49 protein-coding genes and 1 pseudogene (2 of these 50 running past the window's edge) are annotated in these 56,533 nt (G+C 66.0%); 27 read left to right on the top strand and 23 right to left on the bottom strand.

Annotation, left to right across the window (positions count from 1 at the left end; genetic code table 11):
- Positions 1–422, bottom strand: partial view of a macro domain-containing protein gene (locus tag QX126_RS20800; protein WP_315783339.1) — the 5' portion only. Its footprint begins 133 nt before the window's first position; only the first 422 of its 555 coding nucleotides appear in the window; its start codon is at positions 420–422; its stop codon lies off the left edge, out of view.
- A gap of 161 nt (positions 423–583) precedes the next feature.
- Between QX126_RS20800 and QX126_RS20795 the strand changes: the two genes are divergently transcribed.
- Complete coding sequence (locus QX126_RS20795) at positions 584–1,441, top strand: methyltransferase domain-containing protein (protein WP_315783337.1); 858 nt, start codon at positions 584–586, stop codon at positions 1,439–1,441.
- A gap of 120 nt (positions 1,442–1,561) precedes the next feature.
- Here QX126_RS20795 and QX126_RS20790 read toward each other — a convergent pair whose 3' ends face one another.
- Complete coding sequence (locus tag QX126_RS20790) at positions 1,562–1,972, bottom strand: (deoxy)nucleoside triphosphate pyrophosphohydrolase (protein WP_315735232.1); 411 nt, start codon at positions 1,970–1,972, stop codon at positions 1,562–1,564.
- 182 nt (positions 1,973–2,154) lie between these two features.
- Between QX126_RS20790 and QX126_RS20785 the strand changes: the two genes are divergently transcribed.
- Positions 2,155–3,483 (top strand): TadE/TadG family type IV pilus assembly protein, encoded by a 1,329-nt coding sequence (locus QX126_RS20785; protein WP_315783335.1) that lies wholly within the window; start codon positions 2,155–2,157, stop codon positions 3,481–3,483.
- 63 nt (positions 3,484–3,546) lie between these two features.
- Here the strand turns inward: QX126_RS20785 and argJ are convergent, their stop codons facing one another.
- Together argJ and QX126_RS20775 are read right to left on the bottom strand one after the other, a co-directional pair.
- A complete protein-coding gene (gene argJ / locus QX126_RS20780; protein WP_315773188.1) occupies positions 3,547–4,788 on the bottom strand; it encodes a bifunctional glutamate N-acetyltransferase/amino-acid acetyltransferase ArgJ in 1,242 nt (413 codons plus the stop codon).
- Positions 4,789–5,041: 253 nt separating this feature from the next.
- Complete coding sequence (locus QX126_RS20775; protein WP_315783334.1) at positions 5,042–5,941, bottom strand: peptidylprolyl isomerase; 900 nt, start codon at positions 5,939–5,941, stop codon at positions 5,042–5,044.
- Between the two features lie 393 nt (positions 5,942–6,334).
- Here QX126_RS20775 and secA point away from each other — a divergent pair, with 393 nt between their 5' ends.
- Positions 6,335–9,187, top strand: a complete 2,853-nt coding sequence (gene secA / locus QX126_RS20770) for a preprotein translocase subunit SecA (protein WP_315735224.1) — start codon at positions 6,335–6,337, stop codon at positions 9,185–9,187.
- Between the two features lie 154 nt (positions 9,188–9,341).
- Here secA and QX126_RS20765 read toward each other — a convergent pair whose 3' ends face one another.
- Positions 9,342–9,776 (bottom strand): hypothetical protein, encoded by a 435-nt coding sequence (locus QX126_RS20765; RefSeq protein ID WP_315783332.1) that lies wholly within the window; start codon positions 9,774–9,776, stop codon positions 9,342–9,344.
- Between the two features lie 250 nt (positions 9,777–10,026).
- Positions 10,027–11,325, bottom strand: a complete 1,299-nt coding sequence (locus QX126_RS20760; RefSeq protein ID WP_315783330.1) for a flavin-dependent oxidoreductase — start codon at positions 11,323–11,325, stop codon at positions 10,027–10,029.
- Between the two features lie 277 nt (positions 11,326–11,602).
- Between QX126_RS20760 and QX126_RS20755 the strand changes: the two are divergent.
- Positions 11,603–12,564, top strand: a pseudogene (locus QX126_RS20755) (glycerophosphodiester phosphodiesterase).
- Between the two features lie 135 nt (positions 12,565–12,699).
- On the opposite strand, the gene QX126_RS20750 reads toward QX126_RS20755, so the two are convergent.
- From QX126_RS20750 to QX126_RS20740, 3 genes are all read right to left on the bottom strand, one after another.
- Entirely contained in the window at positions 12,700–13,209 is a 510-nt protein-coding gene (locus QX126_RS20750) for a GNAT family N-acetyltransferase (RefSeq protein ID WP_315783328.1), read from the bottom strand.
- Positions 13,210–13,271: 62 nt separating this feature from the next.
- Complete coding sequence (locus QX126_RS20745; RefSeq protein WP_315783326.1) at positions 13,272–15,179, bottom strand: acyl-CoA synthetase; 1,908 nt, start codon at positions 15,177–15,179, stop codon at positions 13,272–13,274.
- 351 nt (positions 15,180–15,530) lie between these two features.
- Positions 15,531–15,974: a MarR family winged helix-turn-helix transcriptional regulator gene (locus tag QX126_RS20740; RefSeq protein ID WP_315735215.1), complete on the bottom strand. Its 444-nt coding sequence runs from the start codon at positions 15,972–15,974 to the stop codon at positions 15,531–15,533.
- 185 nt (positions 15,975–16,159) lie between these two features.
- Between QX126_RS20740 and QX126_RS20735 the strand changes: the two genes are divergently transcribed.
- The gene (locus QX126_RS20735) at positions 16,160–17,341 is read left to right on the top strand and encodes a substrate-binding domain-containing protein (RefSeq protein WP_315783324.1); all 1,182 of its coding nucleotides are present in this window, start codon (positions 16,160–16,162) and stop codon (positions 17,339–17,341) included.
- Positions 17,342–17,472: 131 nt separating this feature from the next.
- On the opposite strand, the gene QX126_RS20730 is transcribed toward QX126_RS20735, so the two are convergent.
- Complete coding sequence (locus QX126_RS20730) at positions 17,473–17,646, bottom strand: hypothetical protein (RefSeq protein WP_315783322.1); 174 nt, start codon at positions 17,644–17,646, stop codon at positions 17,473–17,475.
- Between the two features lie 122 nt (positions 17,647–17,768).
- On the opposite strand from QX126_RS20730, the gene QX126_RS20725 reads away from it, so the two are divergent.
- Positions 17,769–18,659 (top strand): hypothetical protein, encoded by an 891-nt coding sequence (locus QX126_RS20725; protein ID WP_315783321.1) that lies wholly within the window; start codon positions 17,769–17,771, stop codon positions 18,657–18,659.
- A 57-nt stretch (positions 18,660–18,716) separates the two neighbouring features.
- On the opposite strand, the gene QX126_RS20720 is transcribed toward QX126_RS20725, so the two are convergent.
- The 7 genes from QX126_RS20720 to QX126_RS20690 all read right to left on the bottom strand — a co-directional run bounded on the left by QX126_RS20720 (position 18,717) and on the right by QX126_RS20690 (position 26,691).
- Entirely contained in the window at positions 18,717–20,036 is a 1,320-nt protein-coding gene (locus tag QX126_RS20720) for a hypothetical protein (RefSeq protein ID WP_315783319.1), read from the bottom strand.
- Positions 20,037–20,300: 264 nt separating this feature from the next.
- Complete coding sequence (locus QX126_RS20715) at positions 20,301–21,008, bottom strand: class I SAM-dependent methyltransferase (RefSeq protein ID WP_315783317.1); 708 nt, start codon at positions 21,006–21,008, stop codon at positions 20,301–20,303.
- Positions 20,998–21,462, bottom strand: coding sequence for an Rrf2 family transcriptional regulator (locus tag QX126_RS20710; protein WP_315783315.1), 465 nt, complete (start codon positions 21,460–21,462; stop codon positions 20,998–21,000). The genes QX126_RS20715 and QX126_RS20710 overlap by 11 nt, the downstream gene beginning before the upstream one ends.
- Positions 21,463–22,452: 990 nt before the next feature.
- Positions 22,453–23,940 (bottom strand): L,D-transpeptidase family protein, encoded by a 1,488-nt coding sequence (locus QX126_RS20705; protein WP_315783313.1) that lies wholly within the window; start codon positions 23,938–23,940, stop codon positions 22,453–22,455.
- Positions 23,941–24,234: 294 nt separating this feature from the next.
- Positions 24,235–25,197 carry an acetyl-CoA carboxylase carboxyltransferase subunit alpha gene (locus QX126_RS20700; RefSeq protein ID WP_315756907.1) on the bottom strand — a complete coding sequence of 321 codons (963 nt, stop codon included), beginning with the start codon at positions 25,195–25,197 and terminating at the stop codon, positions 24,235–24,237.
- 219 nt (positions 25,198–25,416) lie between these two features.
- Complete coding sequence (xerD, locus tag QX126_RS20695) at positions 25,417–26,373, bottom strand: site-specific tyrosine recombinase XerD (RefSeq protein ID WP_315783311.1); 957 nt, start codon at positions 26,371–26,373, stop codon at positions 25,417–25,419.
- Between the two features lie 171 nt (positions 26,374–26,544).
- Positions 26,545–26,691: a histidine kinase gene (locus QX126_RS20690; RefSeq protein ID WP_315735738.1), complete on the bottom strand. Its 147-nt coding sequence runs from the start codon at positions 26,689–26,691 to the stop codon at positions 26,545–26,547.
- Between the two features lie 155 nt (positions 26,692–26,846).
- Here QX126_RS20690 and QX126_RS20685 point away from each other — a divergent pair, with 155 nt between their 5' ends.
- The 3 genes from QX126_RS20685 (at position 26,847) to QX126_RS20675 (ending at position 30,035) form a co-directional block, all read left to right on the top strand.
- Entirely contained in the window at positions 26,847–27,512 is a 666-nt protein-coding gene (locus tag QX126_RS20685; protein ID WP_315783308.1) for a shikimate kinase, read from the top strand.
- Entirely contained in the window at positions 27,509–28,657 is a 1,149-nt protein-coding gene (gene aroB / locus QX126_RS20680; RefSeq protein ID WP_315783306.1) for a 3-dehydroquinate synthase, read from the top strand. Before QX126_RS20685 ends, aroB begins: the two co-directional genes overlap by 4 nt.
- Positions 28,658–28,730: 73 nt before the next feature.
- Complete coding sequence (locus tag QX126_RS20675) at positions 28,731–30,035, top strand: HlyC/CorC family transporter (RefSeq protein WP_315735190.1); 1,305 nt, start codon at positions 28,731–28,733, stop codon at positions 30,033–30,035.
- 7 nt (positions 30,036–30,042) lie between these two features.
- On the opposite strand, the gene QX126_RS20670 is transcribed toward QX126_RS20675, so the two are convergent.
- A complete protein-coding gene (locus QX126_RS20670) occupies positions 30,043–30,312 on the bottom strand; it encodes a BolA family protein (RefSeq protein ID WP_315783304.1) in 270 nt (89 codons plus the stop codon).
- Positions 30,313–30,422: 110 nt separating this feature from the next.
- Here QX126_RS20670 and QX126_RS20665 point away from each other — a divergent pair, with 110 nt between their 5' ends.
- Complete coding sequence (locus tag QX126_RS20665) at positions 30,423–31,067, top strand: J domain-containing protein (RefSeq protein ID WP_315756912.1); 645 nt, start codon at positions 30,423–30,425, stop codon at positions 31,065–31,067.
- A gap of 43 nt (positions 31,068–31,110) precedes the next feature.
- Here the strand turns inward: QX126_RS20665 and QX126_RS20660 are convergent, their stop codons facing one another.
- Complete coding sequence (locus QX126_RS20660; RefSeq protein WP_315783302.1) at positions 31,111–32,199, bottom strand: citrate synthase/methylcitrate synthase; 1,089 nt, start codon at positions 32,197–32,199, stop codon at positions 31,111–31,113.
- 81 nt (positions 32,200–32,280) lie between these two features.
- On the opposite strand from QX126_RS20660, the gene QX126_RS20655 reads away from it, so the two are divergent.
- Positions 32,281–33,504, top strand: coding sequence for a citrate synthase family protein (locus QX126_RS20655; protein ID WP_315775684.1), 1,224 nt, complete (start codon positions 32,281–32,283; stop codon positions 33,502–33,504).
- 5 nt (positions 33,505–33,509) lie between these two features.
- Here the strand turns inward: QX126_RS20655 and QX126_RS20650 are convergent, their stop codons facing one another.
- Positions 33,510–34,166 carry a DedA family protein gene (locus QX126_RS20650; RefSeq protein ID WP_315783300.1) on the bottom strand — a complete coding sequence of 219 codons (657 nt, stop codon included), beginning with the start codon at positions 34,164–34,166 and terminating at the stop codon, positions 33,510–33,512.
- A 294-nt stretch (positions 34,167–34,460) separates the two neighbouring features.
- Here QX126_RS20650 and cobS point away from each other — a divergent pair, with 294 nt between their 5' ends.
- The 11 genes from cobS (at position 34,461) to QX126_RS20595 (ending at position 47,600) form a co-directional block, all read left to right on the top strand.
- On the top strand, positions 34,461–35,459 hold the full coding sequence (gene cobS, locus QX126_RS20645) for a cobaltochelatase subunit CobS (RefSeq protein ID WP_315735178.1): 999 nt from the start codon (positions 34,461–34,463) through the stop codon (positions 35,457–35,459).
- 144 nt (positions 35,460–35,603) lie between these two features.
- Positions 35,604–37,505 carry a cobaltochelatase subunit CobT gene (gene cobT, locus QX126_RS20640; protein WP_315783298.1) on the top strand — a complete coding sequence of 634 codons (1,902 nt, stop codon included), beginning with the start codon at positions 35,604–35,606 and terminating at the stop codon, positions 37,503–37,505.
- 66 nt (positions 37,506–37,571) lie between these two features.
- Positions 37,572–38,648 carry an esterase-like activity of phytase family protein gene (locus tag QX126_RS20635; RefSeq protein WP_315783296.1) on the top strand — a complete coding sequence of 359 codons (1,077 nt, stop codon included), beginning with the start codon at positions 37,572–37,574 and terminating at the stop codon, positions 38,646–38,648.
- A 103-nt stretch (positions 38,649–38,751) separates the two neighbouring features.
- The gene (locus QX126_RS20630; RefSeq protein WP_315783294.1) at positions 38,752–39,864 is read left to right on the top strand and encodes an NADH:flavin oxidoreductase/NADH oxidase; all 1,113 of its coding nucleotides are present in this window, start codon (positions 38,752–38,754) and stop codon (positions 39,862–39,864) included.
- Between the two features lie 217 nt (positions 39,865–40,081).
- Complete coding sequence (locus QX126_RS20625) at positions 40,082–41,182, top strand: LLM class flavin-dependent oxidoreductase (protein WP_315783292.1); 1,101 nt, start codon at positions 40,082–40,084, stop codon at positions 41,180–41,182.
- Positions 41,183–41,364: 182 nt separating this feature from the next.
- Positions 41,365–41,790, top strand: coding sequence for a hypothetical protein (locus QX126_RS20620; RefSeq protein ID WP_315735167.1), 426 nt, complete (start codon positions 41,365–41,367; stop codon positions 41,788–41,790).
- 321 nt (positions 41,791–42,111) lie between these two features.
- Complete coding sequence (locus QX126_RS20615; RefSeq protein WP_315783290.1) at positions 42,112–43,659, top strand: ABC transporter substrate-binding protein; 1,548 nt, start codon at positions 42,112–42,114, stop codon at positions 43,657–43,659.
- Positions 43,660–43,739: 80 nt separating this feature from the next.
- Positions 43,740–44,711 carry an ABC transporter permease gene (locus QX126_RS20610; protein ID WP_315735163.1) on the top strand — a complete coding sequence of 324 codons (972 nt, stop codon included), beginning with the start codon at positions 43,740–43,742 and terminating at the stop codon, positions 44,709–44,711.
- Complete coding sequence (locus QX126_RS20605; protein ID WP_315783288.1) at positions 44,708–45,547, top strand: ABC transporter permease; 840 nt, start codon at positions 44,708–44,710, stop codon at positions 45,545–45,547. Before QX126_RS20610 ends, QX126_RS20605 begins: the two co-directional genes overlap by 4 nt.
- A 4-nt stretch (positions 45,548–45,551) precedes the next feature.
- The gene (locus QX126_RS20600) at positions 45,552–47,162 is read left to right on the top strand and encodes an ABC transporter ATP-binding protein (protein ID WP_315783286.1); all 1,611 of its coding nucleotides are present in this window, start codon (positions 45,552–45,554) and stop codon (positions 47,160–47,162) included.
- Positions 47,163–47,411: 249 nt separating this feature from the next.
- Positions 47,412–47,600 (top strand): hypothetical protein, encoded by a 189-nt coding sequence (locus tag QX126_RS20595; RefSeq protein WP_315735157.1) that lies wholly within the window; start codon positions 47,412–47,414, stop codon positions 47,598–47,600.
- Positions 47,601–47,655: 55 nt separating this feature from the next.
- Here the strand turns inward: QX126_RS20595 and rpsU are convergent, their stop codons facing one another.
- Positions 47,656–47,979 (bottom strand): 30S ribosomal protein S21, encoded by a 324-nt coding sequence (gene rpsU, locus QX126_RS20590; protein WP_315773200.1) that lies wholly within the window; start codon positions 47,977–47,979, stop codon positions 47,656–47,658.
- A 456-nt stretch (positions 47,980–48,435) separates the two neighbouring features.
- Between rpsU and QX126_RS20585 the strand changes: the two genes are divergently transcribed.
- The 3 genes from QX126_RS20585 (at position 48,436) to QX126_RS20575 (ending at position 49,413) form a co-directional block, all read left to right on the top strand.
- Positions 48,436–48,642 (top strand): cold-shock protein, encoded by a 207-nt coding sequence (locus tag QX126_RS20585; protein ID WP_315735153.1) that lies wholly within the window; start codon positions 48,436–48,438, stop codon positions 48,640–48,642.
- 127 nt (positions 48,643–48,769) lie between these two features.
- Entirely contained in the window at positions 48,770–49,006 is a 237-nt protein-coding gene (locus QX126_RS20580; RefSeq protein WP_315715243.1) for a transcriptional regulator, read from the top strand.
- A gap of 158 nt (positions 49,007–49,164) precedes the next feature.
- On the top strand, positions 49,165–49,413 hold the full coding sequence (locus tag QX126_RS20575) for a hypothetical protein (RefSeq protein WP_315783284.1): 249 nt from the start codon (positions 49,165–49,167) through the stop codon (positions 49,411–49,413).
- Positions 49,414–49,473: 60 nt separating this feature from the next.
- On the opposite strand, the gene QX126_RS20570 is transcribed toward QX126_RS20575, so the two are convergent.
- Together QX126_RS20570 and rpmB are read right to left on the bottom strand one after the other, a co-directional pair.
- Positions 49,474–50,736 carry a DUF2235 domain-containing protein gene (locus QX126_RS20570; RefSeq protein WP_315773201.1) on the bottom strand — a complete coding sequence of 421 codons (1,263 nt, stop codon included), beginning with the start codon at positions 50,734–50,736 and terminating at the stop codon, positions 49,474–49,476.
- A gap of 341 nt (positions 50,737–51,077) precedes the next feature.
- Positions 51,078–51,386: a 50S ribosomal protein L28 gene (gene rpmB, locus QX126_RS20565; RefSeq protein ID WP_315735146.1), complete on the bottom strand. Its 309-nt coding sequence runs from the start codon at positions 51,384–51,386 to the stop codon at positions 51,078–51,080.
- Between the two features lie 640 nt (positions 51,387–52,026).
- On the opposite strand from rpmB, the gene QX126_RS20560 reads away from it, so the two are divergent.
- The gene (locus QX126_RS20560; protein ID WP_315735736.1) at positions 52,027–52,806 is read left to right on the top strand and encodes a DUF3108 domain-containing protein; all 780 of its coding nucleotides are present in this window, start codon (positions 52,027–52,029) and stop codon (positions 52,804–52,806) included.
- A gap of 448 nt (positions 52,807–53,254) precedes the next feature.
- Positions 53,255–56,533: the 5' portion of a helicase-related protein gene (locus QX126_RS20555; RefSeq protein ID WP_315783282.1), read on the top strand. It continues 261 nt past the right edge of the window; only the first 3,279 of its 3,540 coding nucleotides appear in the window; it begins with the start codon at positions 53,255–53,257; the stop codon falls past the right edge of the window.

Below are 56,533 nucleotides of genomic sequence, written 5' to 3'. Positions count from 1 at the left end.
CCGGTGCCCATGCCCGGTGCCAGCAGGGAGGTGATCGGCCCGGCTTCGCGCGTGTTGTGTACCTGGACCGCAATCAGAGCGGCTCGGAACGCGAGATAGACGTTCGGTGTTCCGTCGATGCGCGATGGCACGCGCATGGTCGGAGCGCAAATGAGATAGCGAAGCTCCGGATGTCCGGTCGGGAGGATCACGGCCTGTCCGACCGGAAGCTCGCCATAATGTTGCGCGGCCAGCAGCTCGCGCAGCTCTGTCTCGACCTGCCAACCGAAGAAGCGTGCATAGTGCAAGTCGATGCCGCCGTTCATGAAGCCGAAGCTGTTCGCCGGGCTGACGATGGCATCGGCCTGCTGGTCCAGAATGCTTCCGTGAGAGACCTGGACCTCGCCGACGCCTGCGAACGCGGACCGCCAGGCCTCGACCACCTCGATGCTGATGTCGCGAAGGTGGACCGTGAGCATGATCGCAATGAACTCGATCGGAGAACGCCGCTATTTTTGGCTCGGGTCATCGCAGGTTAGCGTGGCCTCGGACGCGGCTCAAGCGGTGCATTGCCCGGCCGCGAGGATCGGCGTAACCAGCCCCCATGACCCAGCCCGTCACCGCTCCCGTTCTGTTCGATCGCAGCCTGCTCGCGCTCAGGCAGCGGCGGGCTGCAGCAGCGCCGGAGACCTTCCTGTTGGAGCGCGTTGCGGAGGACATCGAGGATCGGCTTGCGGCAGTGAACCGGTCCTTCACCGCGGCTGCCGACGTCTGGACGCCGGCCGCGGGCTTGAAGCCGTATCTTTCGGGACGCCTCTCGCAGCTCGCACATATCGCTGCGCCCGAAACGGCGGATGAGCGGCTGCCGCTGGCCGCGCAATCGCTCGATCTCGCGCTGTCGGCGCTGGCCTTTCAATTCGTCAACGATCTGCCCGGACTGCTGGTGCAGATTCGCCGGGCCTTGCACCCCGATGGTCTGCTGCTGGCGGCCATGATCGGCGGCGATACGCTGACCGAGCTCCGGCAATCCTTCGCCGCCGCCGAGGCAGAGTGCGAGGGCGGCGTATCACCGCGCGTCGCGCCGTTCGCCGATCTGCGCGACGTCGGCGGCCTGCTGCAGCGTGCAGGCTTCGCGCTGCCCGTCACCGACGTCGACCGGGTCGTGGTCCGCTATGCCAGCGCGTTCGGCCTGATGCAGGATCTCCGCCGCATGGGCGCGACAAACAGCCTGGTCGAGCGCCGTCGCACGCCGACGCGCCGCGCGACCTTGCTGCGTATGGCCGAGATTTACGCCGAGCGCTTCGCCGATCCCGACGGCCGCATCCGCGCCACCTTCGACATCATCTGGTTGTCAGGCTGGGCCCCGCATGAGAGCCAGCAGAAGCCGCTGAAGCCGGGTTCGGCGACGGCGAGCCTAGAGGCGGCAGTGAAGCGGAGCCCTCGCGCGGGAGCGGATGAATAGCCACTCTCGTCATCGCCGGGCTTGACCCGGCGATCCATCCCTCTTGAAGAGTCCGAAATGTAGATGGATGCGCGGGTCAGGCCCGCGCATGACGCGTGAGCGTGAGGCTGTCGCCGCGGCTCACATCAACAAGTCGATCAGATGCGGCAGCAGCGGGATGTCCGCGGGCGGCATCGGGTAGTCGCGCAGCTTGTTGGGCCGCACCCAGGCCAGTTGCTGGCCCTCGCGCGCGGTCACCAGGCCTTCCCAGCGCCGGCAGATGTAGAGCGGCATCAGCAGATGGAACGTCTCATAGGCGTGGCTGGCGAAGGTCAGCGGCGCGAGGCAGGCCTCGCGCACGGTGATGCCAAGCTCCTCGTCGAGCTCGCGGATCAGGCTGGCTTCCGGGCGCTCGCCGGGCTCGAGCTTGCCGCCGGGAAATTCCCAGAGGCCCGCGAGCGCCTTGCCGGGCGGCCGCTGCGCCAGCAGCACGCGATTGTCGGCGTCGACGAGCGCGCAGGCGACCACGAGCGTGAGTTTCAGGTCGGGCATGGTCCGATCGGGTTTCGAGAGGGATGGGCCGGTCCGAGAACCAGGCGCGCCTGTTGAGGGAGTTTTAACCTAGGCCGTTTTGAGCCCCGTTTCCACGGTTGAAATAAGCCAACCTTAATGGCCGCCCGCGTATTTTCACGGGTGAACGCCGTGACCCCCTCATGGCTCGTTAGGCATCATTCATGCGAATTGTATCCAGCCTGCTTGCCCGCCTTCGCCGCGACGTCAGCGGCAACGTCGCGGTGACGTTCGCCATCGTCTGCGTTCCGCTGATCACGGCGGTCGGCTGCGGCGTCGACTACAGCCGGGCCAACCAGATGCGCGCCAAGCTGCAGGCGGCGGTCGATGCCGCATCGGTCGGCGCGGTGTCCCGGACGGCGCCGGCCTTCATCGCCGCGGGCGCGATGACCTCGGACGGGGTGATCGCCGCCGGCAATGACGACGCGGCGAAGATCTTCAACGGCAACATGTCCGGCACATCAGGCTATACGCTGACCAGCCTGACGCCGGAGGTGAAGAAGGCCGGCTCGGTGCTGAGCGCCACCGTGTCGTTCTCGGCCACCGTGCCCATGATGTTCATGAACATCGTCGGGTTCAAGACCATGACCTTGAACGGCTCGTCGACGGCGAAGGCCTCGATGCCGCGATACATCGATTTCTACCTGCTGCTCGACAATTCGCCGTCGATGGGCGTGGCGGCGACGCCGGCGGACGTGACCAAGATGGTCAATGCGACCTCGGACAAATGCGCCTTCGCATGCCACGACTACAACGACTCCAACAACTACTATAACCTCGCCAAGACGCTCGGCGTGACCACCCGGATCGACGTGCTGCGCAGCGCCACCCAGCAGCTGATGGACACGGCGCAGCAGACGCAGACCTATACGAACCAGTTCCGCATGGCGATCTACGATTTCGGCGCGGCGTCGAAGACGATCGGATTGCGGGCGCTGTTCTCGCTGTCGTCGAGCCTGTCCAGCGCCAAGAGCGCCGCAGGCAACATCGACCTGATGGGCGTCTACGGCAACAACGACTCCTACACGGCCGACAAGGATACGCCGTTCACCACGGTGTTCCCCGCCATCAACAACGAGATCTCGACGCCGGGCGACGGCACCACCGGCTCGCCGTTGAAATACCTGTTCTTCGTCTCCGATGGCGTCGCGGACGAGAGCAACGCCGCCTGCCTGAAGCCAAAGGCCAGCGGCAACCGCTGCCAGTCGCCGATCAATCCGGCGCTCTGCACCACGCTCAAGAACCGCGGCATCAAGATCGCGGTGCTCTACACCACCTATCTGCAGCTGCCGACCAACAGTTGGTACATGAGCTGGATCGATCCCTTCAACAAGGGGCCGTTCGGCCCGTCGCCGCACAGCGAGATCGCGCAGAAGATGCAGGCTTGCGCCTCGGACGGGTTCTATTTCGAGGTGTCGCCGACGCAGGGCATCGCGGAGGCGATGAAGGCGCTGTTCCAGAAGGCGGTCGCCGACGCACGGATCGCGAGCTGATCGACTCGGCCCCCGGAAGCGCGCCGGCATCTGCGCGCTTCCTGGCCGCGGTCGGTTGCGGAATCAGGACCGGTAGTCGCCGTTGATCGCGACATACTCCTTGGTCAGGTCGCAGGTCAGCACGCGGTCGCGGCCCTTGCCGAGGCCGAGCGCCACCTTGATCTGCACCTTCTGCGCCTTCATCGCCTCGGAGACTTCCGTCTCGTCATAGGACGGATCGCGCGCGCCCTTCGATGCGACGCGGATGCCGTTGAAGGAGATCGAGAGCTTGTCGCGGTCGGCCGGCTCGCCGGCCTTGCCGACGGCCATCACGACGCGGCCCCAATTGGCGTCCTCGCCGGCGATCGCGGTCTTGACCAGCGGCGAGTTGGCGATCGACATCGCGATCTTGCGCGCCGACGGCTTGCTCTTGGCGCCCTCGACGATGATCTCGACCAGCTTGCGGGCGCCCTCGCCGTCGCGCGCGACCTGCTCGGCGAGGTCGGCCAGCACGGCATTGAACGCCTTCACGAACGCTTTCGCGCGCGGATCGCTGGCGCGGCTGATCTTCGGTGCGCCCTTCGCCGCGGCGGTCCCGGTGGCGAAGGCGAGCAGCGTGTCGGATGTCGAGGTGTCGCCGTCGATCGTCACCGCGTTGAAGGTGTCCTCGACGCCGGCCTTGAGCAGGGCCTGCAGCGCGGGTGCCGAAATCGGCGCATCGGTGAAGATGAACGACAGCATCGTCGCCATGTCGGGCGCGATCATGCCGGCGCCCTTGGCCATGCCGTTGATCGTCACCTTGGCCTTGCCGAGCTTGACGGTCGCGGTCGCGACCTTCGGGAAGGTGTCGGTGGTCATGATGGCGCGCGCTGCGCCCATCCAGTCCTCAGGCGCCGCGGTGCCGGCCAACCCTTCGAGCACGCCGTCGAACTTGGTCGCATCCAGCGGCTCGCCGATCACGCCGGTCGAGGCGAGGAAGATCTCGTCCTGCTTGCAGCCGACCGCCTTGGCGGCGATCGCCGCCGTCAGCGCCGTCGACTGCTTGCCTGTCTTGCCGGTGAAGGCGTTGGCGTTGCCGGAGTTGACCACCAGGGCGCGCGCCTTGCCGCCCTTCAGCTTGGCCCGGCACCATTCGACCGGCGCCGACGGGCATTTCGACAGCGTGAACACGCCGGCGACGGCGGTGCCGGGATCGAGCAGCGCCAGCAGCACGTCGGTGCGGTTCTTGTAGCGGATGCCGGCCGCCGCGGTCGCGAGCTTGACGCCCGCAACGGCGGGCATGTCGGGGACATCGGTGGGGGCGAGCGGGGAGACGGCTGAGGACATCGAGAGCTTCCGGCAGGAATGAGCGGGAAGCGCTCTGTATCATCTCGGTCGTCGTTGTGGGAGTGGATGTCACTGCACCCACTGCTGTCATCCCGGCGAACGCCGGGATCCATAACCACAGGGTCCAGTTGGGAGCCCCGGTATCGGCCACGTGCCTGTTTCAAACATCACGCGGTATGGGTCCCGGCTTTCGCCGGGACGACACCATTTATGACGCGACCATGTCGCGCCTCAAGCCAAGTAGCCGAGCCGCTTACTTCTTCGCCGGCTCGGCCGGCTTCGCATCCGCCGGCTTGGCGGCGTCGGCGGCCGGCTTGTCCAGGCGCTCGATCTTGGCGGATTCGCGCAGCTTGCCGACATAGTCGGCCTGGGCCTTGCGGGTGACGTAGGTCTCGATCTGGCTCTTGACCTGGTCGAACTCCGGCGGCTTGCGGCTGCGCTTTTCCTCGACCTTGATCACGTGCCAGCCGAACTGGGTCTTCACCGGGTCCGAGATCTTGCCCGGCTCCATCGCGAAGGCGACGTTGGCGAATTCCGGCACCATCTGCTCCTTGGTGAAGAAACCGAGGTCGCCGCCGTCCGAGGCGCCGGGGTCCTTGGACTTCTTCTTGGCGAGCTCGGCGAAATCGGCGCCCTTGGCGAGCTCGGCCTTGACGGCCTTGGCCTCGTCCTCGGTCTCGACCAGGATGTGGCGGGCGTGCACCTCCTGCTCGCCGCCGATCTGCTTGGCGGCCTCCTCGTAGACCTTCTTCATCGCGTCCGGCGTGGTCGCGGCCTTGCCCTCGCTGGCAAGCAGGCTGTCCATCAGCAGCCGGTTGCGGGTGAAGGCGAGGCGCTTCTTGAACTCCTCGCTGTCGGCGACCTTCTTGTCCTCGGCCGCCTTGGCGACCAGCTTCATGTCGATCAGGAACGACAGGACGTTCTCGTCCTTGGTCGCCGGATCCATCTGCGCGAGGCTCTGTCCGAGCTCCTCCTCGGCGAGCGTCACGTCGCTCTTGCGGATCTCGGCGCCGTTCACCTTGGCCAGCACCGGGTTGGCATCGTCGGCGGCGCGTGCGGGCGCGGCAAGCAGGGACAACGCGAGACTTCCGGCGAGAGCGGTGGCAAGGCCGAGGCGCAGGCCGGTTTTCGTAACCGGGAACGACGTGGTCATGGAAAATCCTTGTTGAGAAGAGGGGGCTCGAGGGGGGAGGCCTCAGGGCGGCCGGGACACTCGCCCAATCGCCGTGCCTTGGCAACGCGAAAAGTCTGTCAATTTCGTGAAATCGGCGACAGGTGGGCGGCGACGGCCCGGCTGTCGGGCGCCGTTGACAACGTTCCCCCCCAGCCATATCTCTCCCCGGTCGCTTCAAGGGCGATAGCGCTTATTTTGCTGCGTTTTTGGCCGTTGAACCCTGGTTTGCCTGTCTCCCACTCATCTGGCGGACGCCGCCCGGCGCCGAAGGTCGAGGCTGGCGCGGGTGCTGCGGTGCATCACGTCGGGAACAGCAAACCCAAACCATGAGTTACGGCTGCAACGCAGACCCATAGAGGCAGGATTTCAGCAATGATCGGCGCGCTCGCCCGTAAGCTATTCGGCTCCGCCAACGACCGTCGCGTCAAGGGCTATCAGTCCCGTGTCAACGCCATCAATGCGCTGGAGCCGGAGCTCGCAAACCTGACCGACGAGCAGCTCAAGGCGCGCACCGAGGAGTTCAAGAAGCAGCTCGCCGACGGCAAGACGCTCGACGACATCCTGGTCCCGGCCTTCGCCACCGTCCGCGAGGCCTCCAAGCGCACCCTCGGCCAGCGCCATTTCGACGTCCAGCTGATCGGCGGCATGGTGCTTCACGAGGGCGACATCGCCGAGATGAAGACCGGCGAAGGCAAGACGCTGGTGGCGACGCTCGCGGTCTACCTGAACGCGCTGGCCGGCAAGGGCGTCCACGTCGTGACGGTGAACGACTACCTTGCCCGCCGCGACGCCGGCTGGATGAGCCAGATCTACGGCTTCCTCGGCCTGACCACAGGTGTGATCGTGCACGGCCTCGACGATGCCGAGCGCAAGGCGGCCTATGCCTGCGACATCACCTACGGCACCAACAACGAATACGGCTTCGACTATCTGCGCGACAACATGAAGTACCGCCTGGAGGACATGGTCCAGCGCGGACACTTCTTCGCGATCGTCGACGAGGTGGACTCCATCCTGATCGATGAAGCGCGCACGCCGCTGATCATCTCCGGCCCGCTCGACGACCGCTCGGAGTTCTACAACACCATCGACACCTTCGTGCCGAAGCTCGACAAGACCGACTACGAGGTCGACGAGAAGCAGCGCACGGTGACGCTCACCGAAGCCGGCATGGAGAAGATCGAGACCCTGCTGCGCGATGCCGGCCAGCTCAAGGGCGAGTCGCTCTACGACGTCGAGAACGTCTCCGTCGTCCACCACATCAACCAGGCGCTGCGCGCGCACACGCTGTTCACCCGCGACAAGGACTACATCGTCCGCGACGGCGAGGTCGTGATCATCGACGAGTTCACCGGCCGCATGATGCCGGGCCGGCGCTATTCCGAAGGCCTGCACCAGGCGCTCGAGGCCAAGGAGCACCAGCCGGTGCAGCCCGAGAACCAGACGCTGGCCTCGATCACGTTCCAGAACTACTTCCGCATGTATGCCAAGCTCGCCGGCATGACCGGCACGGCCGCCACCGAGGCCGACGAGCTGTTCGACATCTACAAGCTCGAAGTGCTGGAGATCCCGACCAACCTGCCGGTCGCACGTCTTGACGAGGACGACGAGGTCTACCGCACCCAGCAGGAGAAATATGCCGCGATCCTGGCCGAGATCGAGCGGGCGAACTCCCGGTTGCAGCCGGTGCTGGTCGGCACCGCCTCGATCGAGAAGTCGGAAGTGCTGGCCGCCTATCTCAAGCAGCACGGCTACAAGCAGATCGACTTCGGCAGCGAGCGTGCGCTCGACAAGCTCTATGCGGCGGCCCGCGCCGGCAAGCCGGCCAAGCTGTTCGCGGTGCTGAACGCGCGCTTCCACGAGCAGGAGGCCTATATCGTGGCCGAAGCCGGCGTGCCCGGCGCGATCACGATCGCGACCAACATGGCCGGCCGCGGCACCGACATCAAGCTCGGCGGCTCGCTCGAGATGCGCCTGCAGCAGGAGACCGCCGGGATCACCGACGAGGCCGAGAAGGCCGCCAAGATCGAGCAGATCAAGGCCGACATCGCCCGCTTCCGCGAGATCGTGCTGAAGGCCGAGGAGACGGTCGAGATCGAGCCCGCCAAGGGCTCCAAGCCGGCCAAGACCGTGACCAAGCCCGGCGGCCTCTACATCATCGGCTCCGAGCGCCACGAATCCCGCCGCATCGACAACCAGCTGCGCGGCCGCTCCGGCCGCCAGGGCGATCCCGGCCGCTCGAAGTTCTTCCTGTCGCTGGAAGACGATCTGATGCGGATCTTCGGCTCCGACCGGCTCGACAGCATGCTGACCCGCCTCGGCCTCAAGGAAGGCGAGGCCATCATCCACCCCTGGATCAACAAGGCGCTGGAGAAGGCGCAGCAGAAGGTCGAGGCGCGCAACTTCGACATCCGCAAGAACCTCCTGAAGTTCGACAACGTCCAGAACGACCAGCGCAAGGTGATCTTCGACCAGCGCGTCGAGCTGATGCAGGACGAGAGCGTGGTCGAGACGATCACCGACATGCGTCACGCCTTCATCGACGACCTCGTCGCCAAGCACGTGCCCGAGCATGCCTATGCCGAGCAGTGGGACGTCGCCGGCCTGAAGGAGGAGCTGAAGCGTGTGCTCGACATCGACCTGCCGGTCGACGAATGGGCGAAGGAAGAGGGCATCGCCGACGAGGAGCTGCTCAAGCGCATCGAGACCCATGCCGACGAGCGCATGGCCGCCAAGGTCGCGCAATGGGGCCCCGACGTGATGCGCTACGTCGAGAAGACCATCCTGCTGCAGACGCTCGACCACCTCTGGCGCGAGCACTTGGTGATGCTCGACCATCTGCGCCAGGTCATCGGCCTGCGAGGCTACGGCCAGCGCGATCCGCTGCAGGAGTACAAGTCGGAAGCCTTCACGCTGTTCGAGGCCATGATCGCGCATCTGCGCGAGGCGGTCACCGCGCAACTGATGCGCGTCGAGATCGTGCCGCCGGAGGAGCAGCAGCCGGTGCTGCCGCCGATGCAGGCGCACCACGTCGATCCGAACACCGGTGAGGACGAAATGGCCTTCGCCAACGTCTCCGTGGTGCCGTCCTCCGGCGTCGCTCCGGTCCCGGCCGAAGCGCGTAACCCGAACGACCCCACCACCTGGGGCAAGATCGGCCGCAACGAGGACTGCCCCTGCGGCTCGGGGAAGAAGTACAAGCACTGCCACGGCAGGTACGCTTAAGCGCGGACTGAGGCAGTCTCTCCATCGTCATTGCGAGCGCAAGCGAAGCAATTTCAGAGTCTCGCAATCAGCTCTGGATTGCTTAGCTGCGCTCGCGTTGACGAATAATTCGTTCTGGGTTGGAGCGGATGTCGAAACCTGCCTAAGGAATGCGTCATAAGCCCTTGTGAAGGGCCACGAGTAGCGATGCGGCAGCAACCATCAGCGAGATTATTGAAGTAAGAGCTGCGATCCTGAGGGCGGAAGCTTGTTGGGTCTGCTGAGCTGCCTTCTCTGAAACCAAACGAAGAAGAGCGAATAGATCTTCAGTATTGAGCGGGGGGCGTTCCTGCTCTTCGTCAGCAACGACGAATCGAGAATGTCTCAAATGAAGTGAGTAGAGCGGTTCTCCATGATCTCGCGACACGCCTCTCGACTCTCGAAAGAGCCCTTTGAAGGTCCTTAACACACCGCGCACCGCATCGACATTCTCTATCGATAGATCTTTCGCAATGCCTTTCGGTTGGCGAGCTGGCCACTTGTTCACTGCAAGATGGGTGACTACCGCCATTAAGATTTCGTAGTTCGCCGCGTAGTCCGGTCGTTGCATGATCCGTCAACTCACCAAAAAAGATTACAGAGGCCTCCGCCGATTATTGGCGGAGGGAGTCTGGTCGCTGAAATACTATGCAGTGGGGTCCTGCGGAGCTTGACTTGCCGGCCAACCGTTGGGTCCCAATCGATGCTGCGATCTACACTACCCAACTCATAAACTCTAACTCTGCCAGCAACAAGTCATGGAAGGTCAACAGTCGCGCTGCTGCGTCGCGTGCTTGCTCGTGGCATCAGCTGAGTTCGGATCAGGCGGCCTTCACCACCTCAACGCGCGCGCCTTCCGCAATCGTCCGCGGCGCCGCGTTCAACTGCTCGATGGCGAATCCCGCGGCCTTCTTGTAACCGGCCATGAACGCCTCGCGCTCGGCCGGTGGGATGACGTCGTCGATGTTCGTGAACGTCCCGCCGCAGCGCTCGTCGACCAGGTTGAGCAGACCGAACGGGCCGGCGCCACGGTTGCGCAGGATGACTTGTGAGATCGGGCCGCACAGTCTCTCGTCATACGCGGCGAGCGCGGCCGGCGTGACGCCGTGCGCGAGCAGGCAGGCGCCGAGCACGCGGGCGTCGACGATGGCCTGGCTGGCGCCGTTGGAGCCGGTCGGATACATCGCATGCGCGGCGTCGCCCATCAGCGCCACCGGGCCGTCGACCCAGGTCGGTACTGGATCGCGGTCGATCATCGGGTTCTCATAGGCGCCGTCGGCGCCGGCGATCAGCGCGGGCACGTCGAGCCAGTCATAGGTCCAGCCGGCAAAATGATGCGCGAACTCCGTCACCGGTACCTGGCGGAACCAGCCAGTCTGCTTCCAGCCCTCGGTGTTGTCCATCGTCACTTCCGCGATCCAGTTGATCAGCGCCAGCCCCGTCTTCGGGTCGGGATGCGAGATCGGATAGACCACGACGCGGTGGCGATGGGTGCCGAGGCCGACGAAGGACGAGCCGGTGCGCATCGGCTTCGCCCAGGTCACGCCGCGCCACATCACGGCGCCGCCCCAATGAATCGGCGGCTGTGTGGGGTGCATCTGCGCGCGCACCGCCGAGTGGATGCCGTCGGCACCGATCAGCAGCCGCCCGCGCGTCTCGATGCGCGATCCATCGGCATGCTCGATGCGGGCCGTTACCGATCCGTCCGAGTTCTTCTCGTAGCCCGCAACGCGACTGCCGAGCCGCACGCTTCCAGCGCCGGCGCGTTCCACCAGCCGGCTGTACAGCAGCATGTGCAGCTTGCCGCGATGCACGGCATATTGCGGCCAGTCATAGCCGGCGAGCAGGCCGCGCGGCTCGGAATAGATGTCGTTGCCATTCAGCCCGACCAGCGCCCATTCGCGCGCGGGCACGCCGACCTGGTCGAGATCGTCGGCCGAGATGCCGAGGTCATACAATTCCCGCACCGCGTTGGGCTGCAGGTTGATGCCGACCCCGAGCGGCCGCATCTCGCGCACGCTCTCGTAGACGATGCAGGGCACGCCGATCTGCTGCAATGTGAGTGCGGTCGCGAGGCCGCCGATGCCGCCGCCGGCGATGATGACAGGAAGATCGGTCATGGGCATGGTCCGTCGCACGTGAACTCGAAAGCAGAACGCGAAAGGAGGGGCAAAGGGATGCAGGCACGGCGCTGCTGCGCGTGCGGATCGCCTCCCTTCGATCCGTCCTTGGCCAGCGTTGTCGGCTGGTCCGATGGCGAAAGGCCTAGTTCAGATGCCCGGCGGAGACAAGGGGAATGGGCATTCCGCGCTGCCGTGGTAGGCTGGTGCCATGCACCGTCGTCCCACCCTGTTCCTCACCGCCGCTCTGTTGCCGCTCGAGCTTGCGAGCCCTGCCATGGCCTTTGACATCGAGGCCCATCGCGGCGGGCGTGCGCTTTATCCGGAGAACACGCTGCAGGCCTTCAAGATGTCTCTGGCCTTTCATGTCGACACGCTCGAGCTCGATGTCGGCGTCACGAAGGACGGCGTGCTGGTGGTCTCGCATGAGCGACGGCTCAATCCCGATCTCGCCCGCGCCCCCGATGGCAACTACGTTGCGCCGCCGGGGCCGCTGCTGATCGGTCTGCCGCTTGCGGAGGTGCAGTCCTACGACGTCGGCCAGATCCGTCCCGGCAGCGACTACGCCAGGCAGTTTCCCGAGCAGCAGGTGATCTCTGGGGACGTCCCGCCGCCGCGCATTCCGACCCTGAAGCAGGTCATCGATCTCGTCAGGGGCTCGGGCAAGGATCGCGTGCGCCTCAACATCGAGACCAAGCTCGATCCAGCGCTTCCGAATGAAGCGCTGGACCCCGAGCGGTTCGTATCCCTGCTGCTCGGCCTGATCGAGGCCGAGCACTTCACCGACCGGGTCATGATCCAGTCGTTCGACTGGCGCACCTTGCAACTGGTGCAGCAGCGCGCGCCTGGGATCCCCACCGTCTATCTGTCACGGCAAAGCGGCAAGACGCCCACGGTGTCGCCGACCGAGGCGACGCGCTGGACCGCGGGCTTCAACCCCGCCGATCACGGCGGCTCGCTGCCGCGGACGATTCACGCGGCCGGCGGCAAGGTGTGGTCGCCCTTTTTACCGATGTCACGCCGGAGCTGATTGCCGAGGCGCATGCGCTTGGCCTGGAGGTCGTGGTCTGGACGGTCAATAAGCCCGCGGACATGGCGCAACTGATCGATGACGGCGTCGACGGCATCATCTCCGACCGGCCGGATGTGCTGCGCAAGGTTGCTGCCGACAAGGGGGTGGCAAGTCCGACAGGTGAGCTGCGGCTGCAATCGACGAAGCCAAAGGCGCATCCGGAGTAGCGGAGCCGAGAGCTCTCACGCGTCGGGGTGAGGCGCCGCCGCGCGGGGGATACTTTGTTGTCCGACCTTTCGTCACTCCCCCTGACTGCACGTTCGATGCATCCGGACACCCAAGCACCGTTCGGGTCAGCCTGGTCAAGCCACCAGCCGTTTGGTCATGAACAGGCTGAGCGGATCGAGTCGGTAGATCCCGAACGGCCCGCAATCCTGATAGCCGGAGCTGCGATAGAGCTGGATCGCCTGCGGCTGTCTGATGCCCACTTCGAGGCTCACGCGCCCAAGCCCGCGACCTTGGGCCTCGTCTTCCAATGTCATGAGGAGCCTGCGTCCGAGCCCGCAGCCGCGGGCGGTTTCGCGGACGAACAATCGCTTGATCTCGGCGTGTCCTGGACCGATGAGCCGAAGGGCGATCGATCCGAGCAGCGTCCCGTCACGACGGGCGGCAAAAAATGCGGCTCCGGGCACCGAGAGCGCGTGGGCATCGACGGGATGATTGCTTTCAGCAGGGTATAGCGTCCGCAGATAGGCATTGGCCTCCGCGATGAGGTCGGCGACATCAGCCTGTCTGGCATCTTCGATCGCGATGGTGATGTCGGTTGGGTTCATCGTCTTCGGCCTGGCAAACGTGACGAAGCGCGTCAGCATCGTGCCAGAGCACCACCGTCCCGATCAAATGCCGAGACGGCTGTCTCACGCCGAATCGCGGCTCACCCCATCACCACCTCATGCCGGATCACGAACGGCGCCAGCAGCGTGTGCACCTCGTTCTCGACCGCCTCGCGGGTCTCCGCAGGCACGTTGCGCAACGTCACCGTCGCGATGCTGCCGTGGCTGCCGTGCGGGCCGACCTTCACACTGCAATCGATGCCGCGGTCGGTGACCTGCGACAGCACCTTGGTGAACACGCGCGTCGCGGCGTCCCAGCGCAATTGCGGCTTGAACACCTTGCCGACGCCCGTGACCGGCATCGGGTCGATCGGGATGATCTGCACCGGCACCGCGGCGCGCTCGGGCGTGCGGGCGCGCACCCAGTCCTCCAGCTCGCCCGGCTGCACGGCAGCCCCCGGCTTGAGCTGGACGTAGCCGATCGGCAGCTCGCCGGCATAGGCGTCGGGTTGGCCGACCACGGCGGCGAAGCCGACGGAGGGATGCTGAAACAAAATTTCCTCGATCGGCGCCGGATCGATGTTGTGGCCGCCGCGGATCACGAGGTCCTTGGCGCGGCCGGTGATCCACAGGAAGCCGTCGGCGTCGAGCCGGCCGAGATCGCCGGAATTGACCCAATGTCCCTGGACGAAGGCGCCCTTGTTGTGGGTGTCGTCGAGATACCCTGAGAACACGCCCGGCCCGGCCATGATGACGACGCCGATCTCGTCCGCCGCGCAGTCGCGCTCATAGCGCCCGTCAGCATCGAGCTTGACGATGCGCACTTGCGCATAGGGCAGCGGCAGGCCGACCGAGCCGAGCCGGATCGGCTGGTCCGGATAGGCCATGGTGTGCACGCTCGCGGTCTCGGTCATGCCGTAGACCTCGACGACCGGCAGCCTGAGCTTGTCCATGATCGCCTGTCCGACCGCGACGGGGATGGCCGAGCCGCCGCCCGCGGCATAGCGCAGGCTGGAGATGTCGGCCGCGCCTTGCGGCACAGCCAACGTCGCGGCGAGCACGGTCGGCACGCTCGACAGCGTCTCCGGCTTGAAGCGCTCGACCAGGCCCCAGATGTTGCGTACCGCGTTCGGGTTACGCCAGCCGGCACCGGAGAGCACGACGAGGCTGCCGCCCGCGGAGAGGGTCTGCAGCGCCTGCGTCAGTGATCCCCCGACATGGAATAGCGGCATGCCGAACAGCAGCGTCCCGCCGGGCTTGGCTTTCAGGACCAGGTTGATGCCCCAGGCCTGGTAGACCTGGTTGCCATGGCTGTGCCGCACCAGCTTCGGCGTGCCGGTGGTGCCGCCGGTGTGGAAATAGGCCGCGGTATCGCTGGCCTTGATCTGCCGGCCGCTGACGAGGTGATCGCCCGGCTGCGGCTTGATCAGGTCGTTGAAGGCGTGGATGCCGTTCGCCGGATCACCGCCGCCGCCATGGACCTGCACGATCGCCTTGAGGTGTTTGAGGTCGCCACGGACCTTCTCGACCTTCTGCCAGATGTCGGTGCCGGGCAGGGGGCCCAGCGCCACCAGCACCTTGGTCTTGGCGGCATCGAGAATCTCGGCGATCTGGTGCGGCTCCAGCAGCGGGTTGACCGGGTTCGCGATCCCGGCGGCCTCCGCGCCGAACAGCGTGACGAAGGCGTCGGGCACCAGGGGCAGCATGAAGCTGACGACGTCGTTGGGGCCGACGCCGAGCGCATGAAACATGTTCGCGGCCTGCGTCACCCTGGCGACGAAGTCGCGATAGGAGATCACGACCGGCGTGTCGGCCGGGTCGGCATTCTGCAGAAACTGGATCGCCGGCGCGTCCGGATTGGCGGACGCCCCGCATTTGAGCGCCTCATAGGTGCTCTGCGCCGCGATCCGTTCGCTGTACGGCGTCTGCTCAAAGGCGCGGATGTCAGCCGTGCTGGCGAATGTCGGATAGTCGCTGCCAATGGCGCGATCGAGCAAATGAATGCCCATGGCCTGTCCTCCCTCTGGCGTGTCCTCGTCCGGCCGGACGACGGGTCCAACCGGGATCGCGCGCGGGCTCTGTTGGCGGCCCGTTCGTCGCGATCGTCACAGGACAGGATGAGGGAGGATTCGTCTTGCGTCTATCCCGGCGTTGCCGGGGCGAGCAGACACATTTGCCGCAGGCGGGATGCGGTAGGGTGGGCAAAGGCGCGTCCACCGGTGCTGCTCCGCGGTATGCAGTCAACGCGCCGTGCTCACCGTCCATCGGCGTGCTCGGTGCGCAATGGTGGGCACGGCGCGAGAGCCAGTCTTAGTCAAATCAGTAGCTCGGCGCGCCTTTGCCCACCCTACAGCAGCCGCTCAGCTCGCCGCGTCGATCAGATTCTCCAGCAGCCGCTTCAGCTCGCCGGTGGCCTTGTCGCCGTAATTCTCCAGGATGTGCGCCTCCTGGCTGGCAGCGAGCGAGTTCAGCCGCTTGCACAGCGCCTTGCCATGATCGCTGATGAACATCAGCACCTTGCGGCGGTCATGGGCGTCCTGGCGGCGGTAGACCAGCGAGTCCGACACCATGCGGTCGATCATCTTGGTCAGGGTCGGGTGGTTCAGCAGCACCGCGTCGGCGAGATCGCCCATCGAGTGCCCCTCGCCGTCCGAGAGCACCTTGAGGATGCGCCACTGCTCGACGGGCACGCCCTCGGTGCTCAGGCGCGACTCCAGCTGCCGGTTGATCTCCCGGTTGGCTTGCGCGAGCAGGTAGGCGAGATGTTCGGTGAGGGGGGTGTTGGGATGGGGCGGTTTGGCCACGGTGAATTTCGCTTGCGGTCCCGACTTGAATGAATGTCCGGCAGTTGCTGCCCGATCTATATGCATCCCAATTCTTGAACATTCAACATTTTCGAATAGGATATTTGCCGAACGCGTGCTGATTTTGACGGCGTATGACCGCCGGTCCACAATGGGCCAGACACGGTTGCGGCCAAGGAGTGGGTGTGCTCTCGACAGGATCTGTCACGGCCGGGCGTCTCAGTCTGCCGCCATCGCTGCTGTTCAGGAGCCCGCCCCGGCGGGCCGGCCTTCCCGCACTCGCCCCGTTCGATCCTGACCGTATCCAGCGGCGCGGCTCCCAGAACCGGCTGCGCATCGGCAATTTCCTTACCTTCTCCGGGTCGCCCGGCATCTGGGGGCCGGCCGCGACCAACAGCGCGCTGCTCGCGGTGTCCGAGATCAACCGCCGCGGCGGCATCCTCGGGCGCGAGATCGAGTTGTCGTTCTACGATTCCGGCGGGCCGGTGGACGAGGTGACCGATCGTGCCAGGGACGCGCTCGAATTCGGCGACATCGACGTCGTCATGGGCTCGCATATCAGCGCCGTCAGGCTGGCGCTGCGCCGGCTCACGCGCGGCCGCACCCCTTATGTGTATACGCCGGTCTATGAAGGCGGCGAGCGCACGCCCGGCGTGATGGCGATCGGCGAGACGCCGCACAGCCAGACCCGCCCCGCGATCCACTGGCTGGCGGAGAACAAGCGCGCCCGGCGCTGGTATCTGATCGGCAGCGACTACGTCTGGCCCTGGCAGTCCCACCTTCAGACCAAGACCTACATCACCGAGGCCGGCGGCCAGGTGGTCGGCGAGGAGTTCGTGCCGGTCGGCGAGGATGATCACGAGGCGCATCTGGCGCGCATCCGCGCCGCCAGGCCCGATGTCGTGCTGATCTCGCTGATCGGCACCGACAGCATCACCTTCAATCGGGCTTTCGGCGAGTCGGGCCTCGCCGCGACTACCCTGCGCCTCGCCGGCGCGGTGGACGAAACGGTGCTGCTCGGCATCGGCGCCGACAACACCGAGAACCTGTATTCGGCCTCCGGCTATTTCAGTTGCATCGGCTCCAAGGCCAATGACGCGTTCATGAGCCGCTACACCGCGATGTTCGGCGCCGATGCGCCGCCGGTCGGATCGGTCGGCCAGTCGAACTACGAGGGCCTGCGCTTCCTGAAGGCGGCCGCCGAGCGCGCCGGCTCGCTGTCCCTGCGACCGCTCGCCGCCGCCGGCCGCAACATCGTCTATTCCGGCGCGCGCGGCGAGGTGACGATCCGGCAGGGCCGGGCCGGCACGGCGATGCATCTCGCCGCGGCTGACGGACTCGATTTCAAGATCATCCGGACGTTCTGAGTAACGCTGCGCCGAGCTTGGCCGGGCTGCGTGCCGGGGTCACCCTCCCCCTCCAGGGGAGGGTGAGCCATCACATTCGCGGCCGCCTGTTCAGTTCAGCCGCAAGGCAATCACGATGACAAGATCTGCCGTCACGCGGCCGCAGCCTTCTTGGCCTGCACGTCGACGGCAGCCGCCGGCGTACCTCCGACCAAACGAATCATCCTGCTGATGGCCTCCTGCAGCATCGGCTTGCCGAAATCGTCCATCGCCACGGTGACGCCGATCGCCTTCGGGTTCCTGCAAGGAACTCGGGCAACTCCCAACGCCGGCCGCAGGGCTCGCCGGCACACGGCCTTTTGCGACCCTCCGTGGCCGGAACGGGTTGCCGCTCCGTGACGGAATTAATACGATCAAATGTCAGTCACATGAAAGTTGGAGTGCCCGGATGCGTGCGCAGTCGCGAGCCCTGTCGAACCCGGTCGGTCTGTGGTGGGCGATGCTGACGCTCGTCAGCCTCGCCAACATCGTGTTCTGGTTCATCCTGTACCGCCAGCTCAACGGCGGCAGCAATACCCTGGGCCAGGCTTCCCAGACCGGTTCGATGCTGGTGCTATCGGCGGCCTATGTGTTCGGCTGCGCCTTCCGCTCGGTGCTGCCGCGCGCCGACGTGCAGCGCATCTGTCTGGTCGACAGCTGGCTGTCGAGCGTGTTCGTCGGCCGCACCGTGGCGACCATCGCCGAGATCGCCTTCGCGGCGCAATGGGCCATCATCCTGGCGCAGCTCGGCGCGATCGCGGATGCCGAGACCGCGGTCAACATGGCCCGCATCATCGTGCCGCTGATCGTCGTTGCCGAGATCTGTTCCTGGTACGCGGTCGTCACCAGGAATTTCCTCTACAACGCGATCGAGAACTCGCTGTGGGCGGTGGCCTTCCTGTTCGTCGGCATCGGCCTCGGCCGGCTGCTGCCGGAGTTCGACGGTATGGTGCGCGGGCTTCTGATCGCTGGCCTCGTCGGCGTCGCCTGCTATCTCGCCTTCCTCGTCGTGATCGATGTCCCGATGTATGTGAAGCGCTGGCGCATCGAGCGCGCCGCCGGCACGCCGCTGCTGCATCCGCTCGTCGGCCTGCGCGACTCCGCGACGCGCTGGACCGTCACCCACGAGTTCGAGCACTGGAAGGAAGAGATCGCCTGGATGTCGCTGTATTTCAGCGCCGCTGTCTGGGGCTCGCTGGCGCTGTGTGCGCTCTCGGCGATGAACGATCAGCCGCATGATCGCGCGCAGGCGATCGGCGCGCCGCCGGCCATCGTCCAGCACGACGCCGATCGGTCCTGACGCGACATCCCGCCGTGACGGTCACGGCGGGATGCCTGCCGGCTGAGCGCCGGCGTCTCAGCCATGCATCGCGAAGTGATGCGAATCGTCCATCTGGACGATGTGGCTGTAGTCGGCGTGCGGCGCGTCGTGCACGGCCACCAGCGCGTGGTCGAAATTCGGCGGCACGATGCCGGTGTTGCCCGCATGGCCATGGTCGCCGAAATTGTCGACGATGATCGGGTTGTGCGACGAGCCCTCGCCGTGCAACGGGCCGGGGAAGCCGGGGCCGGGGCCCTGGCCGCCCTGGACGTTGTCGCCGGACTGATGGATCGCCTGCGCGATCGAGTCCCAGAACCCGCCATGGCTGCCGCCGTCCTGTCCCGCATGAGCGATCTGGATGCTGCCGTCGCTGCGCAGGCCGTCCTGGGCCAGCTTGAAGACGTCGCCGATCGCCGCGCCGAGATCGCCATGGCTGAGGTCGTTGACCAGCGAGCCCAGGTCGTGGCCGATCGCGTCGAGCTGCTGCCCCAGAGAGTGGCTCAACTCGCCGGCGGTCTGTGCCAGCCCGTTGAGACCCTCGCCGACGAAATGGCCGACGCCATCGACGATGCCGGTGCCGACCGCATCGGCGCCGTGGGCGATGCCGGAGATCGCCTCGCCGATCGGTCCGCCGACCAGGTGGCCCGCCGCCGACGCCGTGTCGGTGACCACGCCGATGGCGCCGTCGGCCACCGCCACGCCGGCGTCGAAGCCGCCCTTCACCACCGCGCCTGCGGCGTCGAGCGCGTCCATGCCGACCTCGCCGGCCGTTCCGACGATGGTGCCGGCCATGCCGAGCGCGCCGTGGCCGACTGCGCCGGCCGCCTCCAGCCCGGCCTCGCCGAGGCCGACCGCGGTGTGTGCGAGGTCGCCGGCGACGTCGAGGGCGCCATGCGCCACGTCGCCCCCGACCTTGAGTCCGCCATCGACGATGTCGCCGCCGATATGCTTGACGTCGTTGATGACGCCGTCGATGTCGCCATGCACCAGATGGCCGACCCCGGACGCCACGTCGCCAGCGACGTTGATCCCGGTATGGAGGACGTCGCCGCCGACATGGACCACGGTCGAAGCCACGTCGCCGACGGTGTGAAGCAGGCCGCCGCCGATCGCCTCGGCACCGTGCCCGATCGCGCCGAGTACGCCGCCCACGGTATGGATGGCCTCGCCGCCGAGCGCGCCGATGCCATGCACCACGCTGCCCACGGCATGGGCCGCATCGCCGGCGACGTGCTCGACCGTATGGACCACGGCGCCCGCCGCACCGCCGACCGCACCCGCCACATCCTTCGCGACGTCCTTCACGTCGTCCACGGCGGAACTGACGGCATCTCCGATATCATCCCAAAAGCTCATGACCTGCTCCTCTCGGTTGCGTCACCTCGCCTCGGGTGACGGCGCCGTTTGTCGCAGATCGCGGCCCCGCGCTCCGTGCGCGACGTCACGCAAGCTGAGACGTGGCAGGGCTCCGGTGCCGAAGCCTGTCCGTAACCCGCGTCATCCACCTCTTCGGGGGTCGCAGGGAGGGACATGCGTGGATGCCGGCGCAGGCCGGGCAACTAATTAGCAGGCCCTGATCGCGATCGTTCAGGGGGCATCAGTGTGATGCTCAGCGGCGGTTCAGGCGTGGCCGATCCAGCCATGCCAGGTCAGCGCTGTGAAGAATGGACGAGCATCGCGAAAGCCGCCGTCACGCAGGATGGCTTCATCCTCCCCTGGGCTCAGCATGTTGACGCTGGCATCGACGGTCGCGCGCATCGTCCTGGCCTGCTCGGGGTCTGTGCCGGACGCAACGGCATAGGCCGCGTACCGATCCAGCCACAGCGACCTCTCGACCGGCTCGTTGGGCAGGCAGCTATGGGCCACCACGAAAGGCGCTCCAGGGCGGAGCCGGTCGTGCACGGCGCGGACTGTCCGCAAACGTTCCGATGCTGCCAGAAAATGCAGCGTCAGCAGGCATGTCGCCGCGTCAAACGGGCCGGCCGGCGCATCGTCGATGGTGCCCTCGATCAGTTCGACCCGGCTCGTCCGCGTGCCGAGCGTGCGTTCGGCGAGTCGCAGCATCTGCGGCGCCGGATCGACGCCGACGAAGGTCCACGATGGTTGCGCTTCCGCCAACGCGTTGAGCTCGAGCCCGCCGCCCGCGCCCAGCACGAGCACCCTCGCATGTTCGGGCGCACGCTCGGCCAGCAGGACCGCCGTCATGCGGTGCAGCCCGTCGAGACCGGGCACGAAGCGCCGCGGACCATCCGTGTAGCGCGCGACGAATTCGGGATCGGAAAACGCGCGGATGAACTGCTGGGCGCCGTCGGCGATGTCAGCCGGCATGACAAATGTCTCCTTTGCGGGGTCGCTTGCGTCGTTCGAGGCGGTCGTGGAAATCAGCGCTCAGCGCCGCCAGCGTGATGGCGCCGAGACGGGACAGCAGCAAGGTCTCGGCGGCCCGGATGGAGGTGTCGAGCGCCGCATTGACCGCCTGCTCGACGAGGCAGTCGGGAGTCTCGCTCCGATGGCCGATGGCGAACAGCGATGGACGCCCGAGTGAATCATAGACGTCGCGCAGGGTGACGGTCGCCAGATCGCAGGCGAGCGTCCAGCCGCCGCCATGGCCTTTCTCGGAGCGCACATAGCCGCTGTCCCGGAGGCCCGCCATGATTCTGCGGATCACGACCGGATTGGTCTGCATCATCGATGCGAGCGCCTCGGACGTGACCGGACCGTCGTGCTCCGCCATGTGGAGCAGGACGTGCAGGATGCCGGACAGCTGGCTGTTGGATCTCATGTAACTTTTAATATGACATGATATTCCAGCCGTCAACCGGCCGGCTTGGCCATGAAGGCTTGGGCGACGACGCTAGCGCCTCTGCCCGTCGGGCGATTCGGTCCTGCGTCCCGCGTGCGGCGGGCGGGTCCATGCCTCGCAGCGATGAGAAACGCGCTGCGCGTAAAAACTGAATTTTCCTGCGCGTTCAAGCTGATTTGGGCTGTCCAGTCCCGTTAGCAAAAATATGCCGCTTCTCGTTTTCGGAATTTCGTGATTTATTCCGTTCGTCCCGCCTCATCGACGAGGGGCGCTGCGCGGTCGTCACGAAGCGTGGAGTGCGGGATGCGATGGGCGGGCCGGTTTGCAGCGTGATCATTCGCGCGGACGAACAACATCGGCTCGCACGGTCAAGTCGCGTGGTCCTGGCCTCCCGATGCTGAGGTCAAGTCGGCTGATGATGCCCCGCGCATCTCGCCGGTGATGGGGGCAAGACAGCCCGGTCCCCAGGGAGATCGCGAAGCAGCCGTTAAGACTATCGCGCAGGGAGGGCCGGGTCGTCCGGCTGGACCTGTGGTACCTGCCGCCTGCATTTTTTTCGCAGGCGGGCCACGGGCCTCGGTCGAGGTCCGGCCTTCCCTGCACCCTCGCTTCGGAGGAGGGTGAGATCGATGCATCACTCGGACGCCAAGGGCGCCGCGAGGACAATGACGCGCATCCCCAAATGCAGTTTGAGATTGCTGACCACGACGACACCACAAACGCGGTGCTCACCCTCCCCTGGAGGGGGAGGGTCGCCTCACGAGGAGCGAAGCGAAACGTGAGGCGGGGTGGGGTGATGTCTCCGCGCGCAAAAGCATGCGTGGAGAGATCACCCCACCCCGCTCGCCCGCTTCGCGTGCGATCGACCCTCCCCCTCCAGGGGAGGGTGGCACCGAGCGCGCGGCTAGCTTGCGCGTGTCCGGCGGCCCTCGGTGTCTCGCAAAAAAGCGGCGCTCGATGGACGACTTACTATTTGAATCCTGCGAACCGGCTGTCGAACGAGTTCGACTGCAGCACCGGGACGGCGCCGGAGACCAGTGCGGTCTGGGTCTGGGCGGGGGCCGAGGCCGTGGTGGCGGGCGCGTCGCCGGCGGCGGGCTTGAACGGCGGCCGCGCGGCAGCCTGCTTGGTCTCGGCGGGCTTCGCCGCGACCGGCTTGGGCACAGGTTTGATCTCGGCGGGCTTGATCTCCGAGGGCCTGGCTTCCGCGGTCCTGGTCTCGGGCTTCGCCGTCGCAGCCTTGGTGTCGGCCGCCGCATTGCCGCCGATCCCAACCTTGCGGGCGAGGCTCGACATGAAGCTCGGCTTCTCCGGCGCACTGACGGCTGCCACGCGGGTGGAGGGCGCCGCTGCGGGAGCCGGAGCCGGACTGGCCGGCATCGCGGCGACCTCGTCGGCGCCGGGCGCGCGCGGCGGGTTGACATGACCGGGGATCGTGCCTGGCGCCGGCGAGAAGTTGGCGAGCGACAGTCCCGGCGCTTCGCCGGCATCGGACAGGCCGGTGGAGGCGCCCGGCACGCGGCTGGCGAAGATCGGATTCATGCCGCCATCGATACCGGTGTTGAGCTTGGCGACCGGCGTGCCCTTGGCGACGAGCTTGGCGTATTCCACCTCGTCCGCCTGCTGCTTGTCGCGCACGGCGGCGGTGATCTCGTCGGGAACGACATAGGCCGGGCACTTGGCGGCGGCGTCGAACACGGGATCATGCGTCGCGCCCGGCGGCTTCTGGGCGTCGAAGACGTACTTCTTCTCGCAGAAGTCGACCTTCGGCTCCTGCCGGGTGACTTCGAAATGGTCGTAGCCTTCCTTGATCATGCGCCAGAACGGCATGTTCGGATTGTTGCGGTGCCTGGCCATGTTCACCGGCGTCATCCGGAACGGATAGGCCTGGAACTGGAAGGCCCGCTGGCCGCCGAAGAACGACTCGCGCCCAAGCGCATAGATCTCGGCGATCTGCTCGTCGGTCATGGCGAAGCAGCCGCGCGAGGAGCAGTCGCCATGCACCATCAGCTGCGAGCCGCTGCGGCCCAGCGCCTTGTCGAAGGCGTTCGGATAGCCGGTGTTGAAGGACAGGTAGTAGGCCGACTGCGGATTCATCTGGCTCGGATTGATCGAGTAGAAGCCCTCCGGCGCCTGGCGGTCGCCCTCGCGCACCTTGGGTCCGAGGTCGCCGGACCAGCGGCAGATCGGATAGGTCTTGAGCAGCGCGAACTTGCCGGAGCGGTCCTGCTTCCAGACCTCGAGCTCGGCCTCCTGCTTGAACACGCGGACCAGGATCGGCGACTGCAGATCCATGTCCTTCTCGCCCATCGTCGCGACGAGTTTCGGCGACACCGGCTGGTTGGCCTTGGCGTTGGTGGCGAGCGCGACCTGATCGCTGTTGCAACCCGTCAGCAGCGCACCGGCGGCCAACACCGCCGAGGTCATCAGAACCCGGACGAAAGCGCGGTTGATCAAGACAATGCTCCCCGCAAACCCGGCATGCCGCAACACCCCAGTCTCATCTCACCCGATCGGCCCGAAAGCTGGATAAATCACGGGTCGACCCTGCGTCATGCCGTCAAACCATTGATTAAAATTGTAGCCTTTGACCCCACGACCCGCAACCCGCGCTCCGGTGGAGCCGCGAGGCCCTGGCCGCTTTGGTCAACAACTTCTAAACAGCAGAGCCCGCCGGCGGGGCCGAAATGCGGCCAAACGGCTGGAAAGACTCACAAAACCGCGAGCGCCGAGCGCTCGGCTCCCGCCCGCTCAGCCGAGCTTGCGGCCGATCTCGATGAACTTCTGCCGGCGCTGCTTGCGGATGGCGTCGGCGTCGAGGCCCTTCAGCTCGTCAAGCGCCTGGGCGATCGCCTCGCCGGTGGCCGCGATCATCGCCGCGGGATCGCGGTGGGCGCCGCCGACCGGCTCCTTCAGGATGGTGTCGACCACGCCGAAGCGCAGCATGTCCTGGGCGGTGATCTTCATGCTGTTGGCGGCTTCCTGCGCCTTGGTGCCGTCGCGCCAGAGGATCGAGGAGGCGGCTTCCGGCGAGATCACGCTGTAGATCGCATGCTCCAGCATCAGCACGCGATTGGCGGTGGTCAGCGCGATGGCGCCGCCCGACATGCCCTCGCCGGTGATGATCGCAACGTTGGGCACGCCGAGTGCCAAGCAGGCATCGGTCGAGCGCGCGATGGCCTCGGCCTGGCCGCGCTCCTCGGCGCCGATGCCGGGATAAGCGCCGGCGGAATCCACCAGCGACAGCACCGGGATGCCGAAGCGCTCGGCCATCTCCATCAGGCGGACCGCCTTGCGGTAGCCTTCCGGACGGGCCATGCCGAAATTGTGCTTGAGGCGGGACTCGGTGGTGGCGCCCTTTTCCTGGCCCATGACGCAGATCGGCTCGCCGCGGAAGCGGCCGAAGCCGCCGAGCAAAGCGGCGTCCTCACCGAACTTGCGGTCGCCGGCGAGCGGGGTGAACTCGGTGATCAGCCCGCCCACGAAGTCCGTGAAGTGCGGTCGCTGCGGATGGCGGGCCACCATGGTCTTCTGCCACGGCGTGAGCGTGGCGTAGAGCTCGGCCAGCGCCTGGCCGGCCTTCTCCTCGATCCGGCTGACCTCCTCGCCGATATCGGTGCCGGAGGCGGCCATCGCGCGGAGTTCGTCGACCTTGGAATCGAGCTCGGCAACAGGCTTTTCGAAATCGAGGTAGCTGCGCATGGGATCCGGCATGGAAGAGCTGAAGGAAGAGCGCTGGGAGACGAAATCGGTTCGGCCTTCGGACCTGAAGCCGAAGGACTTCAGGAGCTTAGGGTACGATCGGTGCCCAGCCTCCCGGCATCGCGCCGGGATCGCGGGCAGGATGGCGCTCTTTCGGGGCAGACGGGCGCGAAGTCAAGCCGGCCGGGCGTCACGCCGGCGGATTTGGTTTCGGGAAGGTGTGAAGCGACGTCAGGTCTCGGCCAGCGGGTGCAGGTCGCGCACCAGGCTCTTGAGCCGTTCCTCGACCACATGGGTGTAGATCTGGGTGGTCGAGATGTCGGTGTGGCCGAGCAGGGTCTGGACGATGCGCAGGTCGGCGCCGTTGTGCAGCAGATGGCTGGCGAAGGCATGGCGCAGCACGTGCGGCGACACCAGCCGGGCTGGCAGGCCGCTCGCCACCGCCAGCTCCTTGAGGTCGCGGGCGAAGTGCTGGCGGGTGAGGTGGCCGCTCTCGCCGAACGAGGGAAACAGCCATTTGCCGAACGTCGCGCTGGCCTTCTTCTTGGGCTTCAACGCATCCAGGGCGGCGAGATAGTCGGCCATCGCCTGGCGCGAGGCCTGGTTCAGCGGCACCAGCCGCTCCTTGTTGCCCTTGCCGCGCACCACGATCATGCGGGCATCGTTGCGGGCGGCCGTCCGCGGCAGCGCCACCAGCTCGGAGACGCGCAAGCCGGTCGCGTAGAGCACCTCGAGCAGGCAATACAGCCGCAGCGCGCGCAGCCGCTGCGCCGGCGAAGCGTCCGTGCCCTCGCTCAGCTCCTTCGCGCGGGTCAGCATCCGGTCGACATCGCCGATCGACAGTACCTTGGGCAGCGGCCGGCCGCGTTTCGGGCCGGACAGGATCGCGGCGGGATCGTCGCTGCGGATGCGCTCGCTCAGCAGGAAGCGAAACAGGTGTCGCATCGCCGACAACCGCCGCGCCACGCTGGAGGACTTGAAGCCCCTGGTGTCGAGATCGGCGAGATAGTCGCGCAATGCCTGGGTGTCGGCCGTGGCGAAGCCGTTGGCCTTGCCGCCGAGAAAGTCGGAGAGATCGGTGAGGTCGCGGCGATAGGCGTCCAGCGTGTTCTGACCGGCGCCCTGCTCGGCGGCCATCATGTCGAGGAACAGGCTCATCAGCCTGGCGTCGGAGGCCTTGACCTTCATGTCGTGAAATCCGCTGCGTCCGAGGCGATCGAATCACTACGAGGTATTCGTGCCGGCACGTCGAGCGGTGACCGCAAATCTGGCCGATATCGCGGCGCCCGGCCGCCTCAGACAATCGTAAAATTCTTAATCAATGCCCTGTGGCTTTTCGGTTCGCCGCAGCGGTGCCGATCATCTCTTCTGGAACCTGTCCGGCGGGATCGTCACCGTCATCTCGCGCGGCTTCGGGTTGACGAAATTCGCCAGCGCGTAGATCGCGCCATAGACCACGCCGACGATGATGGCGATGACGGTCAGGAAGCGGAACAGGCTGGGCATGTCGGTCGCGCAGGCCACCAGAAAGGGAACGGTTTCATCCAACATGTTCGCATCGGCCTTGCAAGCCCGTCGGGCAGACCGGGCAGCTCGCCTTGGCTCGGGGAGCGGAACAGGATGCCTTTGAAAGCAGCAGGGCCTGGGTTAGAAGCGGAGAAATGACCGAACCGACGCAACCAGCATCTGGACCTGTCGCCCAGGAGGCCGCGATTCTCGCAGGCCTCGGCAAGCGGCTGATCGTGCTGGTCGGCATGATGGGGGTCGGCAAGTCGACCGTGGGCCGGCGGCTCGCGGCGCGGCTGCGGCTGCCGTTCGTCGATGCGGATACCGAGATCGAGACCGCGGCCGGCATGACCATACCGGAAATCTTCGAGTCGCGCGGCGAGGACTATTTCCGCAATGGCGAGGCGCGGGTGATCGCCCGCCTGCTTGAAAACGGGCCCGGTGTGCTGGCGACCGGCGGCGGGGCTTTCATGCGCGAGGAAACGCGGCGCCGCATCCATGAGAAGGCGGTCTCGGTGTGGCTGAAGGCCGATGCCGATGTGATCATGCGCCGCGTCAGGCGGCGGGCGGACCGGCCGCTACTGCAGACCGCCGATCCCGAAGGCACCGTGGCGCGCCTGCTGACCGAGCGTGAGCCGATCTACCAGCTCGCGGACCTGACGATCTTCTCGCGCGACGTGCCGCACGACCGGGTCGTCGAGGACTGCCTCGAGGCCCTGCGGTCATTCCTCTCCCCACCGGAGGCTGATGCGCAGCCTGCCGGACCGCAACCCGATCCAGTTCTCCCCGATCCTGGGCAAGCGATGGGCGCGCTCCGATGACGGCACCACTGAAGCATTCCGATCCGATCATCGTCGACGTCGCGCTCGGCGAGCGCGCCTATGACATCGTCATCGGCCGTGGCGTGCTCGCCTCGCTTGGCCAGCGCATCTCGGCGCTGCGGCCGGGTGTCCGGACGGCCATCGTCACCGACCGCACCGTGGCCGCGCACTGGCTGAAGCCGACCGAGGCGATCCTGGCGGAGGCGGGAATCCCGTCGTCCACGATCGTGGTCGAGGAGGGCGAGGGCTCCAAGACCTATGCCGGCCTCGAGAAGGTCAGCGAGGCACTGATCGCCGCCAAGATCGAGCGCAACGACCTCGTCGTCGCGCTCGGCGGCGGCGTGGTCGGCGATCTCGCCGGCTTCGCGGCCGCCATCCTGCGCCGCGGGGTCGACTTCGTGCAGGTGCCGACCTCGCTGCTGGCGCAGGTCGATTCCTCCGTCGGCGGCAAGACCGGTATCAACTCGCCGCAGGGCAAGAACCTGCTCGGCGCCTTTCACCAGCCGGTGCTGGTGATCGCCGACACCGCGGTGCTCGACACGCTGTCGCCGCGCCAGTTCCGCGCCGGCTATGCCGAGGTCGCCAAATACGGCCTGCTCGGCGATGCCAGCTTCTTCGCCTGGCTGGAGGCCAACCACGCCGACGTCGTCAAGGGCGGTGCGGCGCGCGAGCACGCGGTTGCAACCTCCTGCCGCGCCAAGGCGGCGATCGTCGCCCGCGACGAGCGCGAGACCGGTGATCGGGCGCTGCTCAATCTCGGCCACACGTTCGGCCATGCGCTGGAGGCCGTGACCGGCTTCTCCGACCGGCTGTTCCACGGCGAGGGCGTCGCGGTTGGCATGGTGCTGGCCGCGCAGTTCTCGGCCGAGCTCGGCATGCTGCCGCCCGACGACGTCACACGCATCGAGCGTCACCTTGCCGCGGTCGGTCTGCCGACCCATCTGCAGGATATCGCCGGCTTCGCCCAGGAGGGGATCGGCGACGCCGACCGGCTTTTGGCCTTGATGGCGCAGGACAAGAAGGTCAATCGCGGCAAGCTCACCTTCATCCTGATGGAAGCCATCGGCCGCGCCGTCATCGCGAAGGACGTCGATCCGGCGCGCGTTCGCGACTTCCTGCAGGCCAAATTGCGCAGCAGAAGCTGATCCCGGGCTTTACGCCGTGTTGAGCAGTGCCAACGGATCATCGGCGGCCTCCCTACAGAGCGACATCGGCGTCATGGACTGGATCACACTCTCCGTCGTCATCATCCTCCTCGCCGCCTCCGCCTTCTTTGCGCTGAGCGAGACCGCGCTGACCGGTGCCTCCCGCGCCTCGATGCTGCGGCTGTCGAAGCAGGGCAATCGCGACGCCGACGTGGTGTCGAGCCTGTTCGACATGCGCGAGCGGCTGATCGGCGCGCTGCTGCTCGGCAACAACATCGCCAATATCGCCGCGTCCGCATTGGCGACCGGCATCTTCACCGCCTGGTTCGGCGAGGTCGGCGTGCTCTATGCGACCGGCGTGATGACCGCGCTGGTGGTGATCTTCGCCGAGGTGCTGCCGAAGACGATCGCGATCAATGCGCCCGATCGCGTCTCGCTCACGGTTGCCAGACCAATGCGGGCCGCCGTGATCGTGCTCGGTCCCGTGCTGGCCGTGATCGAAGCGATCGTGCGTGGGCTGATGCGGCTGATCGGCTTCAAGGTCGGGGCCAATCAGCCGATCCTGTCGCCGACCGAACGCCTGCGCGGCGCAGTCGATCTCCTGCATCATGAAGGCAAGGTGGAGAAGCAGGACCGCGACATGCTCGGCGGCCTGCTCGACTTGCGCGAATTGCAGGTGTCCGACGTGATGGTCCACCGCACCGAGATGGTGATGGTGAATGCGGACCTGCCGCAGGAGGAACTGGTGCGCGAGGTGCTCGCCACCGAGTATACCCGCATCCCGCTATGGCGCGGGACGCCGGAGAACATCATCGGCGTGCTGCATGCGAAGGACCTGCTGCGTGCGATCCGCGCCGCCGAGGGCGATGTGTCGCACATCGACGTCGCCTCGCTGGCGCTGCCGCCCTGGTTCGTGCCGGAGATGCGTTCGGTGTCGGAACAGCTGAAAGCGTTCCGCCGCCGCAAGACGCATTTCGCGCTCGTGGTCGACGAGTATGGCGAGGTCGAAGGCATCGTCACGCTCGAGGACATCCTGGAAGAAATCGTCGGCGACATCTCCGACGAGCAGGACGTTCAGGTCGCGGGCGTGCGCGTGCAGCCGGATGGATCCGTCGTCGTCGATGGATCGGTGCCGATCCGTGATCTCAATCGCGCGATGGACTGGACGCTGCCGGACGAGGAGGCGACCACTGTCGCAGGTCTCGTGATTCACGAGGCGCGCTCGATCCCCGAGCGCGGCCAGAGCTTCACGTTCTACGGCTTCCGCTTTCGCGTGCTGCGCCGGGAGCGCAATCGCATCACCGCGCTGCGCATCGTACCGGTGCCGCGCGGCGAAACCGAGGAGACGCGGCCGCGCCGTGCAGGCACGGCGTTCTAATTGGGGATCAAGCCTCGCCCGGCGCCTTCGCATGCAGCGCGAGCGCGTGCACCGAGCCGGTAAGTTCCGCTGCCAATGCGGCGTTGATCAGGCGGTGGCGATCGACACGGCTCTTGCCGACGAAGGCCTGCGACACAATATACACACGGAAATGGGTCTCACCGCTCGGCTGATGGCCCATATGGCCTTCGTGCAGATGTGATTCGTCCTGAACATCGAGGCTTTCCGGCGAGAAAGCTTCGCGCAACTTTTTGATGATAGCATCTCGGGTCCGCATGGTCTCTGGAAATACGCATCAAATTATTTTTCGTCAATCGGCGGTCCCCGCCAGAGGTATTCGCAATGTCAAGACTTGAAGCTTTCGGCGTTGCGTAGTCAAAGTCCGCCATGGCGATCGATTCAAACAAATTCTTCGACTCCATCCGCATCAAGCCCAAGAAGCAGGCTGCGCGGCAGCCGGTGGTGCGCGAGGAGGCCCAGCCCTGTCAGTGGCCGGATTGCAAGAACAAGGGCTCGCACCGCGCGCCCAAGGGACGCGAGAACGTGCGCGAGTATTGGCACTTCTGCCTCGACCACGTGCGCGAGTACAACCAGTCCTATAATTTCTTCTCGGGGATGAACGCCGAGGCGGTCGCGCGCTATCAGAAGGATGCGCTGACCGGGCATCGCCCGACCTGGAAGATGGGTGCCAACACATCGGCCAAGCGCGGCACCGGCAGCGCCGAGGGCGATCTCGGCGATGCCGCCGATCCGTTCAGCGTCTTCGCCGAGATCAACGGCCGCGGCAGCTGGCGTCCGGATCCCCAGTCGGCCCCCAAGGCCGAGACGCGCAAGGTCTTCAACGCCGAGCGCAAGGCGCTGCAGGTGATGGGCCTTGGTCCCGATGCGACGCTCGAAGACGTCAAGGTCAAGTACAAGGCGCTGGTGAAGCAGCACCATCCCGACGCCAATGGCGGCGACCGCTCCACCGAGGATCGCCTGATCGAGATCATCAAGGCCTACAACTACCTGAAGACGGTGGTGAAGGGCTGACGCGCGGCAGCGCGCGAGGCTGCCGCGCGTCGCGCTCGACGGTTCAGGGCTTCGGCCCGATATAGGCCGAGCTGGGCCGGATCAGCCGCCCCGTCCGCTGCTGCTCGCGGGCATGCGCCGTCCAGCCCGCCGCACGCGCCACCGCGAAGATCGGCGTGAACGCCTGGCGCGGAATCTTCAGCGCATCGAGCAGGATGGCGGTGAAGAATTCGACATTGGTGTCGAGCACCCGCTCCGGATTCTTCTGCCGCAGCGCTTGGCGGATGTAAGCCTCTACCTCGCTCGCAAACGGCAGATCGGCCCCGCAGCCCGCCAGCCGCTCGATCGCGCCCTTGAGCACGTCGGCGCGCGGATCGCGCACGCGATAGATCCGATGCCCGAAGCCCATCAGCCGCTCGCCGCGGCCGAGCGCCGCATCGACCCACGGCTTGATGTGGTCGCGCGTCCCGATCGCATTGAGCATCTCCAGCACCGGCTCCGGCGCTCCGCCATGCAGCGGGCCGGTGAGCGCGCAATAGCCGGCGGTCACCGACGCGAACAGGTCGGCCTGGGTCGACGCAACGACCCGCGCGGCGAATGTCGAGGCGTTCATGCCGTGATCGCTGACGGTGACGAGATAGGTGTCCAAGGCCGCCACCTCCCCGCTCTCGGGCCTATCGCCACGCACCATCCGTAACGTATCGGCGGCGTGGCTGGCATCAGGGTCGGGGGCAATCGGCTGCGCTCCCTGGGCGCGCTGGACCAAGGCGCCGGCGATCACCGGGCAGGCGCCGACGATCGTGGCTTCGTCGTCGAGCCCGGGTTCGTGGCGCAGCGCCGCGACCGCGGCGCGGAAGCCGTCGATGATCGACAGGCCGGAGGTCGCGGCGAGCAGCTCGGGCAGCCGGGCAAAGGCACGCTCGCGGGCACGACCAAGGCTGGCGCGGACCTCGGCCTCGCCGACGGTGCGCTTCGTGGCTGCGCTCCATAGCCGGGCCGTCACGCCCTCGAAGCCGTTGGCGGCGGCGAGATCGGCCACACGGGCGCCGGCGATGATGAGCTCTCCCTGCTGGCCGTCGACGTGGCTGAGCACGGTCTCGGCGGCGGCGATGCCGTCGAGGCCGATCGGGGTCTTGCCGAGGTGGATGGTCATGGCGGGTCTCCTTCACGAATGGTCACGCCGGCAAGATCCGCCCAGTCGACAACTTGATCAATCTTGATTAAGCTGATCAATATGAAAAAAGACAGCGGACTTTACCTATCTGCCCGTGAAGCTTCGGCCGAGCTCGCGATCTCGCCGGCCACCCTCTACGCCTATGTCAGCCGCGGCCTGGTCCGCTCCGAGCCGTCGCCGAACTCGCGCAGCAGCCGCTATCGCGCCGAGGACATCCGCGCCCTGAAGGAGCGTCGTGCGCCGGCCCCCGAGCCGCGCGCTTTCCGCAGCTTCGATGCGGATCTCCCCGTGTTCGATTCCGCCGTGTCGACGATCACCGAAGCCGGTCCGATCTATCGCGGCGTCAATTGCGTCGACCTGGCCGCGCGCGACACGCTGGAGCATGCCGCGACACTGTTGTGGGACGTGACCGCGCTCGATCCGTTTGCGCCAGACAACCTTCCGGCCGTGTCGGAGGAGATGAGTCTCATCGCCGATGCCGCGCGGCGCGCGGCGCCGATCGACCGCGCCATCGCGGTGCTGGCGCTGGCGACACATGCTGATCCCGCGGCCTTCAACCGCGCACCCGACGGTCGGGCGCTGGTCGGCGCCCGCATCGTTCGGCTTGTGGTCGCAACCATGCTGAACCAGCCCGCGTCAGCCGATCCGCTCCATGTTCAGGTAGCGCGGAGCTGGGCGCCCGGACACGAACATGCGCCGGACCTGATCCGCCGCACCTTGGTGCTGCTTGCCGATCATGAGCTGAACGCGTCGACCTTCACCGTCCGCTGTGCGGCGTCGACGGGCCTCAGCCTCTACGATGCCGTCATCGCGGGTCTTGCGGCGCTCAAAGGGCCGCAGCACGGCGGTGCCGGCGTGCTGGCGTCGCAACTGGTGAAGGCACTCATCGATCGCGATGTCGCGCCGCTGATCCGCGAGCGGGTGGCGCTGGGCGAGCGCTTCGCCGGGTTCGGGCATGGCGTCTACAAGCGCGGTGATCCGCGCGCGATCTCGCTGCTGGAGGCGCTGACGCGGGCCGGCGCGCCGCGCAAATTCACCCGCGAGGTGCCGGAGCGGATCGCAGAGGCGACCGGCGAGTTCGTTAACATCGACTACGCGCTTGCGGTGCTGGTGCATAGTCTGCGTCTGCCCGCCGGCAGCGAGCTGGCGCTGTTCGCGATGGCCCGCTGCGTCGGCTGGATCGCCCACGCCTGCGAGCAGCTGCAGCATGGCCGCCTGATCCGCCCGCGCGCCCGCTATATCGGACCCGCACCCGGCCGCGGCGCCATGTTGGATTCGCTGTAGCCGTTCTAATCCGCGGCGCCGGCCGCCAGCTGCGTCTCGCGCCGCTTCCGCGTCAATCTGAGGACCAGCCAGACCACGATCGTTCCGGCGATCGCCGCGATGATCCAGGTGGATTTGGCGATATGGCTATGATGCGGAATGCCGCCATAGCGGTGCAACAGCTGCACGGCGAATACTCCGGGCAGGACATGGGCGCAGGCCCACAGCACGATGGCAGGGATGTTCACGGCGTAGAAGCGCGGCGGAGGGATGTCGAGCGCGCCGGCCGTGATCGGCACGACGGCGCGGATCGGCGCGACAAAGCGGGCGAAGAAGATCGCCAGGGTGCCGAAACGGTGGAAGAAGGCCTCGCTCTGCGCCACTAGGCGCGGATAGTTCGAGAACGGCCAACTCGTCAGGATCTCGCGCTGCCTGCGATGGCCGATCCAGAACGCCCCGCCGTCCCCCAGCACCGCGCCCAGGATGGCCGCCGCCAGCACCCATTGCAGGGTCAGCTCGCCGCCCGGAATCAACGCGCTCAGCGCCAGGATGATGGTCGTGCCTGGAACCACCGAGCCCATGATCGGGATCGCCTCCAGCAGGGCGGCCAGAAACAGGGTGAGATAGGCCAGTCCCGCATGCGCTGAGACGAAGGCAATGAGGGGATCGAACAGATGGGCCACGCGGTTCCTGTTGGTGGAGAGGGTGGGCGGGAGCTCCTCGATAAGTAGGAACCCCGGCTCCGGGTGCCACGTCGAGATCCTGGGAAGATCCGGTGGGCGAAAAGGTGGCACGATTCGCAGGGCAGCCTTTCGAAAACGGCCACTCATGCCTATCTCGATGATATAACGACGGAACTTTGATCAAGGCTTAGGCTTCTGCCCGCGCGTGCTCTCTGCTAGGCTGGCGTCGAAGCCCTTCAACCGCAGCCAAACATGAAATCTGGTTTCGGGAATGCCCGGGACCCCGGAGGATGAATGACGACCGCCGCTACGACCAATGCGCAGGAGATGACCGGTGTGCCCGACATGAAGGTGTCGGTGCGGCAGGTGTTCGGGATCGACAGCGACCTTGAGGTGCCGGCTTTTTCCGCAAGCGACCCGCATGTCCCCGAGGTCGACGCCGACTACCGCTTCGACCGCGCCACGACGCTTGCGATCCTGGCCGGCTTCGCCAAGAATCGCCGTGTGATGGTGACCGGATACCATGGCACCGGCAAGTCGACCCATATCGAGCAGGTCGCGGCGCGACTCAACTGGCCGTGCGTGCGTGTCAACCTCGACAGCCACATCAGCCGTATCGACCTCGTCGGCAAGGACGCGATCGTGGTCAGAGACGGCAAGCAGGTCACCGAGTTTCGGGATGGCATCCTGCCCTGGGCGCTGCAGCACAACGTCGCGCTGGTGTTCGACGAATATGATGCCGGCCGTCCGGACGTGATGTTCGTGATCCAGCGCGTGCTCGAAGTGTCGGGCCGGCTGACCCTGCTCGACCAGAACAAGGTGATCAAGCCGCACCCGGCGTTCCGTCTGTTCGCGACCGCCAATACCATCGGGCTCGGCGACACTTCGGGCCTCTATCATGGCACCCAGCAGATCAACCAGGGCCAGATGGACCGCTGGTCGATCGTCACCACGCTCAACTACCTCGCCCATGACGAGGAGGTCGAGATCGTGCTGGCCAAGGCCAAGCACTATCAGAACGCACAGGGCCGCGACACCGTCAACAAGATGGTGCGGCTCGCCGACCTCACGCGCAACGCCTTCGCCAATGGCGATCTGTCGACGGTGATGAGCCCGCGCACGGTGATCACCTGGGCCGAGAACTCCGAGATCTTCGGCGACATCGGCTTTGCCTTCCGTGTGACGTTCCTCAACAAGTGCGACGAGCTCGAGCGTCCGCTGGTCGCGGAATTCTATCAGCGCTGCTTCAATGCGGAGTTGCCGGAATCCTCCATCAACGTGGCGCTGAGCTGACACACCGGCGTCCTCCTGGCCTCGGGCCGGGACCCATACGCCGCGGCCTCTCTCGTCGGGTGATGCGGGAGAGCGAGTGCGAACAAACGAACGCCGGTGGTTATCGGGCCTGGCGTTCGCCGGGACGATAGCCGCAGGAATCAGATGACCACACCGAGCAACAAGCCCCGTCCTGGCGTCAAGGAAGCACCAACCGAACCTTTCAAGAGGTCGGTCACGGGGTGCCTGCGCGCGATCGCCAGGGCGCCCGAGCTCGAAGTCTCCTTCGCGGCCGAGCGTCCCGGCCTTGCGCCGGGCAAGGCTCGGCTGCCCGAGCCGGCGCGCAAGATGACCAAGCGTGACGCCGCCGTGGTGCGCGGCCATGCCGACTCGATCGCGCTGAAGCTTGCCTGTCATGATCCGAAAATCCATCGCAAGCTGATCCCGGGCAATCCGCAGGCGCGTGGCGTGTTCGAGGCGGTCGAGCAGGCCCGCGTCGAGGCGATCGGTGCAAAACGCATGGCCGGCGTCGCCAGGAATCTCACGGCGATGCTCGATGATCACTTCCATCGCGGCAAATATGACGAGATCACCGACCGCGCCGACGCGCCGCTGTCGGATGCGCTGGCCATGATGGTGCGCGAGCGCCTCACCGGCATGGCGCCGCCGAATGCGGCGCGCAAGGTGGTCGATCTCTGGCGTCCGTTCCTGGAGGACAGGATCGGCCAGCGTCTCGATGAGCTCGGCCGCTTCACCGAGGATCAGGCCAAGTTCGGCGACCTCGTCCACGATCTCTTGTCGGCGCTCGATCTCGGCGATGAGCGCAACGCCGATTCGGAAGAGGACGAGGACAACGACGACAACCGCGACGGCGACAATGAGCAGTCCGGCGCCGAGGGCTCGCCCGAATCCGACGCTGCGCAGGAGATGAGCGCAGACCAGGCGCAGACGACGTCGGACGAGATGTCGGAGAGCGCCATGGAGGCGGCACAGGCCTCGGCGTCCGACACGCTCGATGACGGCGAACTCGGCGACGACGAGACGCCGGGTGAGGCGACGCGTCCGAACCGAGGCGGTGCCAACGAGCCGCGCGGCCCCGAATATCACGCCTTCGCGCCGAAGTTCGACGAGATCATCGCGGCGGAGGATCTGTGCGACCACGACGAGCTGGAGCGCCTGCGCTCCTATCTCGACAAGCAGCTTGCGCACCTGCAAGGCATCGTGGCGCGGCTCGCCAACCGGCTGCAGCGCCGGCTGATGGCGCAGCAGAACCGCGCCTGGGAGTTCGATCTCGAGGAAGGCGTCCTCGATCCGGCGCGGCTGTCGCGCGTGGTCATCGATCCCTATCAGCCGCTGTCGTTCATGCGCGAGAAGGAGGCGACCTTCCGCGATACGGTCGTCACGCTGCTGCTCGACAATTCCGGCTCGATGCGCGGACGCCCGATCACGGTGGCCGCGACCTGCGCCGACATTCTCGCCCGCACGCTCGAGCGCTGCGGCGTCAAGGTCGAGATCCTCGGCTTCACGACGCGGGCGTGGAAGGGCGGACAGTCGCGCGAGGCGTGGCTCGCCGCCGGCAAGCCGGCCAATCCCGGCCGCCTCAACGATCTCCGCCACATCATCTACAAGTCGGCCGATGCGCCGTGGCGGCGGGCGCGCAAGAATCTCGGCCTGATGATGCGCGAGGGGCTGCTGAAGGAGAACATCGACGGCGAGGCGCTCGACTGGGCGCACAAGCGCCTGCTCGGGCGTACGGAGCAGCGCAAGATCCTGATGATGATCTCGGACGGTGCGCCGGTCGATGACTCCACGCTGTCGGTCAATCAGGGCAACTATCTGGAGCGGCATCTGCGCCACATCATCGAGGAGATCGAGACTCGCTCGCCGGTCGAGCTGATCGCGATCGGCATCGGCCACGACGTCACGCGCTACTACCGTCGCGCGGTGACCATCGTCGACGCCGAGGAGCTCGGTGGCGCCATCACCGAGAAGCTCGCCGAATTGTTCACGGAGACCCACGCGGCGCCGCAGCCTGCGCCGGGGCAAAAGCGCAGGCTGCATTCGTAAGCGGCCGTCGGCCGGCTGCGTACCTCCTCCGCCTCGGAGGAGGTGGGGGAGGGGGCTCCGCTGACGATGTCGCTGCAGGCGATTGCCGACCGCAGGCGCTTTCTCGCGCTGACCATCGGCGGAGTGTCGGCATTCGCATGGTCCACGACGGCTCGTGCGCAACTCGCGCCGACGCCTGTCCGCAGACGCGCAGCTTCCGACGAGCACTCCGTCACGTCGCCGGTGAAGATCGAGGTCAATGCGCGACCGCTGCCTTCGTTCGACCTCCGCGATAGGACCCATCTGCGCTTCGGGATGCTGCAGTATCGCAGCGGCGTGGCGCTGACCTCGTCCTATCCCGGCTTCGGCGGCCTGTCCGGCATCCGGCTCGATGGCAAGGGTGAACGCTTCCTCGCGGTCAGCGACAAGGGCGGCTGGTTCACCGGCCGCATTGCTTATTCCGGCCGCGAAATCGCGGGGCTCGCCGATGTCGAAGCGGCGCCGCTGCTCAGTCCGGACGGACGGCCCATCACCGATCGCGGCTGGTATGATTCCGAGTCGCTCGCTCGCGATGGCGACATCGTCTATGTCGGCCTCGAGCGCGTCAACCAGCTCCTGCGCTACGATTTCGCCAAGGGCGGAACCGGCGCGCGCGGCGAGATCGTGCCGCTGCCGTCGGCCGCCAAGCGGCTGCCCTACAACAAGGGACTGGAAGCGTTGGTAGTCGTGCCGAAGGGTCTGCCGCTCGCCGGCGCCCTGATCGCGCTCTCCGAGCGCGGTCTGGACCCGAACGGCAATCTGCTCGCCTTCCTGATCGGCGGACCCGCGGCGGGACAGTTCAGCATCGTCCGCAGCAACGAGTTCGACGTCAGCGATGCCGTGCTGCTGCCGACGGGCGATCTGCTGGTGCTCGAACGCAAGTTCTCGCTGTTCAACGGGGTCGGCATTCGAATCCGCCGGCTGATGCTTGCGCAGATCGCGCCGGGCGCGCTGGTCGATGGTCCGGCGATCTTCTCCGCCGATCTCGGGCAGGAGATCGACAATCTCGAGGGCATCGATGCGCATGTCACGCCGGAGGGCGAGACCGTGCTGACGCTGGTGTCCGACGACAATTTCTCGATGATCCAGCGCACGCTGCTGCTGCAGTTCACGCTGGTGGAGTGAGCCGCGGCGCCGCTGCGGCGGCTCGCGTTGACCGCGCCTCGTCCATGATCGACACTTGCCGCCATCAGATCATCGTGTCCATCGTTACAACCTGGAACTCAGCATGAGCGCCCTGTTCACTCCGATCAAGCTGCGCAGTCTCGAACTCGCTAACCGCATCATGGTGTCGCCGATGTGCCAGTACTCGGCCGAGAATGGCGCGGCCAACGACTGGCACTTCACCCACATCAACACGCTGGCGCTATCGGGTGCGGCGATGTTCTGCATCGAGGCGACGCATGTCGAGCCGATCGGGCGCATCACCCCCGGCTGCCTCGGGCTGTGGGACGATGCGACGGAAGCTGCGCTGAAGCCGATCCTGACCTCGGTTCGCAGACATGCGAAGGCTGCGGTCGCGATGCAGCTCGCTCATGCCGGACGCAAGGGCTCCAGCCACAAGCCGTGGGATGGCGGACAGCAGATTCCGCTCGCGGACGGCGGATGGCAGACGGTCGCGCCCTCGGCCCTGCCGCACAAGGATGGCGAACTCGCGCCGCAGGAGCTCGATGCAGCCGGACTGAAGCGGGTGTGCGATGCGTTCGTTTCCGCAGCCCAACGAGCCGCGCGCCTCGGCATCGACGCGATCGAGCTCCACGGCGCGCATGGCTATCTGCTGCATCAGTTTCTGTCGCCGATCGCCAACCAGCGCAGCGACGCCTATGGCGGCTCGCTCGAAAACCGCATGCGGTTTCCGCTCGACGTGTTCGATGCGGTGCGGGCGGTATTTCCGGCGGACAGACCGGTCGGCGTGCGCGTCTCGGCGACCGATTGGGTCGACGGCGGCTGGGATCTCGATCAGACCATCACGTTTGCGCAAGAGCTGAAGCGCCGCGGCGCCGATTGGATCGACGTCTCCTCGGGCGGCGTGTCGCCGTTGCAGAAGATCACGCTCGGACCCGGCTATCAGGTGCCGTTCGCCGCGGCCGTGAAACAGGCGACGGCGCTTCCCACCATTGCGGTCGGTCTCATCACGCAGGCGCAGCAAGCCGAGGAGATCGTGGCCTCGGGCAAGGCCGACATGGTCGCGCTGGCCCGCGGCATGCTCTATGACCCGCGTTGGGGCTGGCACGCCGCAGCGGAGCTCGGCGGACAAGTCGCCGCACCTCCGCAATATTGGCGCTCGCAGCCGTCGACGCAGAAGGAGCTGTTCGGCAAGACGACGTTCGGCGCACGCTGACGTGCAATTGATGACCGCAATGTTGCGCATCAGCGTTGCAAAATTCTGCGGTCATCATTCCGCCCGCGACACGGCTGACGATTGTCGCTGTCGGACGAAGTGCTAGACTTCGCAGACCACGTGCGGCGATGCCGACTCGTCTGGTCGTGTTTCGTCTCGCGTGACGATGAGCGCATCGCAAAGATGCGCCGCAATATAAACGCGAGAGGAAAGCGCCATGGAAATCGGATATTTCACGATGCCCTCGCATCCGCCGGAGTGCGGATTGAAGGAGGGGCAGGAGTGGGACCTGCAGGTCCTGCGGTGGCTCGACGAGCTCGGCTATCAGGAAGCCTGGATCGGCGAGCATCACACCGCGCCCTGGGAGCCGCATCCGGCGCCCGACCTGATTCTGGCGCAGGCCTTCCGCGAAACCAAGAACATCCGGCTCGGGCCCGGCGGCTTCCTGCTGCCCTATCATCACCCGGCCGAGCTCGCCAATCGCGTCGCGATGCTCGATCACCTCTCCGACGGCCGCCTCAATTTCGGCATTGCCGCATCCGGCCTGCCGAGCGACTGGGCGATGTTCAACGTCGACGGCATGAGCGGCCAGAACCGCGAGATGACGCGCGAGGCTCTGGAGATCATCCTGAAGATGTGGTCCGAGGACGCGCCATGGACGTACAAGGGCAAGTACTGGACGGTGACCAAGCCCGACGTGATGTTCGACTTCCTCAAGCCGCACATCACGCCGGTGCAGGCGCCGCATCCGCCGATCGGCGTCGCCGGCCTATCGAAGAACTCCGACACGCTGAAGCTCGCCGGTGAGCGCGGCTTCATCCCGATGAGCCTCAACCTCAACCCCGCCTATGTGTCGTCGCACTGGGACTCGGTCGAGGCCGGCGCCGCCAAGTCCGGTCGCAAGCCCAGCCGCAGCGATTGGCGGCTGGTGCGCGAGGTATTCGTCGCCGATACGGACGAGGAAGCCTGGCGCTTGTCCTCCGGCGACATGATGGGACGGATGATGGGCGAATACTTCCTGCCCCTGCTCGGTCATTTCGGCTTCAAGGACTATCTGAAGCACTCACCCGATGTGCCCGATTCCGACGTGACGGTGGATTATTGCGCCAAGCGCAACTGGATCGTCGGCTCGCCGGCCACGGTGACCGAGAAGATCGAGAAGATCTGGCATGAGGTCGGCGGCTTCGGCACGCTGTGCGTGTTCGGCTTCGACTACAAGCACAGGCCGGAAGCTTGGCACAACTCGCTGCGCCTCTTGAAGCAGGAGGTCATGCCGAGGTTGAGCCACCTCAATGCCGACCTGACCAGGGCCGCCTAGTATATTGATGCCAGCATTCGCCCTCCCTTTCGGGCGGTGCTGGCGTCAAAAGAAATGTAGCTAAAATTTTCGCGCGAGTGCAGCTTCAGATTTGACGTTTGGGTGACGGTCTTGCCGTTAGGACGGTCCAGGCGTCGAATCCGCTGCATGCGCGTGGCGGGTCTGACATTTGGGGGCAGGTCATGCGGTTTCGCGTCAGGAAGTTTGCCCATATCCTCGAACGCTCGGGTTTGGCTCTGGCGGGGGCCGCCTGCGGCGTCTTCGTCGGGGCGCATGTCGGCTCCAGCGTTCCGTTGCTGACCACGCAGGGCTTCCTGATCGTGATGATGCTGTCCGGCGCATTGGGCTTCTATCTCGGCATCGACACGCCGCAACTCCCTTTTCATCCGCATGACGAGGACTCACCTGCGGAGACGAAGATCGATACGGCCGAATTCCTGAGCGCCGTCGGGACCTTCCTTGCGACCCTGACGGCGTTCTTCGCCGTCGCCATCATTATCCTGCGCGAAGATCCGCACATCGTCTGGACGTCGCTGATCATGGTCGGCTGGATCATCGGCGTGATCATGCAGATCGTTTCCGGCGCGATCGCGCGTCTGCGGCGCTGATTTTCCCTGTTCAATTTTTGGGCTAACGCTGTCGCGAGTTTCATCTTGCGGCCGCGATCGCGACTGTGTGAGCCTTTGCATCAAGGGGCTCGACCTGTGAGCCGCGTCGTCCGGGGGCGCATTGCGCGACTGACAGGTCCTGGCGACGTTTCCAAAGCGTTGCCCGCGGTCGTATTGGAGTCCGTTCTACGGCGCTGCGCGCGGACGATCCAACAGTCCATGCGCCCAGAGCAGGCATCACATCAGAAGCCGCATGGCGATATCGCGCACCTTGGCGCGCTTGATGCATCGCGGCCCGCAATGACATTTGGGAAGTTCATCATGTTGAAACGGGTGCTGCTGGGTGTAGTCATTGGCTGCGGACTGTCCGCGGCGCAAGCGGAGGAGCCGAAGATCGGCGGCGTGGTCAACGCGGTGATTCAGCCCGAGCCGCCCGGCCTGATGCTGGCGATGGTCCAGAACGGCCCGACGCAGATGGTCGCCGGCAACATCTTCGAAGGCCTGCTGCGCTACAGCCCCAAGCTCGAACCGCTGCCCGGCCTCGCCGAGAGCTGGACCATCAGCCCGGATGCCAAGGTCTACACTTTCAAGCTGAAGCCCGGCGTGACCTGGCACGACGGCAAGCCGTTCACCTCGGCCGACGTGCTGTTCTCGATCGAGATGCTGAAGCAGACGCATGCGCGCGCCCGGAACAACCTCGTGATGGTCGAGAAAGTCGAGGCGCCGGATGATCTCACGGTGGTGTTCACGCTGAAGGAGCCGTTCGGTCCCTTCATCGGCATCTTCGAGGTCGGCTCGATGCCGATGGTGCCGAAGCACCTGTATGAGGGCACCGACTACAAGACCAATCCGAACAACAACGCGCCTGTCGGCACCGGCCCCTTCATGTTCAAGGAATGGCAGAAGGGTTCCTTCATCCGGATGGTGAAAAATCCGAACTACCATGAGAAGGGCAAGCCCTATCTCGACGAGGTCTACTGGCAGATCATTCCCGACGCCGCCGCGCGCGCGGTCGCCTTCGAGACCGGCAAGGTGGACGTGCTGCCGGGCGGCTCGATCGAGAATTTCGACGTGCTGCGCGTCTCCAAGCTGCCCGGCGCCTGCGTCACCGGCGCCGGCTGGGAGTTCTTCTCGCCGCTGGCCTGGATGTGGCTCAACAACCGCAATCCGATCCTGGCCAACAAGAAGGTGCGCCAGGCGATCATGTACGCCATCGACCGCGACTTCGCCAAGGACGTGATCTGGAACGGCCTCGGCAAGGTGGCCACCGGCCCGTCGGCGTCGACCATCAAGTTCTACAGCGACGACGTGCCGAAATATCCGTATGACCCGGCCAAGGCGAAGGCGCTGCTCAAGGAGGCCGGCTACAAGGGCGAGAAGATCCGCATGCTGCCGCTGGCCTATGGCGAGACCTGGCAGCGCTGGGGCGAGGCGGTGAAGCAGAACCTGCAGGATGTCGGCATGAACATCGAGACGATCGCGACCGACGTCCCAGGCGGCAACCAGAAGATCATGGAGTGGGACTACGACATCGCCTTCACTTATCTCTATCAGTACGGCGATCCCGCGCTCGGCGTCTCCCGCAACTACATCACCTCGGCGATCGCCAAGGGCCAGCTGTTCAACAATGTGGAGGGCTATTCGAACCCGGAGGTCGACAAGTTGTTCGCGGAGGGCGCCACGGCGCCGACCGATGCCAAGCGCAAGGAGGCCTACGACAAGGTGCAGAAGATCCTGGCTGAGGACGTGCCCGTGGCCTGGCTGCTCGAGCTGCAGTTTCCGACCATCACCAAGTGCAAGGTGAAGAACCTCATCACCACCGGCATCGGCGTCAACGACGGCTTTCGCGATGCCTGGCTCGACAAATAGCGGTGCATTCCGGGGCGCGGCCATGATCCCCGCACTCCAGTGTTTCGCTGTTCTGCCGAGCTGACTTCCACGGGGCTTTCATGCTCTCCTTCATCGCCCAGCGCGTCGTGAAGGGCGTCATCGTCCTTCTCGCCATCATCGTGCTGAATTTCTTCCTGATCCGGCTGGCGCCGGGCGATCCGGCCGTGGTGATGGCCGGCGAAGCCGGCGCCTCCGACCAGATTTTCGTGGCGCAGCTGCGCGAAAAATTCGGCCTCGACCGTCCGCTGCCGGAACAGCTCCTCATCTACGTCAAGGGCATTGCCAGCCTCGACCTCGGCTTCTCGTTCCGCCAGCAGGCGCCGGTCGCCAGGCTGATCGCCGAGCGGCTGCCGGCGACGCTGCTGCTGACGCTCACCGCGTTCGCGATCTCGCTCGGTCTCGGCATCCTGTTCGGCGCCCTCGCCGCGCGCTTCGCCGGCACGATCCTCGATACTGCAATTACTGTGCTCGCGCTGATCTTCTACGCGACGCCGCTGTTCTGGATCGCCCTGATCGCGATCCTGCTGTTCTCGGTCTGGGTCGATTGGTTGCCGAGCTTCGGCTATGAAACGGTCGGTGCCGGCTATACGGGAGTCCGCCACGCGCTCGACGTCGCCGCACATCTCGCCATGCCGGCTGCCACGCTCGGCCTGTTCTTCATGGCGACCTACACTCGCATGACCCGCGCCTCGATGCTCGAGGTCAAGCGGCTCGACTTCGTCAAGACGGCGCGCGCGAAGGGGTTGCGCGATGGCGTCATCCTGCGCCGCCACGTGCTGCGCAACGCGCTGCTGCCGGTGGTGACCCTCGCCGGCGTCCACGCCGGCACCCTGGTTGGCGGCGCGGTGCTGACCGAGACGGTCTTCGCCTGGCCGGGCATCGGCCGGCTGATGTACGACGCGCTGATCCAGCGCGACTACAACCTGCTGCTTGGCGTGTTCGTGGTCTCCTCGGCCATGGTGCTGATCTTCAATCTCGTCACCGATCTCGTCTACCGACTGGTCGATCCGCGCATTGAGTACGCCTCATGAGGCAGTTCTGGCGCACCATGCTGCGCAGCCCGAGCGGCATCATCGGGCTGATCATTCTCGTTCTGGCGATCGTGATCGCGGTGGCCGGGCCGGTCTACTTCCCCAATTCACCATGGCGCATGGTGCAGCGGCCGTTCGTTCCGCCGTTCACGCTGTCGAAGGTCCCGCTCGGCACCGATGCGCTCGGACGCGACGTGCTCGCCGGCCTGATCTTCGGCGCCCGCGTCTCGTTGCTGGTCGGTCTCGTCTCGACACTCGTTGCGCTGATCGTCGGCGTGCCGCTCGGCGCCATCGCCGGCTATTTCGGCGGCCGCGTCGATGATGCGCTGATGCGCTTCACCGAGTTCTTCCAGACCATCCCGAGCTTCGCGCTCGCCATCGTGCTGGTCGCGATCCTGCAGCCGTCGATCTATTCGATCGTCGCTGCGATCGGCCTCGTCAGCTGGCCGCCGGTGGCGCGTCTGGTGCGTGGCGAGGTGCTGTCCTTGCGGACCCGCGAATATGTCCAGGCCGCCGTCGTCACCGGCCAGAGCAATGCCTGGATCATCTGGCGCGAGATCCTGCCTAACGCGCTGTCGCCTGTCATCGTGCTGGCCTCGCTGATGGTCGCGACCGCGATCCTCCTGGAATCCTCGCTGTCGTTCCTCGGCCTCGGCGATCCCAACCTGATCTCCTGGGGCTACATGGTCGGCGCCGGTCGCACCGTCATTCGTCAGGCGTGGTGGATCACGGTGTTTCCTGGCGTCGCGATCCTGCTGTCGGTGCTCGGCCTCAATCTGATCGGCGAGGGGCTGAACGATGCGCTCAACCCGCGCCTGTCGCGCGAGGGCAGGTGAGAAGATGGCCGATCCCGTCGTTGCCATCAGGAACCTCCGCATCGCCTTGCCGACGGGCGCAGAGCGCGCCCATGCGGTCGACGGCGTCTCGTTCGATCTCACCGCCGGCAAAATCGTCTGCGTGGTCGGCGAATCCGGCTCGGGCAAGTCGATGTGCGCGCATGCGCTGCTCGGCCTGCTGCCGGATACTGTCAGAGTCGAAAGCGGCGAGATCCGCTTCGAGGGACGCGACCTGCTTGCCGTCGATGCCGAAGGCTGGCGCGATCTGCGTGGCCGCCGCATCGCGATGGTGTTCCAGGAGCCGATGACCGCGCTCAATCCCTTGATGCGGATTGGCGAGCAACTGATGGAGGTGTTCGAAGCGCATGATCTGCTGAGCCCCCGGGAGCGCCGCGCCAAGGCGCTGGAGCTGGCGCGTGAGGTCGGGCTGCCTGATCCCGAGCGCATCATCCGCGCCTATCCGCATCAGCTCTCCGGCGGCCAGCGCCAGCGGGCGATGATCGCGATGGCACTCGCGCTCGAGCCGGCCGTGCTCGTCGCGGACGAGCCGACCACCGCGCTCGACGTCACGACCCAGGCGCAGATCCTCAAGCTGATCCGCAACCTGCAGGCCAGCCACAACATGGCGGTGATGTTCATCACCCATGATTTCGGCGTCGTCGCCGATATCGCCGACCAGGTCGTGGTGCTTCGTCATGGCAAGGTGGTGGAGGAGGGTACGGCCGCCGCCGTGCTCGGCCAGCCGCAGCACGATTACACCAAGGCGCTGCTCGCGGCCGTGCCGTCGTTCGATCCGCCGCCACGGCAATCACGCGAGGATGCGCCTCGGGCGGTGGAGGTGATCGGGCTCGACAAGACCTATGTGACGCCGACCGGCTGGTTCCGTCCGAAGCGCGAGACGCGCGCGGCGCATGCGGTCAATTTCGCGATCCACCAGGGCGAGACGCTCGGACTCGTCGGCGAGTCCGGCTCGGGGAAGTCATCCGTTGCGCGTCTGGTGATGCGGCTGATCGAGGCCGATCGCGGCACGGTGCGGATCGGCGATGTCGATCTCACGGCGCTGGACGGCCGCGCATTGCGCGCGCAGCGTCATCGCATCCAGATGATCTTCCAGGATCCGTTCGCCTCGCTCAACCCGCGCCGCAAGGTCGGCCGCATCATCGCCGACGGCATGGTCGCCCGCGGCACCGCGCTCGACGCAGCGCTGAAACGCGCGCAGGAATTGCTCGGCATGGTCGGGCTCGACGCCGGCGCCATCGGCCGCTACCCGCACGAATTCTCCGGCGGCCAGCGTCAGCGCATCGGCATTGCGCGCGCGCTCGCGCTCGATCCGGAGATCATCGTCGCGGATGAAGCGGTGTCGGCGCTCGACGTGTCCGTCCAGGCGCAGGTGCTGCGGCTGCTGGAAGATTTGAAGGCGCGCCTTGGTCTGTCGATGCTGTTCATCACGCATGACCTGCGGGTGGCCGCGCAGATCTGCGATCGGATCGCCGTCATGCAGAAGGGCGAGATCGTCGAGCTGAAGCCGACCGCGGCGCTGTTCGCCAATCCCGAACACGCCTATACGCGCGAGCTGCTCGCTGCCGTGCCCGGCCGCAGGCACGGGATGGCGTGATTGTGCGTAAGCCGTCGGCCGGTCGGAACGATGGAGCGCCGGGTCGGGTTCAATTCCTTGCAACATCTTCGGCGTATTTGGATTATAATAGCAAGGGCCCCGATGAGGCCGCAGGGTGGTCGTCCAAGCCGGTCCGCGCCAAGACAGCGGGCTCCGCCTACCCGAGGCCGTCATTGAACCGTGCCCATGCTATGCCAGTCTCGACAGGATGTCGCAGCGGCGTTCACCATTCCAACGAGGACTGTCATCATGTCGGAGCGCAAGCCAACGGCCGCCGTGCGCGAGGCTCACAAGGCCTTCAAGCCGGCCGAGCCGCCGAGGAGCGACTATGAAAAGGCTCAGACCGCGTTCGATCAGAACCGCGAGCGACTGAAGGCCGAGCGCCTGGCGCGCGAAGCGGCCGACAACGCCGGTAAACAACCGAAAAAGCTGGCGTGAACGCCAGCCTCTTTCCGTCGGGTCCGTCGTTTTCGGCGGACATGCCGTCGTTCGCTCAGCTGCGCGGCGTTGCAGAGGTGAGTGAATCCCGCGGCCGATCACGATCGGGGCGCGTCGAGGTCGTGGAGGGCAGCACGCCCGGCCGCGACGCAGGTACCTTCTTGACCGGCGCAGGCAGCAGGCCTTCGCGGATGGCCAGCTTGCGCGCGACTTTGCGTTGGCGCCTGATCGCATCGGATTTCTCGCGCGTCTTGCGTTCCGATGGCTTCTCATAGGATCTGCGGCGCTTCATCTCGCGGAATACGCCTTCGCGCTGCATCTTCCGCTTCAGGATGCGCAACGCCTTCTCGACGTCGTTGTCACGAACAAGAACCTGCAAAAGTGTCCTCCTTGTCTTCATCTCTATCGATGAAATTAGGTTGGCGAAGCCGATCAGCGCTGCGGCGGGGGAGCGGCGCGCTCAGCAGAGCGGCGTCAATGAAACGTGTTGCTCACAATGTGATGAGCACAATACGTGCGAGACACGATGATCCCCTTCGTCGGAAGGCGGGAGCACGAGTGTCTCTCAGCCATCGATGGCCAGGCCGTTACCGATGGTCCAGTGAAGATAAGGGCAATTTGCTGATATTGCCAGCGTGAGCCGACTCACGGTTCCGGCTCTCGGCAAACTATATTTGCCCCGTGGCCTTGTATTCCCCCAGAAAATCTCTACCTTGAGGTAGTTCGATTAGCCGCTGTGCCTTTCTGAATGTGCCTGTGGGCTATTTCCAAAAGTCATCGCTCAGTTGAATGAGGATCGCGTGATGGTCGCGCGATTAATGATTTGGAGATAGACATGCAGGGTACCGTCAAGTGGTTCAACGGCCAGAAGGGCTTTGGTTTCATTCAGCCGGAGGATGGCGGGAACGACGTGTTCGTTCACATCAGCGCGGTTGAACGCGCTGGTCTCGCTGGCTTGGCTGAAGGCCAGAAAGTCAGTTTTGAGGTCAAGACGGACAAGATGCGCGGTAAAACCAGCGCAGAAAATCTCGCGCTGGTCTGATCGTACTGATCTGACGTCTTGGGCCATTTCACGGATGTACTGAAATGGCTGGTTTGCCCGCTCGATCCTGTATTGAGCGGGCTTTCTGCGTCTCGACGGTAACCCGCATCTCCGGAAGGATCAGTCGATGGCCACCAAGAAGATGTCAGAACGCTCCCCCGAAAGCATTGCGCGGTCAGAGCGCCAGCGCGTCGCCGCCGAGGACGGGGCGAAGGCGCGCGCCGAATGGGATCAGCGCGCGACGGCGGTCCGCAAGAACATGGAGCGGCTGCGCGTGTTGCGGCTCGCCAAGGAAGCGGAAGCTGCGCAAGCGGGTTCTGATGCGGCGCCTGCGCCGAAGCGGCGGAAGAAGGTCGCTCGCTAGGGCCGCTTCATCTCGCCTTCCGACGTCGGCTGCCCGGTGGAACTATCGGAACTTCAGATCCGTTGCTGGTGCTCGAACAGACGGGCGATCCATGCCTGATCATTACGCCTCAACCGCGTCCCGCGTACAGACCCGACCTTCGTACCGAGGAGGCTGACGTGGCCAAGTCGACAGCTACAGACGTTCGCATTGCCAAGGACGAGGCCCAGCGTGGAGGCCAGACGATCGCATTTGCGCTTGCAATCGGCGCTACGCGGCAGGTCTGTCATCTCGAGACCTGCTTCGGCACACGCAATCAGGCGTTCGCTTATCTGCAGCGAAACCGCACGGCGTTCGAGCAGATGGCGCGCGAGCAGTTCGCCCGTGGCGAGGTGACCGACGGCGTCATCCATCTGCGCATGATCTGAGGCGATCCGCCACGCGCGAGCCTCCGAAGACGCTGCTCGACCCGCAACGCGCTGTTGCTGCTACTCCGCCTTCTGTTTGACCGGAAGCGGTACGCGCTCATAGGACGCGGGCAGATTGACGGGCCGGTAGTCCTGCGATTCCGCGATCCGCATCAGCACGCTCTCGTGGATGAACGCGCCCTCGGGAATGAAGCGCGGCTCGCAATTCGGAATGTAGAATCCGAAACGCGCCTTGCGCTCCGGCCACTCCTTGTACGTCGCGCTCTTCGGCAGCCATTCGAGCAGCCGCCAGGCCGGCCTCATCGAATCGTGCAGGGGGCCCTGGATGCTCGGCGCCACATAGGAGAACGGGCTGTTCTTGCGCTGCACGCCCCAGGCGAGCTGGTTCACCGTGCGCGGATTGACCGCCAGCCCCGCCTCGACCGCCTCGTCGATCATCCACAGCAGCGGATACTTCGAGACCGCCGACTGCGCCTCGGGATAACCGCCACCGACGTCGCAATGTACGCCGGCGAACCACACCTGCTTGGCGTCCTGCGGTCCAGCATGCGCCTTGTTGAAGCGGTTCGGCGTGAAGGTCTGCGGCATGTTCCACGGCTTCAGCCGGAACATGCAGCGCCGTTCGTCGATCGCAGCGGCCTGCCGGAAAATCTTCACGCTCGGGTTCTCGATCGAGAAGGCGAGCTCCTCGAGGCTGGGGAGGGCGAGGAACCGGTCGGTGCGCGGCACGATGACGCTGGCCACCGTGTCCCACACGCCGACGAAATGGATCGTTGGCCAGCGTGTCGAGGTGATGCGCGCGAATTGCGCGGCCTGGTCGTCGCGGCTCTCGGGAATCGGCCCTTCGTCCTCGGTGCTCTCGACCTCGGTGGTGATGCCGCGTCCGGCCTTCGGATTGTCGGAGGAGTACTTCTTGTAGGCGATCACGCCCGAGCCGGCGAGATTGATCTGATCGGGCGAGATCAGCCCGACCTTGTGGATCAGTCCGGCAAGCACGCGCACGGTGTAGGCGCCGCGTGAGAAGCCGAACAGGAAGATGCGGTCGCCTTGCTGGTAATGCGTGGCGAGGAAGCAGTAGGCCCTGATGATGTTGTCGTCGAGGCCGTACCCGGTGGCGAGCCCCAGCACCATGTTGAAATTGGCCCTGAAGCGATGCCAGCTGTCCGGCTGTGTCAGGGTGCCGACGCCGGGATCGTAGAACACGGCCTGGAGTGGCGTCGTCTTGTCGGTCTTGCGCAGGCAGCGATAGAGCTTGAGCACGTTCGAGATGTTTTCGCTGATCTCGTTGCCGGTGCCGTCGCAGCAGATGACAATATTCTTCATGACAAAGGAATGTCCGCGATAATGCTACCGCAACGAGTGTAGAGCATCGGGCTGGTGTTGGGGAGGTCGGTTCCTATGGCACTTCGTCTGGGTCGCTGTTGCGCGCCGCGCGACGGACATAGCGAAGTGATCGAATGGCGCCGCCGTACGAACGGATGGTCACTCGACGTGTCCGGTCGCCCCGCGCCGGCTGCCGTGTCCAGAGTTGTCGGCTGGTCACGGCATCCGCAAGCAAAACGGCCGGATCTCTCGATCCGGCCGTTTCGACATCTCGCTTCGCTCGAAGCCCCGCCTGTGACGCGTCCGGCTTCTGCATCAATCGTGGATTTCGGCTTGCTCTCTCAGCTCGCCTTGGCGACCGGGGCAGCGTCCGCCGCTTTCTTCTCGATGGCGCGCTTCAGCTCCAGCGCGCGCGGCGACAGCGCCGCAGCGTTGGCCTTGAGCAGATAGGCGTCGAGGCCGCCATTGTGGTCGACGCTCTTGAGCGCGTTGGTCGAGACGCGCAGGCGCACGTTGCGGCCGAGTACATCCGAGATGAAGGTCACATTGCACAGGTTCGGCAGGAAGCGCCGCTTGGTCTTGATATTGGAGTGGCTGACCTTGTGGCCAACCTGGGGGCCCTTGGCCGTCAGTTCACAGCGCCGCGACATGGCAGTAAATCCTCTCTCATCCCCGCACCCTTCGTCCGCCTGTGTCGGCGGGCCGCGGGGGTCCAAAACTCGTCCAGCTCGTCTCTGGGAGATGCGGTCCTATAGGGGGGATGCGGCTTTTCGTCAAGGTTTTGAGGGATGGGGCCGGTGGCACCTTGCCACGCGCCGAATCGCAGGGCTGCCTCGCTTCACGGCGGCGGTATTTGCGCCCGCGGCACGGCGTCCGGCCATAGGCGTCCGCATGGCCGTTTTTCTCTGAAAGACGTCGTACAATCAACATCATAGCCGATCGCCGGAGACCACATAAAGGGCGTATTCGGGCGTGATGAGTGGACGCTCGCGCGATGGCGCGTCAAACCGGCCCGTCGAGCCCGGCGGATTGCAGGGGCTCACGGGGAGTTTGGGCCGCCCGATGCGGCTTCGCCGGAAGCGGAGCCGGACGTAAAGCGCTGGACAATCGGCCAGGATGTGACCGGTTCGCGTTGTTCAGGAGCGTTTTTGGCGTAAGTAACAGCAGTGGCGCGGCACAGGGGCCGGGGCCCGACAAGCGGATCGGCAGGACCATTTCGACGTGACCAACAGCACGGCCTTCTTCCGTTTCCGGCGCCTGGCGGTGGCCGGCTCCATCGCGGCGCTCCTGCTGCTGGCCCCCCACGGCGCCTGGGCACAGGCCCGGCTGGACGCCCAATATGAGGCTTCGCTGGCTGGCATCCCCGTCGGCAAGGGCACCTGGGCGGTCGAAATCGGGGATGATCAGTATGGCGCCGCAGCTCAGGGCGGCACCGCGGGCCTGCTCAAGAGCTTCTCCCAAGGATCGGGCACCGGGTCGGTGCAGGGGCGCGTCGTCAACGGCGCCCTGGTCGGGCAGAGCTACCAGGCCTCGACCACCACGGGAAAGAAGTCCGAGCAGATCCGCATCAATCTGCAGAACGGCACCGTGAAGGATTTCGCCATCGAGCCGACGCCGCCGGTCGATCCCGACCGCATTCCGGTAACGGATGCCCACAAGCGCGGCGTGCTCGATCCGATGACGGCCTCGCTGGTGCGGGTGCCGGGCAATGGCGAGCTGCTGTCGCCGGACTCGTGCCGCGGCGCTGCGCCCGTGTTCGACGGCCGCATGCGCTACGAGCTCAAGCTCGACTACAAGCGCATGGAGAACGTCAAGGCGGACAAAGGCTATCGTGGTCCGGCGCTGGTCTGCGCGGTCTACTTCACGCCGGTCGCGGGTTACATCCCGGACCGGCCGGTGATCAAATATCTCGCCCAGGCCCGCAACATGGAGATCTTCTTCGTGCCGCTCGCGGGCACGCGCATCCTGGTGCCGTTCCGGGTCGTGATTCCGACCTCTTTCGGCAAGGCGATGCTCGAGGCGACCTCCTTCATCACCCAGGCCTCGCCGCACGTCGCGAAAACGCAGTAGCGCGCGGCGGAATCCTCGTTGTCCGGCCGGCGCCGTCATTGCGAGGCCGCCCGGAAAGCCAGCATGTGTGATCCGGCGCGCGGCCTGAACGACGGCTCGCGTGAATCCGTTTGACTCTTCGCCGATTCTGATTCGACTCGGGCCTGCTCGAAACAGCGCCAGTTCCCTCGCGAAAGCGTTGCTTGTCGAGACTGTGAAAACTTGATCTAGTGCTGCCTTGATCGCGCGGCGCGAGATGTTGCGGTGAACGAAGCCGGAAAGGCGCTGGAGTCAGCGATTCGGGCGTGATTCGTTCTCAAGGCGTTCCGAAGCTTAAGCTGCGTCCCTATATGCGTAGCAATGTGACACAGGTGTGAGGATCGCAGCCTCTCAGAACGACGATAATTCCAGCATCCATCGCGCCTGACCCGCGCGCCTGCAACGCCGGCCTCGAGACCCAATTTAACGAATGGCTTTTTCGTCTTCTTCGGCAGCCTCGCCTTTCGAGCGCGCGTCCGACCGTGCTCCCGGAAGCGGCGTCACCGCCGTGCTCGGCCCCACCAACACCGGCAAGACGCATCTGGCGATCGAGCGCATGCTCGCGCATTCCTCCGGCATCATCGGACTGCCGCTGCGGCTGCTCGCGCGCGAGGTCTACAACAAGATCGCCGATCGCGTCGGCAGCGAGGCCGTTGCGCTGATCACCGGCGAGGAGAAGATCAAGCCGAAGAACCCGCGCTACTGGGTGTCGACCGTCGAGGCGATGCCCAGGGATCTCGACGTGTCGTTCCTCGCCGTCGACGAGATCCAGATCGCCGCCGATCTCGAGCGCGGCCACGTCTTCACCGACCGCATCCTCAACCGGCGGGGCCGTGACGAGACGCTGCTGCTCGGGGCTGCGACGATGCGCCCCATCATCGAGCGGCTGCTGCCGGGCGTATCGACCGTGACGCGGCCGCGGCTGTCGCAGCTCGAATTCGCCGGCGACCGCAAGATCACGCGACAGCCGCGCCGGACTGCCATCGTGGCCTTCTCTGCCGACGAGGTCTACGCCATCGCCGAGCTGATCCGCCGTCAGCATGGCGGCGCCGCTGTGGTCCTGGGATCGCTGTCGCCGCGAACCCGCAACGCGCAGGTGGCGATGTTCCAGAACGGCGACGTCGACTATCTCGTCGCCACCGACGCGATTGGCATGGGGCTCAACCTCGACGTCGACCACGTCGCCTTCGCGTCCGACCGCAAGTATGACGGCTATCAGTTCCGCCGGCTCACGCCGTCGGAGTTTGCCCAGATCGCGGGCCGTGCCGGACGGGCGACGCGCAACGGCACGTTCGGCACCACCGGGCGTTGTGCGCCGTTCGAGCCCGAGCTGGTCAATGCGCTCCAGAACCACACCTTCGATACCGTGAAGGTGCTGCAATGGCGGAACTCCAGGCTTGATTTCGCGTCCTTGAGCGCGCTTCAGGTCTCATTGGCGATCGCGCCGGGGCATGAGGCGCTGACGCGCGCGCCGATCGCGGAGGATCTGCGCGTGCTCGATCATGCCGCGCGCGACGCCGAGGTGCGCGACATGGCGCATGGCGCGGCCGCGGTCGAGCGTCTCTGGGAGACCTGCCAGATCCCCGATTATCGCAGGCTGTCGCCGGCCGCCCATGCGGAGCTGGTGACCACCGTGTTCGGCTTCCTGATGCAGAAGGGGCGTATTCCGGACGCCTGGTACGCCGCACAGGTCGATCAGGCCGACCGCGTCGATGGCGACATCGACACGCTGTCGGGGCGGATTGCACAGATTCGTACCTGGACCTTCGTGGCCAACCGGCCAGACTGGCTGCGCGACCCTGATTATTGGCAGGGGATTACCCGCGAGCTCGAAAATAAATTGTCAGACGCCCTTCATGAACGGCTCACGGAGCGTTTCGTTGATCGTCGTACCAGTGTATTGATGCGGCGCCTGCGGGAGAACAGTGTTTTGAATACGGAAATCGGCAAGACCGGCGAAGTGATCGTTGAAGGGCACGCGATCGGCCGTCTGGATGGATTCACCTTCGCGCCCGACGCCGCCGAAGCCGGCTCGGAGGCCAAGGCCTTGCAGGCTGCTGCCCAGAAGGCGCTGGCCGGCGAGATCGAGGCGCGCGCCGAGAAGCTGTCCAGCGCGCCCGACGAGCACATCGTGCTCACCGCCGACGGCACGGTGCGCTGGACCGGCGACGCGGTCGCGAAGCTGGTCGCGGCCGACGACGCTCTGCATCCGCGCCTGCGCATCATCGCCGACGAGCGGCTGACGGGTGCTGCGCGTGACAAGGTGCAGGCGCGGCTCGATCTCTGGCTGAAGACGCATATCGAGAAGCTGCTCGGCCCGCTGTTCGAATTGTCCAAGGCCGAGGACATCACCGGTATCGGCCGCGGCATCGCGTTCCAACTGGTGGAGGCGCTCGGCGTCATCGAGCGCGCCAAGATCGCGGCCGAGATGAAGGATCTCGACCAGCCGTCGCGCGCCACGTTGCGCAAATATGGCGTGCGCTTCGGCGCCTATCACATCTACGTCCCGGCGCTGCTCAAGCCGGCGGCGCGCGCGCTCGCTGCGCTGCTGTGGGCCGAGAAGCAGGGCAATGTCGACATGTCCGCGCTGACCGGCGCGCAGCATCTGGCGAGCTCGGGCCGGACCTCGTTCCCGGTCGACAAGGCGCTGCCGCGCGATGCCTATCGCGTGCTCGGCTACAAGCAGGCGGGCGAGCGCGCGGTGCGCGTCGACATCCTGGAGCGGCTGGCCGACCTGATTCGTCCCGCCCTGGCCTGGCGCGACAATGCACCGGGCGAAAAGCCCGCCGGCGCCTTCGACGGCCGCGGCTTCGTGGTGACGCAGGCGATGACCTCGCTCACCGGCTCGGCCGGCGAGGACTTCGCCTCGATCCTGCGCGCGCTCGGCTATCGCATGGAGAAGCGTCCGCCCCTGCCGCCCAAGCCGATTGAGAAGCCCGTCGAGGCTGCTGCTGCCGAGGCTGCTGCTGTGGAAACCGCTCCGGCTGAGTCGGCAGAAGCGCAGGCCGTGCCGGGCGAGGACCTCGCGCCTGTCGCCGGCGAGCCGGCCGACGAGCAGGTTCCTACCGTCGCGGAGGCCGCCGTCGCTCCGGTGACCGAGCAGACCGTCGCCGTGCCCGCGGCGGTCGGCGAGGAGCAGGCGGAAACCGCGTCGGTGTCGGCCCTGGCATCGCTGCCGACCGTCGATTTCGTCACGCCGGATGCGGCGGACGAGGCGTCCGTGGCCGAGACGGTTGCCGAAAGCGTCGTCGCCGAGGCGGAAACCGCCGTTGCTGCGGATGCGCCGCAGCCAGAAGCCGCTGAGGTCGTCGCGCACGAGGCAGCAAGCATCGGCGATGCTTCGGCTGAAGCTGCCGGGACTGAAGCTGCTGCTGGATCTACCGCGACCGCGGCTTCTCCGGCCGAGGCCGCTGCTGCCGCCGAGCCCGTCCTGGTCGAGGTCTGGCGGCCGGGCGGGCGCTCGGAGGAGCGCAGGCCGCGCCACGACCATCATCATCGCGGCCGGCCCAACCGTCCGCAGCACGAGCGCGGCCAGGCGGCCGCTGGGACGACCCCGGCCGAGGGCGGCGAGGCGCGCGAGCGCCATCATCGCGGCCAGGGCCGGCGCGACCGGATGAAGGAGTTCGGCAAGGACTTCCGCAAGGGCCCGCCGGAGACTGGTGCGGCTCCAGCCGAGGGTGCATCAGCGCCGGCGCGTGAGGAGCGCGGG

This window comes from Bradyrhizobium sp. SZCCHNPS1003 (assembly GCF_032381555.1).
Taxonomy (GTDB): domain Bacteria; phylum Pseudomonadota; class Alphaproteobacteria; order Rhizobiales; family Xanthobacteraceae; genus Bradyrhizobium.
The sequence above is the reverse complement of the archived record's forward strand: the minus strand, read 5'-3'. Positions and strand labels throughout refer to the sequence as shown.

Excerpts from the sequence above, each read along its gene's own strand:
- QX126_RS20795 (WP_315783337.1), top strand. The coding sequence starts at position 584 with ATGACCCAGCCCGTCACCGCTCCCGTTCTGTTCGATCGCAGCCTGCTC.
- QX126_RS20790 (WP_315735232.1), bottom strand. The coding sequence starts at position 1,972 with ATGCCCGACCTGAAACTCACGCTCGTGGTCGCCTGCGCGCTCGTCGAC.
- QX126_RS20785 (WP_315783335.1), top strand. The coding sequence starts at position 2,155 with ATGCGAATTGTATCCAGCCTGCTTGCCCGCCTTCGCCGCGACGTCAGC.
- argJ (WP_315773188.1), bottom strand. The coding sequence starts at position 4,788 with ATGTCCTCAGCCGTCTCCCCGCTCGCCCCCACCGATGTCCCCGACATG.
- QX126_RS20775 (WP_315783334.1), bottom strand. The coding sequence starts at position 5,941 with ATGACCACGTCGTTCCCGGTTACGAAAACCGGCCTGCGCCTCGGCCTT.
- secA (WP_315735224.1), top strand. The coding sequence starts at position 6,335 with ATGATCGGCGCGCTCGCCCGTAAGCTATTCGGCTCCGCCAACGACCGT.
- QX126_RS20765 (WP_315783332.1), bottom strand. The coding sequence starts at position 9,776 with ATGCAACGACCGGACTACGCGGCGAACTACGAAATCTTAATGGCGGTA.
- QX126_RS20760 (WP_315783330.1), bottom strand. The coding sequence starts at position 11,325 with ATGACCGATCTTCCTGTCATCATCGCCGGCGGCGGCATCGGCGGCCTC.
- QX126_RS20750 (WP_315783328.1), bottom strand. The coding sequence starts at position 13,209 with ATGCTGACGCGCTTCGTCACGTTTGCCAGGCCGAAGACGATGAACCCA.
- QX126_RS20745 (WP_315783326.1), bottom strand. The coding sequence starts at position 15,179 with ATGGGCATTCATTTGCTCGATCGCGCCATTGGCAGCGACTATCCGACA.
- QX126_RS20725 (WP_315783321.1), top strand. The coding sequence starts at position 17,769 with ATGCGTGCGCAGTCGCGAGCCCTGTCGAACCCGGTCGGTCTGTGGTGG.
- QX126_RS20720 (WP_315783319.1), bottom strand. The coding sequence starts at position 20,036 with ATGAGCTTTTGGGATGATATCGGAGATGCCGTCAGTTCCGCCGTGGAC.
- QX126_RS20715 (WP_315783317.1), bottom strand. The coding sequence starts at position 21,008 with ATGCCGGCTGACATCGCCGACGGCGCCCAGCAGTTCATCCGCGCGTTT.
- QX126_RS20710 (WP_315783315.1), bottom strand. The coding sequence starts at position 21,462 with ATGAGATCCAACAGCCAGCTGTCCGGCATCCTGCACGTCCTGCTCCAC.
- QX126_RS20700 (WP_315756907.1), bottom strand. The coding sequence starts at position 25,197 with ATGCCGGATCCCATGCGCAGCTACCTCGATTTCGAAAAGCCTGTTGCC.
- xerD (WP_315783311.1), bottom strand. The coding sequence starts at position 26,373 with ATGAAGGTCAAGGCCTCCGACGCCAGGCTGATGAGCCTGTTCCTCGAC.
- QX126_RS20690 (WP_315735738.1), bottom strand. The coding sequence starts at position 26,691 with ATGCCCAGCCTGTTCCGCTTCCTGACCGTCATCGCCATCATCGTCGGC.
- QX126_RS20685 (WP_315783308.1), top strand. The coding sequence starts at position 26,847 with ATGACCGAACCGACGCAACCAGCATCTGGACCTGTCGCCCAGGAGGCC.
- aroB (WP_315783306.1), top strand. The coding sequence starts at position 27,509 with ATGACGGCACCACTGAAGCATTCCGATCCGATCATCGTCGACGTCGCG.
- QX126_RS20675 (WP_315735190.1), top strand. The coding sequence starts at position 28,731 with ATGGACTGGATCACACTCTCCGTCGTCATCATCCTCCTCGCCGCCTCC.
- QX126_RS20670 (WP_315783304.1), bottom strand. The coding sequence starts at position 30,312 with ATGCGGACCCGAGATGCTATCATCAAAAAGTTGCGCGAAGCTTTCTCG.
- QX126_RS20665 (WP_315756912.1), top strand. The coding sequence starts at position 30,423 with ATGGCGATCGATTCAAACAAATTCTTCGACTCCATCCGCATCAAGCCC.
- QX126_RS20660 (WP_315783302.1), bottom strand. The coding sequence starts at position 32,199 with ATGACCATCCACCTCGGCAAGACCCCGATCGGCCTCGACGGCATCGCC.
- QX126_RS20655 (WP_315775684.1), top strand. The coding sequence starts at position 32,281 with ATGAAAAAAGACAGCGGACTTTACCTATCTGCCCGTGAAGCTTCGGCC.
- cobS (WP_315735178.1), top strand. The coding sequence starts at position 34,461 with ATGACGACCGCCGCTACGACCAATGCGCAGGAGATGACCGGTGTGCCC.
- cobT (WP_315783298.1), top strand. The coding sequence starts at position 35,604 with ATGACCACACCGAGCAACAAGCCCCGTCCTGGCGTCAAGGAAGCACCA.
- QX126_RS20635 (WP_315783296.1), top strand. The coding sequence starts at position 37,572 with ATGTCGCTGCAGGCGATTGCCGACCGCAGGCGCTTTCTCGCGCTGACC.
- QX126_RS20630 (WP_315783294.1), top strand. The coding sequence starts at position 38,752 with ATGAGCGCCCTGTTCACTCCGATCAAGCTGCGCAGTCTCGAACTCGCT.
- QX126_RS20625 (WP_315783292.1), top strand. The coding sequence starts at position 40,082 with ATGGAAATCGGATATTTCACGATGCCCTCGCATCCGCCGGAGTGCGGA.
- QX126_RS20620 (WP_315735167.1), top strand. The coding sequence starts at position 41,365 with ATGCGGTTTCGCGTCAGGAAGTTTGCCCATATCCTCGAACGCTCGGGT.
- QX126_RS20615 (WP_315783290.1), top strand. The coding sequence starts at position 42,112 with ATGTTGAAACGGGTGCTGCTGGGTGTAGTCATTGGCTGCGGACTGTCC.
- QX126_RS20610 (WP_315735163.1), top strand. The coding sequence starts at position 43,740 with ATGCTCTCCTTCATCGCCCAGCGCGTCGTGAAGGGCGTCATCGTCCTT.
- QX126_RS20605 (WP_315783288.1), top strand. The coding sequence starts at position 44,708 with ATGAGGCAGTTCTGGCGCACCATGCTGCGCAGCCCGAGCGGCATCATC.
- QX126_RS20600 (WP_315783286.1), top strand. The coding sequence starts at position 45,552 with ATGGCCGATCCCGTCGTTGCCATCAGGAACCTCCGCATCGCCTTGCCG.
- QX126_RS20595 (WP_315735157.1), top strand. The coding sequence starts at position 47,412 with ATGTCGGAGCGCAAGCCAACGGCCGCCGTGCGCGAGGCTCACAAGGCC.
- QX126_RS20585 (WP_315735153.1), top strand. The coding sequence starts at position 48,436 with ATGCAGGGTACCGTCAAGTGGTTCAACGGCCAGAAGGGCTTTGGTTTC.
- QX126_RS20580 (WP_315715243.1), top strand. The coding sequence starts at position 48,770 with ATGGCCACCAAGAAGATGTCAGAACGCTCCCCCGAAAGCATTGCGCGG.
- QX126_RS20570 (WP_315773201.1), bottom strand. The coding sequence starts at position 50,736 with ATGAAGAATATTGTCATCTGCTGCGACGGCACCGGCAACGAGATCAGC.
- rpmB (WP_315735146.1), bottom strand. The coding sequence starts at position 51,386 with ATGTCGCGGCGCTGTGAACTGACGGCCAAGGGCCCCCAGGTTGGCCAC.